The 56701-nt window shown below is 69.8% G+C and carries 57 protein-coding genes (2 of these 57 running past the window's edge); 46 read left to right on the top strand and 11 right to left on the bottom strand.

The window, feature by feature from the left end; translation table 11 throughout:
- From AB0K52_RS20435 to AB0K52_RS20310, 26 genes are all read left to right on the top strand, one after another.
- Positions 1-279: the 3' end of a hypothetical protein gene (locus tag AB0K52_RS20435; protein ID WP_363534594.1), read on the top strand. The gene continues 459 nt to the left of window position 1, outside the view; 279 of the gene's 738 nt are visible here — the last part of the coding sequence; its start codon lies beyond the left edge, outside the window; its stop codon occupies positions 277-279.
- The gene (locus AB0K52_RS20430; RefSeq protein WP_363534591.1) at positions 276-578 is read left to right on the top strand and encodes a hypothetical protein; all 303 of its coding nucleotides are present in this window, start codon (positions 276-278) and stop codon (positions 576-578) included. Before AB0K52_RS20435 ends, AB0K52_RS20430 begins: the two co-directional genes overlap by 4 nt.
- Positions 579-593: 15 nt before the next feature.
- On the top strand, positions 594-1547 hold the full coding sequence (locus tag AB0K52_RS20425) for a hypothetical protein (RefSeq protein ID WP_363534589.1): 954 nt from the start codon (positions 594-596) through the stop codon (positions 1545-1547).
- A complete protein-coding gene (locus AB0K52_RS20420) occupies positions 1520-2029 on the top strand; it encodes a hypothetical protein (RefSeq protein ID WP_363534586.1) in 510 nt (169 codons plus the stop codon). The genes AB0K52_RS20425 and AB0K52_RS20420 overlap by 28 nt, the downstream gene beginning before the upstream one ends.
- Before the next feature lie 104 nt (positions 2030-2133).
- The gene (locus tag AB0K52_RS20415; RefSeq protein ID WP_363534583.1) at positions 2134-3684 is read left to right on the top strand and encodes a WXG100 family type VII secretion target; all 1551 of its coding nucleotides are present in this window, start codon (positions 2134-2136) and stop codon (positions 3682-3684) included.
- 15 nt (positions 3685-3699) lie between these two features.
- The gene (locus AB0K52_RS20410; protein ID WP_363534580.1) at positions 3700-4038 is read left to right on the top strand and encodes a hypothetical protein; all 339 of its coding nucleotides are present in this window, start codon (positions 3700-3702) and stop codon (positions 4036-4038) included.
- A gap of 183 nt (positions 4039-4221) precedes the next feature.
- Complete coding sequence (locus AB0K52_RS20405) at positions 4222-4620, top strand: hypothetical protein (protein WP_363534577.1); 399 nt, start codon at positions 4222-4224, stop codon at positions 4618-4620.
- A 1-nt stretch (position 4621) separates the two neighbouring features.
- Positions 4622-4939 carry a type VII secretion target gene (locus tag AB0K52_RS20400; protein ID WP_363534574.1) on the top strand — a complete coding sequence of 106 codons (318 nt, stop codon included), beginning with the start codon at positions 4622-4624 and terminating at the stop codon, positions 4937-4939.
- Between the two features lie 14 nt (positions 4940-4953).
- The gene (locus AB0K52_RS20395) at positions 4954-5664 is read left to right on the top strand and encodes a hypothetical protein (protein ID WP_363534571.1); all 711 of its coding nucleotides are present in this window, start codon (positions 4954-4956) and stop codon (positions 5662-5664) included.
- 13 nt (positions 5665-5677) lie between these two features.
- Positions 5678-6685, top strand: coding sequence for a hypothetical protein (locus AB0K52_RS20390; RefSeq protein ID WP_363534568.1), 1008 nt, complete (start codon positions 5678-5680; stop codon positions 6683-6685).
- Positions 6686-6691: 6 nt separating this feature from the next.
- Positions 6692-7444 (top strand): hypothetical protein, encoded by a 753-nt coding sequence (locus tag AB0K52_RS20385; RefSeq protein WP_363534565.1) that lies wholly within the window; start codon positions 6692-6694, stop codon positions 7442-7444.
- 3 nt (positions 7445-7447) lie between these two features.
- The gene (locus AB0K52_RS20380) at positions 7448-7777 is read left to right on the top strand and encodes a hypothetical protein (protein ID WP_363534562.1); all 330 of its coding nucleotides are present in this window, start codon (positions 7448-7450) and stop codon (positions 7775-7777) included.
- A 3-nt stretch (positions 7778-7780) separates the two neighbouring features.
- Entirely contained in the window at positions 7781-8107 is a 327-nt protein-coding gene (locus tag AB0K52_RS20375) for a hypothetical protein (protein ID WP_363534559.1), read from the top strand.
- A 116-nt stretch (positions 8108-8223) separates the two neighbouring features.
- The gene (locus AB0K52_RS20370) at positions 8224-8796 is read left to right on the top strand and encodes a hypothetical protein (protein WP_363534556.1); all 573 of its coding nucleotides are present in this window, start codon (positions 8224-8226) and stop codon (positions 8794-8796) included.
- 167 nt (positions 8797-8963) lie between these two features.
- Positions 8964-9320: a hypothetical protein gene (locus AB0K52_RS20365; RefSeq protein ID WP_363534553.1), complete on the top strand. Its 357-nt coding sequence runs from the start codon at positions 8964-8966 to the stop codon at positions 9318-9320.
- 265 nt (positions 9321-9585) lie between these two features.
- The gene (locus AB0K52_RS20360) at positions 9586-9939 is read left to right on the top strand and encodes a hypothetical protein (RefSeq protein WP_363534550.1); all 354 of its coding nucleotides are present in this window, start codon (positions 9586-9588) and stop codon (positions 9937-9939) included.
- A 101-nt stretch (positions 9940-10040) separates the two neighbouring features.
- Complete coding sequence (locus tag AB0K52_RS20355; RefSeq protein WP_363534547.1) at positions 10041-10478, top strand: hypothetical protein; 438 nt, start codon at positions 10041-10043, stop codon at positions 10476-10478.
- A gap of 57 nt (positions 10479-10535) precedes the next feature.
- The gene (locus tag AB0K52_RS20350) at positions 10536-11282 is read left to right on the top strand and encodes a hypothetical protein (RefSeq protein ID WP_363534544.1); all 747 of its coding nucleotides are present in this window, start codon (positions 10536-10538) and stop codon (positions 11280-11282) included.
- On the top strand, positions 11275-13005 hold the full coding sequence (locus AB0K52_RS20345) for a hypothetical protein (protein WP_363534541.1): 1731 nt from the start codon (positions 11275-11277) through the stop codon (positions 13003-13005). Before AB0K52_RS20350 ends, AB0K52_RS20345 begins: the two co-directional genes overlap by 8 nt.
- A gap of 340 nt (positions 13006-13345) precedes the next feature.
- Positions 13346-13996: a hypothetical protein gene (locus tag AB0K52_RS20340; protein ID WP_363534538.1), complete on the top strand. Its 651-nt coding sequence runs from the start codon at positions 13346-13348 to the stop codon at positions 13994-13996.
- 28 nt (positions 13997-14024) lie between these two features.
- On the top strand, positions 14025-14867 hold the full coding sequence (locus AB0K52_RS20335; protein ID WP_363534536.1) for a hypothetical protein: 843 nt from the start codon (positions 14025-14027) through the stop codon (positions 14865-14867).
- A gap of 135 nt (positions 14868-15002) precedes the next feature.
- Positions 15003-15305, top strand: a complete 303-nt coding sequence (locus tag AB0K52_RS20330) for a YbaB/EbfC family nucleoid-associated protein (protein WP_363534533.1) — start codon at positions 15003-15005, stop codon at positions 15303-15305.
- On the top strand, positions 15302-15673 hold the full coding sequence (locus AB0K52_RS20325) for a YbaB/EbfC family nucleoid-associated protein (protein ID WP_363534530.1): 372 nt from the start codon (positions 15302-15304) through the stop codon (positions 15671-15673). Before AB0K52_RS20330 ends, AB0K52_RS20325 begins: the two co-directional genes overlap by 4 nt.
- Positions 15674-15711: 38 nt before the next feature.
- Positions 15712-16080: a hypothetical protein gene (locus AB0K52_RS20320; RefSeq protein WP_208499255.1), complete on the top strand. Its 369-nt coding sequence runs from the start codon at positions 15712-15714 to the stop codon at positions 16078-16080.
- 9 nt (positions 16081-16089) lie between these two features.
- Positions 16090-17040 carry a hypothetical protein gene (locus AB0K52_RS20315; protein WP_363534525.1) on the top strand — a complete coding sequence of 317 codons (951 nt, stop codon included), beginning with the start codon at positions 16090-16092 and terminating at the stop codon, positions 17038-17040.
- Between the two features lie 3 nt (positions 17041-17043).
- On the top strand, positions 17044-17877 hold the full coding sequence (locus AB0K52_RS20310; RefSeq protein WP_363534523.1) for a hypothetical protein: 834 nt from the start codon (positions 17044-17046) through the stop codon (positions 17875-17877).
- Here AB0K52_RS20310 and AB0K52_RS20305 read toward each other — a convergent pair.
- Positions 17874-19073, bottom strand: coding sequence for a hypothetical protein (locus AB0K52_RS20305; RefSeq protein WP_363534520.1), 1200 nt, complete (start codon positions 19071-19073; stop codon positions 17874-17876). The two genes, AB0K52_RS20310 and AB0K52_RS20305, sit on opposite strands and share 4 nt — an antisense overlap.
- 110 nt (positions 19074-19183) lie before the next feature.
- Here AB0K52_RS20305 and AB0K52_RS20300 point away from each other — a divergent pair, with 110 nt between their 5' ends.
- Positions 19184-20065 carry a hypothetical protein gene (locus tag AB0K52_RS20300; RefSeq protein WP_363534517.1) on the top strand — a complete coding sequence of 294 codons (882 nt, stop codon included), beginning with the start codon at positions 19184-19186 and terminating at the stop codon, positions 20063-20065.
- A 26-nt stretch (positions 20066-20091) separates the two neighbouring features.
- Here the strand turns inward: AB0K52_RS20300 and AB0K52_RS20295 are convergent, their stop codons facing one another.
- Positions 20092-21084: a Gfo/Idh/MocA family oxidoreductase gene (locus tag AB0K52_RS20295; RefSeq protein WP_363534514.1), complete on the bottom strand. Its 993-nt coding sequence runs from the start codon at positions 21082-21084 to the stop codon at positions 20092-20094.
- A 180-nt stretch (positions 21085-21264) separates the two neighbouring features.
- On the opposite strand from AB0K52_RS20295, the gene AB0K52_RS20290 reads away from it, so the two are divergent.
- Positions 21265-21918 carry a copper resistance CopC family protein gene (locus AB0K52_RS20290; RefSeq protein WP_363534511.1) on the top strand — a complete coding sequence of 218 codons (654 nt, stop codon included), beginning with the start codon at positions 21265-21267 and terminating at the stop codon, positions 21916-21918.
- Between the two features lie 11 nt (positions 21919-21929).
- Complete coding sequence (locus tag AB0K52_RS20285; RefSeq protein ID WP_363534508.1) at positions 21930-22634, top strand: dienelactone hydrolase family protein; 705 nt, start codon at positions 21930-21932, stop codon at positions 22632-22634.
- Positions 22635-22670: 36 nt separating this feature from the next.
- Here AB0K52_RS20285 and AB0K52_RS20280 read toward each other — a convergent pair whose 3' ends face one another.
- Genes AB0K52_RS20280 through AB0K52_RS20260 form a run of 5 tightly spaced genes read right to left on the bottom strand, consistent with a single transcriptional unit; the run spans position 22671 to position 25811 of the window.
- Positions 22671-23084 (bottom strand): molybdenum cofactor biosynthesis protein MoaE, encoded by a 414-nt coding sequence (locus AB0K52_RS20280; protein WP_363534505.1) that lies wholly within the window; start codon positions 23082-23084, stop codon positions 22671-22673.
- A gap of 4 nt (positions 23085-23088) precedes the next feature.
- Complete coding sequence (locus AB0K52_RS20275) at positions 23089-24249, bottom strand: molybdopterin molybdotransferase MoeA (protein WP_363534503.1); 1161 nt, start codon at positions 24247-24249, stop codon at positions 23089-23091.
- A complete protein-coding gene (locus AB0K52_RS20270; protein WP_363534500.1) occupies positions 24246-24947 on the bottom strand; it encodes a MogA/MoaB family molybdenum cofactor biosynthesis protein in 702 nt (233 codons plus the stop codon). Before AB0K52_RS20270 ends, AB0K52_RS20275 begins: the two co-directional genes overlap by 4 nt.
- The gene (moaC, locus tag AB0K52_RS20265; RefSeq protein ID WP_363534497.1) at positions 24935-25402 is read right to left on the bottom strand and encodes a cyclic pyranopterin monophosphate synthase MoaC; all 468 of its coding nucleotides are present in this window, start codon (positions 25400-25402) and stop codon (positions 24935-24937) included. The genes AB0K52_RS20270 and moaC overlap by 13 nt, the downstream gene beginning before the upstream one ends.
- Positions 25403-25412: 10 nt before the next feature.
- Complete coding sequence (locus tag AB0K52_RS20260; RefSeq protein WP_363534494.1) at positions 25413-25811, bottom strand: hypothetical protein; 399 nt, start codon at positions 25809-25811, stop codon at positions 25413-25415.
- Between the two features lie 400 nt (positions 25812-26211).
- Here AB0K52_RS20260 and AB0K52_RS20255 point away from each other — a divergent pair, with 400 nt between their 5' ends.
- The gene (locus AB0K52_RS20255; RefSeq protein ID WP_363534491.1) at positions 26212-26577 is read left to right on the top strand and encodes a hypothetical protein; all 366 of its coding nucleotides are present in this window, start codon (positions 26212-26214) and stop codon (positions 26575-26577) included.
- Complete coding sequence (locus AB0K52_RS20250) at positions 26570-26977, top strand: hypothetical protein (protein WP_363534488.1); 408 nt, start codon at positions 26570-26572, stop codon at positions 26975-26977. The genes AB0K52_RS20255 and AB0K52_RS20250 overlap by 8 nt, the downstream gene beginning before the upstream one ends.
- Here AB0K52_RS20250 and AB0K52_RS20245 read toward each other — a convergent pair.
- Positions 26974-27546, bottom strand: coding sequence for a TetR/AcrR family transcriptional regulator (locus AB0K52_RS20245; protein ID WP_363534485.1), 573 nt, complete (start codon positions 27544-27546; stop codon positions 26974-26976). The genes AB0K52_RS20250 and AB0K52_RS20245 overlap by 4 nt on opposite strands.
- Before the next feature lie 102 nt (positions 27547-27648).
- Here AB0K52_RS20245 and AB0K52_RS20240 point away from each other — a divergent pair, with 102 nt between their 5' ends.
- Positions 27649-28659: an NADP-dependent oxidoreductase gene (locus AB0K52_RS20240; RefSeq protein WP_363534482.1), complete on the top strand. Its 1011-nt coding sequence runs from the start codon at positions 27649-27651 to the stop codon at positions 28657-28659.
- A 246-nt stretch (positions 28660-28905) separates the two neighbouring features.
- Here AB0K52_RS20240 and AB0K52_RS20235 read toward each other — a convergent pair whose 3' ends face one another.
- Entirely contained in the window at positions 28906-29538 is a 633-nt protein-coding gene (locus AB0K52_RS20235; RefSeq protein WP_363534479.1) for a hypothetical protein, read from the bottom strand.
- A complete protein-coding gene (locus tag AB0K52_RS20230) occupies positions 29535-31964 on the bottom strand; it encodes an FtsK/SpoIIIE domain-containing protein (RefSeq protein WP_363534476.1) in 2430 nt (809 codons plus the stop codon). Before AB0K52_RS20230 ends, AB0K52_RS20235 begins: the two co-directional genes overlap by 4 nt.
- A 465-nt stretch (positions 31965-32429) precedes the next feature.
- Between AB0K52_RS20230 and AB0K52_RS20225 the strand changes: the two genes are divergently transcribed.
- The 13 genes from AB0K52_RS20225 to AB0K52_RS20165 all read left to right on the top strand — a co-directional run bounded on the left by AB0K52_RS20225 (position 32430) and on the right by AB0K52_RS20165 (position 54196).
- Entirely contained in the window at positions 32430-33086 is a 657-nt protein-coding gene (locus AB0K52_RS20225) for a hypothetical protein (protein WP_363534473.1), read from the top strand.
- A 282-nt stretch (positions 33087-33368) separates the two neighbouring features.
- Positions 33369-35465, top strand: a complete 2097-nt coding sequence (locus AB0K52_RS20220; protein WP_363534470.1) for an SPFH domain-containing protein — start codon at positions 33369-33371, stop codon at positions 35463-35465.
- 400 nt (positions 35466-35865) lie between these two features.
- On the top strand, positions 35866-40785 hold the full coding sequence (locus tag AB0K52_RS20215; protein ID WP_363534467.1) for a DNA repair ATPase: 4920 nt from the start codon (positions 35866-35868) through the stop codon (positions 40783-40785).
- Positions 40786-40900: 115 nt separating this feature from the next.
- Positions 40901-41617, top strand: coding sequence for a hypothetical protein (locus tag AB0K52_RS20210; RefSeq protein ID WP_363534464.1), 717 nt, complete (start codon positions 40901-40903; stop codon positions 41615-41617).
- Between the two features lie 292 nt (positions 41618-41909).
- On the top strand, positions 41910-44513 hold the full coding sequence (clpB, locus tag AB0K52_RS20205; RefSeq protein ID WP_363534461.1) for an ATP-dependent chaperone ClpB: 2604 nt from the start codon (positions 41910-41912) through the stop codon (positions 44511-44513).
- Positions 44514-44840: 327 nt separating this feature from the next.
- Positions 44841-46517 carry an FAD-dependent oxidoreductase gene (locus AB0K52_RS20200; RefSeq protein ID WP_363534708.1) on the top strand — a complete coding sequence of 559 codons (1677 nt, stop codon included), beginning with the start codon at positions 44841-44843 and terminating at the stop codon, positions 46515-46517.
- A gap of 48 nt (positions 46518-46565) precedes the next feature.
- Complete coding sequence (locus AB0K52_RS20195) at positions 46566-46844, top strand: metal-sensitive transcriptional regulator (RefSeq protein ID WP_363534458.1); 279 nt, start codon at positions 46566-46568, stop codon at positions 46842-46844.
- A 45-nt stretch (positions 46845-46889) separates the two neighbouring features.
- Complete coding sequence (locus AB0K52_RS20190) at positions 46890-47045, top strand: hypothetical protein (RefSeq protein WP_363534455.1); 156 nt, start codon at positions 46890-46892, stop codon at positions 47043-47045.
- 2134 nt (positions 47046-49179) lie between these two features.
- Entirely contained in the window at positions 49180-50451 is a 1272-nt protein-coding gene (locus AB0K52_RS20185) for an SLC13 family permease (RefSeq protein WP_363534452.1), read from the top strand.
- A gap of 81 nt (positions 50452-50532) precedes the next feature.
- Positions 50533-51480, top strand: coding sequence for a hypothetical protein (locus tag AB0K52_RS20180; protein ID WP_363534449.1), 948 nt, complete (start codon positions 50533-50535; stop codon positions 51478-51480).
- Positions 51481-51496: 16 nt separating this feature from the next.
- Positions 51497-52306: a hypothetical protein gene (locus AB0K52_RS20175; protein ID WP_363534446.1), complete on the top strand. Its 810-nt coding sequence runs from the start codon at positions 51497-51499 to the stop codon at positions 52304-52306.
- Between the two features lie 23 nt (positions 52307-52329).
- Positions 52330-53370 (top strand): hypothetical protein, encoded by a 1041-nt coding sequence (locus AB0K52_RS20170; protein WP_363534443.1) that lies wholly within the window; start codon positions 52330-52332, stop codon positions 53368-53370.
- A gap of 10 nt (positions 53371-53380) precedes the next feature.
- Complete coding sequence (locus AB0K52_RS20165; protein ID WP_363534440.1) at positions 53381-54196, top strand: MOSC domain-containing protein; 816 nt, start codon at positions 53381-53383, stop codon at positions 54194-54196.
- 51 nt (positions 54197-54247) lie between these two features.
- Here the strand turns inward: AB0K52_RS20165 and AB0K52_RS20160 are convergent, their stop codons facing one another.
- Positions 54248-55186, bottom strand: a complete 939-nt coding sequence (locus tag AB0K52_RS20160) for a DUF6528 family protein (protein ID WP_363534436.1) — start codon at positions 55184-55186, stop codon at positions 54248-54250.
- Between the two features lie 277 nt (positions 55187-55463).
- On the opposite strand from AB0K52_RS20160, the gene AB0K52_RS20155 reads away from it, so the two are divergent.
- On the top strand, positions 55464-56701 hold the start of the coding sequence (locus tag AB0K52_RS20155; protein ID WP_363534433.1) for a DEAD/DEAH box helicase. Its footprint extends 1471 nt past the window's final position; 1238 of the gene's 2709 nt are visible here — the first part of the coding sequence; its start codon is at positions 55464-55466; its stop codon lies off the right edge, out of view.

Here is a 56701-nt window from a genome sequence, read left to right as displayed (position 1 = left end):
ACCGAGCGCGCGGTCGCCAGCGTCTGGATCGGGCCCACCGCTCGGAGCCGCGGTGTCGAGGGACTCGGGCAACGCCTGACTAGTCTCGTGGCTGAAGCCCGAAAAGCCCTGGAGAAGCTCGCCGACGACCGGACCCGGGAACGACTGCCCGACGACATCGTCAACGCCGTGGAGGAAGCCCCGGAGCAGGCCCAGGCCGCGGAGCGGCGCGGCATGAGCGTCATCGACGAGGCGACTCGGATGGCCGAGACGATGAAACGAAAGGCAGGCAACGCATGACCCGGAACTTCGACTGCGACTTCGTGTCGCAGATGGCCGCGAACATCGACGAGAAGGTGCTCCCCGTCCTCGAGAGCACCAACGAAGACCTGCCCGAGCTCAACGCGATCGACCGCGCCCTCTACACCGCGGTCATGCTTCCCATGGCCGCCGCGTACACCGTGGCCACCGCGACCGTCACCGAATGCATGTCCGGCGCCGCCGAGTGCTTCCGCGAGATGCGCACCGCCCTCGACGGCTGCGTCCAGGACATGCAGGCAGCCGACGAGGACTGCGCGACCGAGTTCGGCGGAAACTAGAGGAAGGGGGCCGCCATGTCCATGGGGGAAGCCGTCTACGACACCGGCGCGGCCATGTCGCCGTACTACAACGGCGTCATCAAATCCTGCGCGATCGCGATCGCGCCCCCGGCCCTGGTCTTCGGGCTCTCCGTCCAGATGCTGGCGGTCAAGATCTACCTCAACCAGTGCAACCCCGGCGACATGTTCAAAGCCGCCGGAGCATGGATCCGCTTGGGCGAGAAGAACTTGGAGGCGTCCAACAACCTCTCCGCCGAGGTGGACACGATCACCGACGACAACTGGTCCGGTGCCGACGCCGACGCGTTCAAGTCCTCCGCCGAAGGGGTCAACGCTCAGCTCAAGGAGCTGGCGGTGACCGCGTTCCTCATCGGCGCCCAGCTCATCACCCTCGGCGTCGCCTTGACCGTCTACTGGGGTTTCCTGGGGTACTGCACCGTGATCATGGCCTGCTGCCTCGCCTCCTACCTCGCCACCTGCTGGACCGGCGTCGGCGAGGTCGCCGCCCGAGCCAGCGCGCTGGCGACGGCGACGGCGCTGCTCGCCACGGCTGAGGCCTTCGAAAACGCGTTGAAGCCCATCATGATCGCCTGCACCGCCCTCACCGGGACGCTCACCGTCTTCACCTGGGGCTTCCAAGCGGGAGCGGGAAACAAGGCGAACCCGCTCGAGATCGCCGGGGCCTCCATCACCAACATGCTGGAAGGCTTCGCCACCTACTGGATCAGGAAGGTCTCGATGCCCGCGGGCAAGTTCGCGTCCGGCATCAATCCGGAGAACACCATCCAGGCCGTGTCCGGCATCTTCCCCACCTACCAGGGCGACGGCGAATGGAAGGGCGGCTTCCAAGGCGGCGGCGCCGGCCTCGGCATCGCCGACAGCCTCTCCAACCTGTGGCAGGACCACGCGCCCGAGGAACTCACCAATCCCGACGAGATCCAGTGGAAGTTAGCCCCGGCGGCGCGATGAGCCGCGGCCGCAGCCTGGCCGGGACGGCGGCGATGCTGGGGCTCGCACTCGTGGCGCTGCTGGCCTTCGGCCTGGTCCTCGCGCGGTTCATGGAGTACCGGGCGGCCGTGGACGGATCGGGCGGGACGCGCGGCACCGCCGTCGTGGAGTTCGCGCTGCTCTCCGGCAGCGGTGACACGACCTGCAAGGGCGAGTTCCAGCCGGACGGCGGCGGGGCCGGCGTCGAGGTCGACATCGTTGTACGGGGGCGCTGCGAGGAAGGCGAGCGGCTGCCCGCGGTCCTGGTCGAACCCGCCGCGTTCCACCCCGACTGGTGGGGGCGCCCGACCGCCTGGACGGCCGGGACGGGCACGGCCCAGCACCTCACTCCGGTGATCATGGTGCTCCTGCTTCTCGTCCTTCCAGTCGGGATCGCGTACTGGGCCACCCGGAAGCCATTGTGGCGGATGCTCAAGCGCGCCTTCGGGCCTTCACCGCGGTAGCGGCGCTCCCGGGAGGTTCGCCGCTGCGGACGATTCCCATCGAAGGCGTCCGGTTGCTACCGTGAACGCAACCGGTCACCCCTGACGCCGCGAGGTGCGAATCGATGAGCGACAACTCGATCGAGTCCTACGACGGACTCGACCCTGCCGCCCCGGCCATGGGTGCACCCGCGTTCGGCGACGTCCCCGTCGGCGGCGCCGCCCCACCGCCTCCTCCCGGCGAGGCCGAAACGCTTCTCCCGCCCGGCCGCCCCGCCTGCTCGAACCCCAACTGCGGCAACCCGACCGAGCACCCGGCCGAACTCGACTGGCAGCAGCTCGTCTCGGCCGTGCCCGTCGAAGGCCAGCTGTACCGCCTGCGCCCCAAGGAAGCCGGGATGGCGTTCCCGACCGAGGCCGACTTCCGCGCGGCCGTCGCCGCCGTCCGGCCCGAGCGCGCCGACGCGCACTCCCTCGAGCGGCTGCGCAACGCCTGGACCGACCAGGTCTCCGGTCGGCTCGCCGACTGGTCCGAGCGGATCAAGTCGAACCTGAACGGCCTCGCCGAAGGCTGGTCCGGCGCTGACTTCGAGGCCTTCGAGTCCGCCTGCGCGCAGACGCGCGAGCTCGTGGAGGACCTCGTCGACGACGTGGACGCCACCGTCGCCAACCTCCAGTCCACTGAAGAGTCCTTGTACTCGATCCAGGGCGGCGACTCCGGCGAGATTCCCTACCCAGCGCCGCAGTTCTGGATCGACGGCGACTGGCACAGCTGGGTGTCCGTGCACGTCAGGCCCGCCTGGTGGCACGGCGACTGCATCGAGTACACCTGCCAGGACGCCGAGCACGTGCTCGCCCTCGGCGGGGCCGAACCCGAACTCGCCACCGAGATCATCGACTACATCGACGAGCGCATCCTCCACTACATCGACTACTACGCCAGCCCGGTCAACATCGAGCGCGACGGCCTCGACCCCGCCAAGGGCCTCACCGTCGAAGAGGCCAAGGAACTCGCCGTTGCCGACGCGATGGACCACTACGGCACCCTCGTCGACCAGTCCTGGGGCGCGTACGACGCCCGCCAAGCCGAGTCCAATGAGGACATTCAGCAGCGCAGTGCGGACACCGGCGCCGAGGACCGCTCCGTGCGGACCGTGCGCAGCGACAAGGAGTACCCGCCCTCCGCCGACCCCGCCTACATGAACCTCGAGCCCCCGCCCATGGAGCAGCCCGCCGGCACCGCGCAGCCCATGGCCAGCGAGGACCCGTCCCTCGACCCGCCCGCCGGCGGGACCCCTGAGCCGACGCCCAAGGAACCCGCCCCGGACGACGAAGAGGAACCCGATGGCGGCCTCGCCAGCGGCGGTTCAGGCGCCGGTGGTGCCTTCGGCGGCGGAGGCGGCGGCTTCGGCTCCGCACCCGCCACGGGCGCAACCGGTGCCGCTCCCTCCATGGGCAGCGGCATGGGCAGCGCCGCCGTCGGCGCCGCAGCCGCGGGCGCCGCCGCTGCGGCTCCCGCCTCCCGCGCCTCCACCACGATGATGGGCGGCGGAGGCGGCGCCGGCGCCGGGCGCGGCATGAACACGGACGACAAGGAACGCGAACCCGACGTCGACCTCGTCGAGGACGAGAACATGTGGGGCTTCGTCAACGAGGACGACGACCCCTACGCGTAGAGAAGGATCCCCGACATGCCCACGCGCGCATTCGACCCGGCCGCGCTCGAGCGCTACCGGCAGTTCCTCGCCGAACTCCTCGAAGAGCTCGAGAACGAGATCATCCCGTCCCTCAGCGACGGCGACCTCAAGAAGGCCCCCGCCTTCGGCACCGCCCCCGGCGCCGCCGAGACCGCCGCCGTCGAATACGCCGACTTCCACGCCACCACCTGGCGCAACCTCCAATACCTCCGCGGCACCCTCCACGGCCTCATCGCCGGCCTCCAGACCGCCATCGACACCGGCGGCACCGTCGACCAGCAGATCGCCACCGACATCGCCCGCCTCACCGAAGGCGACGACCTCTACGCCTGACGCGACAGCCAAGGGCCATAAGCGATCACAGAATGCCCTTGCGCGACTCGCACAAGGCCGTGTGGAAGACCCTGCGGCAGCTCATGGCACCAAAAGTGAGCATCCATCATCTATAGTCGATTGCTGAATCTCCTGACGGACCGACTTCGGATTCCCCAGGCCACCATGTGGAACGGAGCAGCGATGGACAACCCCCTCGCGAACATCAGCAGCCCCGAAGATGCGCGAGCTGCTCTGGCGAACTGGAAGGAGCGGGCCGATCGGCTTGCCTCCGAATCGATCGCCGCCTCTGAAGCCGTGCAGGCGGTCACGGCTACCGGTCAGGACGACAACGGCACCGTGGCGGTCACCCTCGATTCCGCTGGGGCGATCATCGCGGTCCACTTCGAGCCCGCGCTCGCGCGTATGCAACCGCGGCACGCTGAGCGCCAGTTCATGCAGGCGTACACGAACGCCGGTCAAGCCCTGCTCGTGGCCGCCAGGGCCGCGGTCGAGGAGCGGCTGCCGCCGACCTCGCCCACTGCGAAGGCTCTTGTGGACAGTATCAGGATGCGCTTCCCCGAGCGTGAAACGGAGGCGTGACATGGCAGCCGACATTGACGTCGTCTCCGCGGAACTGGTCAGTCACGCCTCGCACATCGACGCGATCCGGGAACGGTTCGGCAGCGTCCTCTCCGCCATTGATTCGGTCTCGCAGAACGACGAGGCCTACGGCATCATCTGCCAGTTCCTGCCCCCGGTATTGGCCAGTCGCGAGGCAGATCAGAAGGAGCTCACGACGATGGCCCAAGAGAACCTCGAACTGCTCGCCCAGGCGCTGCGCGACACCGCCGCGGCATACGACGCCGCGGACGAGGCGGCTGCGGAGGAGCAGAATCAGCTCCTGAACGAACTGCAGTAGGCGGGCGCGTGTCCATGAGTGATCTCGTCGCCACTGAAAGCGATGTCCCGGAGCAGCTCGGCGCGGCCTTCGCCGGTGCAGGCATCGTCGAGTCTTACGCCGGGCTGGCCATGGCCATCGACTCCGGTTCCTGGATCGACGCCTCGGTCGCCGGCCTCGGTGCCGCACTGGAGACTGTCGGCGCGGTCATTGACCCGATCGGCACCCTAGCCTCTGCGGGAGTCGGTTGGCTCATTGAGCACGTGCAGCCGCTCCAAGACGCCCTCGACATGCTTGCAGGAGACCCTGAAGCCGTCGAAGCGAACGCGATGACGTGGGACAACATCGCGAACGAGTGCTTTGCGATGTCCGAGGAGATGACGGCGTCCCTCGCGGAGGTCGGGTCCTGGGTCGGCGTGGCCGCCGACGCCTACCGCGACAAGGGCGACGCGAACGCCGACGTGCTCGGCTGCGTCGGAGGCACCGCGCTGTCCCTGGCCACGGCTACGCGCGGCGCAGGCGAGCTGGTGACCATGGTCCGGGAGTTCGTGCGCGACTTCGTAGCCGAATGCATCGGGTCCCTGATCGCCTGGGCCGCCGAAGTCGCTTTCACTGTCGGTATCGGCGCGGCTTGGGTGATCCCCAAGGCGGTCATCAAGATCACCGAATGGGTGGGAAAGATCTTCGGCTGGATCACCGGCCTCATCGACTCCATCTCCGCACTCCGCGACCTCCTCTTCGGATAACAAGGGCCACCCCATGGGCAAACGGAACGGCACAGACGTCGATGTCGACACCGACACATCCCACACTTCGAGTCACCACCGCAGCCCCCTCCCCGGCAACGGACATGCGACTGACAGTGCGGAGACCAGAGACCGCATCGACGCCGCCCGCGTCAATACCGCCAACACCACTCCCAACACCGATACGACCACCACACCTGACACCGATACGACCACCCCCCCGCCTGACCGAACGGACGACGACGGGGACGGCGACGAGCGCCAGCCTCTTCCCCGCGACGAAGACGGCCGCCCCATCATCGAGCGTGATGAGAACAACAAACATGATCCCGATGATCTCCGGGAGCTTTATGAAGACCGCGACCCCGAGACGGGAAGGATCCCTGAAGACAAGCTTCCGGAGAAATGGGGGTACGACAGCAACGGGACCCTGCACGATGAGAACGGGTGGAAGGTCGCCCACCCCGACGAGCGGAATCAAAGTCTCCGAACCAAGTATTACCCGGACGGATTCTCACCGGAAACGCATCAAAAGATGATTCAAACCTACACTGTTGAGGGCCGCAAATCCGAAGGGGAGACCGGCACGATTCCAGCCGCGCAGGTGCCTGACGGGAAGCAGCCCGCCGACGGGTGGAAGACCGCGCCTCCGATCGATTACGAGGTCCGCGATGGTGTGCCGGTTGACACCTCGACCGGCAAGCCGGTGCCGCGCGAGCGTTTGACCTGGTCGTCAGACGCGGAAGGAAACAACCCGGTCCCCTACTATCGCGAGAACTCGAACGGACAGGTCGTCACGAACCTCCAGTACGACCACAACACTCCAGCCGCGCAGCATTGGCATGAGCACGGACACGATATGCCCTACGATAAACGAGCGGAATGGTTCGACAACCCCGAAAACCTTACTCCTATGGGTGCCAAGGAGAACGCAGGAAAGGGAGCGGAGAGCTCCAGCGGCGAACGCTACACATATTCCAAGACGCCGGGCGACAACTATACCGCCAAACCTGGTAGGTGATGAACGATGAGCATCCTGGCGAGGTTCCACCAGCATGTCCCGATGGTGCCTGTCCCAGGTATCCAACACGCCTGGGCTGTCGACGCGCCGGTAGTCGAGGTGCGCCGTTACTACCTCGCCAGGCCCGACGGTCAGGCGTTCTTCCAGATCAATGCTCGGACTTCGACGGATGAGGGAGACTTGCGGCGGTTCCTGCGGTTCGCGCAGAAGCATGTCCTGGATTTGTCAGAGGCGGTCCCCATGGTCGCGGTGGGCGGCCTGCGGCTCGAACACTACGGGTGCGACTCCGCAATAGCGGTCCTTCCGGCCGCAGCGGACTTCACGCCCACAGTGGGGCGCGATCCGCAGATCGACTCGCGCATCTACGGACTGTTTCCCGGCTGGCAGTGCGAAGTGTCCGGAACCGAATCGGAACTCGCGGCCTGCTATCGCTTCCGGCGTCGTATCGACTACCCGAACTGGGAGCGGGACCCGCAACCGTATATACGCATGGCATATGGATACCGCGACGCCGATGGAAACTCGCTTGCAGACAGCGGACTGTCAACGGTGGACATGAGCGATTCGACCTCGATTATCAAGCGGGTGTCCGAGGCCGAATCCGGCTGGGTGAGATGTGAGAACTACACTGGCAAGACCGTGCGTATCTCATTCGATCGGCGGCTCGGATTCATCTGGGGCGCCGGGGACGCGGAGATTCCCGTCGAACCCGGGGAGATCCGCTCCCGACTCTGGTCGTTCACGACAACAGGAAGGTAAGCCGTGTTTCTCAGGTCCGACTTCGATTTCGTCTCCCACAACGCCACTCGCGACGAGGTGATCGACCTTATCGACTCCCTCGGCCAGGGCGAGAACTCGATCGCACTGCTCGGGAGCGCAGTCCAGGTGTACATCCAGACCAACTACATGGCAGACACAGACCGGTTCGGTCTCGACTATCGAGCCGGCGGCCCGGGCCAGCACTACGAGACGACCGTGACGTCGAAGGAACTGGTGATGAGCGCGTTCTTGAGCTACCTCGCCGGAGACAACCAATGGCGCACCATGGTCGAGTGGAAGCGCGACACGCACTACGAAGCGATTCAGGGGTGAGCGATGCGTTTCCTCGATGACACGACCGTGCAGGAGTTCCTCGCAGGCGGCAGTCCGCGCCTGCTCGTCTTCGGCTCGGCCGCCGATCTGAGCAGTCAGGTCTTCGGCAGGCAGCTGGCGGAGTTCGAGCAGGAGACCGAGGGAGCGGTGGTCGTCGGTCTCATCGATATCGCCAAGGCTCCCTTGGCGGCCGCTGAATGGGGTGTGCGCCCCGCCAACCTGCCCGTGCAGGTCTTCTTCCAGAACGGCGTCATGCAGCGCGTCCTCCTCGGCGTCCGTTCGGCTCAAGGCGTCGCCGCCGAACTCGCCGAGTACCTCACGACCTCCTGATGAAACCCGCGTAGTTCGACCACTTCCGCGGGACCGTCGACCAGCGGATCGCCATCGGATTGCCCGCCTCACCGAAGGCGACGACCTCTGCGCCTGAACCCCTGGGACACAGCCACATGAGCGACCTCGAAGACCTCCGCGCGTTCTTCAACGCGCCTCGCTACACAGGGCCGGCCTTCGACTGGGAAGCCGCCAGCAAGGCCATGGGCGCGACCATCCCTGCCGACTTTCGTTCCCTCGTCAACGCACTCGGGCCCGGCCTGATCGGCAACGACACCCTGCTGCTCGCGCCCGGAGCTTCCCACCCCAGCTACGACCAGATCGCCATGCACAGGGAGCGCCGAGCGGGCCTCGACGAAATCTGGGAGTTCGAAGCCGAGGATCCGCCGGAAGAGCGCAGCAAGCCAACTGTCCTCGATGAGCCGGGAGTCCAGCCGATTCTCTGGGCCTCTTCAGGTCTCGGCTACTACCTCCATTGGATCGCAATACCAGGCCAGGATCCCTCGACCTGGCCGATCGGCGTGGACATCGCCCGGGGCGGTGAATGGGAGATTCTCCCCGGAACGGCCACGGAGCTCCTCCTCGGACTCCTCAGCGGCAAGACCGACAGCTTCTTCCTCGGCTACCTGCGAAAGCCAGAGCAGCACCGATTCACCCCGGCACCCTCCAGAGCGCCGCAACAGCAGTAGCGCGAGACGTGGTTTGCACTCCAGGTATATGTTGAGTGATCCTCAGATGGCCCAAAGTGGCTGGAGGCCACATGTTCGGAGAGGACGCGATCGCTCAGTAGCTCGCCGATGCCCGCGCAACCCTGAGCACGGCTATCAAATCCCCTGAGGCCCAACAGGTCGGGCACATGGTGGTCGATGGCGGCGACGGCTTCCTCCGCTTCACCTTCAACGTCGAGGGCCGCGTTGACAAGTTCGAATTCGCCCCCCGCATCATGCGCGTCGGCTCCGAGATCCTCTTCGGCGAGATCAAGAGCATGGTCAACGCCGCCTTGGACGAACGCGCCGAGGCCACAGGCACCGACGAACCCGTACCCGACCTCGAAGCGATCACCGAGTCCGCGGCCGAGATCCAGGACTACTTCCTCCGCCAGTTCCAGGCTATGAGCGCCTCGATCAGCGAGGTCATGGCGAACTCGGAACCTGACCCCTGTCAACCGCAGCGTCGGGTCGCAGATCATGAACAGTCTGAAGCACCTGCCTGACGGGACGACGTGCCAGATCGCCGTGTGCAGATCGTAAGAACTGGAGGATGAGCGTTCCACGGGTGCAACAGAAGATCTCGCAGGTGCGGGCGGCCATTCCTGCCGAGAAGAGCGAGCTGTGGACCCTGCCCCCCCCGGCCGATCTGTTCCCGAGTCGCCCGGATTGCCCCCGCAGATTCAGGTGCTGTAAGAGGTCACCTTCGCTCCGCGCTGCGGCTCGCTCGTCTTCTCGACGCCCGACGAGATCGCGGCCTCCCGAACCGAGGTGGTCGACGACCTCGCCGAATGGGGATTTGCCGAGTCGGGTCCGGAACATTGGGCGCACATCGCCAGGCGCGGAAACGCCTCGGTGTACCTCAACGAAGTGACCGGAGTTGTAGCCGCTACCAGCGCAGACGAGATCATGGCCGGTGCGAAGCAACTGCGCGTGCTGGCATCCGACCTGCTCGAGTTCTTTGACAGATTCGCGCTCGGGCCGGAGTATCCCGTGATCGACCAGGATCCGAAACTTACCTCTGTTTACTCAGGGGATGCGGAGGGATGGCTGGGAATGCTCGAGTCCGCCGGATGCGTGGACCCGCGCGCGCTGCGGCGAAGCTATGCTTCATCAACGTCTTGAACAGGGGATTTGCGGCGTACTTACGGGGAAGCACGGGTTGCGAGGCTTTGCTAACCTGAAATTGACCTGATACCCGTTACCCCGGCCCCGGAGGACCCCCAATGGCAGAGCGCAAGTTCGATCCTGACGCGGTAGCCCGGTACAGAGACTTCCTTCTGTATTGGCTCGAGGACGTCCTCGAGGCCGAGGGCGGCCCGATCTCCTCTATGAGGGACGGGGCGCTGAAGAAGGCGCCGGCATTCGGAACGACCTCCGAGGGCAAGGAAGCCGCGACCGCATACGGGACCTCGCACCAGACGGTCTGGGGGAACCTTCAGGCTCTGCGGCAATCGCTGTTCGGGATCATCCAGGCCCTCAACGCGGCTCTCGAAGGCAACGAGACCTCCGAGGCCTACAACGTGGACGACTTCAAGACCCAGTACGACGAATTCGCTTCGAGCAGTGCGGGTTACGCAGCCGGCGGAACTGCGACGACCGGCGGCGGCGACAGCGGCGAGTCGGGTGCTTCCTCGGACGACTACGCGAATGCGCTGGGATAGGCGCGTCATGAGCATCGAAGTAACTCACCAGCATCGAATTACTGCAAGGAGCGCTGAATGAAGATCCGCCAAGCAACCGGTACCGCTGCGGTCTCGCTAACGGCCTTGCTGATGCTCGCGGCCTGCGGCGGCAACGGCGACGATGGCGCCACTCCTCCGGGCAGCGGAAGCACCAACGGATCTGAAACGGCCTCGGCAGACGGTGGAGGAGACTCTGCGGTCTACGATGAAATCGCCAGCTGGGAGGACCCCTGCGAGGTCCTGGGCGGTGTCTACAGCGACCTGACCGAATCCCTCCGGGCCGCTTCAGTCGGGGAAGAGTTCGTCAGCGGTCCGATCGGCGTCGGCAATCCGACCGACGCCGCCAAGTGCTCGAACCAAGTGGTCTGGTCCGAGGAGACTGCGGACAACCCCGGCTCGGCCCGAGGCTATGTCGACCTCTGGGTCCTGCCCAAGTCTTCTGAGGAAGAGGCCTCCACACGCTATGCCGAATTGGAAGCGGACGCGCGGGAGCAGTACGGCGAAGAATTCGCGGAGCAAGAGGTCACCGGCTGGGACGAAGGCATTCTCTTCCTGGGCGACTATGGAGTCCGTGACGCCTTCAAGGTGTTCGTCCGCGACGGTTCATATCTGATTGCCATCACCCTCGAGACCGGCAGCTACCTCGTCGCAGATTCTGCGGGCAACAAGGCCGACTACACGGTGGAAGAGGCCAGGGACTACCTACTCGACGAGGCTCTGCCGGGTGTGCAGAGCGTCGTAAACGAACGACTGGAAGCTGCGGGAGTGAGCACCGGTGAGTGATAGAGGACCGACATTCGACGACCAGTTCGAGGCTGACACCAAACCCGTCAAGCTTGAGAATCTCGGGCATTCGGGCGACGCGCAGACACTCCAGAACATCAATTCGCAGTCGTCGAGTTCCACCTGCGGTGAAGACGGATGCCCGCTCAAGAACAACGTCGAGGTCGAGACCGCCTGGCAGAACCTGATGTCTGCTGTTCCCCGGGCTGACGACGCGGATGGATCGAACATCCGGCCGGAGAACGATCTCTCCCACGCGATCCCCGTCGATCTCGACCGCATCATCAGGTCCGTGCGTCCGGAAGGTGCGGCCGACCATGCACTGGACAGCCTTTCCACCGCATGGGATGACTCTGTCGTAATCCCCCTGGCTGATCTTCCCGGGCTCCTGCAGACATACACGACTCAGCTCTCGGAGGAGTGGACCGGCGACGACTTCGACGCGCTCGAGAAGAACGTCGAAGAACTGATCAAGATCGCCCAAGAAGTCGTCGACAGCTCGACCGAGATCAAGGACATGCTCTACCGCGAGTCCGGAGAGATCTATGCCGCCCAGGGCGGTCCCGAAGGCTTCATTCCGTTCCCCGCTCCGCAGCTGTGGACCAAGGAGCAGAACTGGTTCGTCGGTATCTTCAAGGACGATTACGTCCACTGCCGCCCCCCGTGGTGGACGGGAGGGCAATGCAACCACATCACCCCCGACTACGCACTCCAGATGGTCGGGTTCCCCCAGGGGACCATGGAAGAGATCAACGGTCAGATCGACAGCGCGACAAGGGAGCAGCAGGCCTCGAACCAGGCCTACAACGAAGAGGTGATGCGGTACATCGAGCAGGGCGGCAGCCCGATGGCGTACCCGCTCAAGAGCACCGACTGGGACGAGCTCTACATCGAGAACCGTGACAAGTACCTGCTCGAGAACGAAGACACCATGAGCCAGGTCAACACGGACTACGTGCAGGCCTCCGAGGACATCAACAACGACATCATCGGTCGCGAGTACAACGCGAACACCACTTACTCCACCCACCAGGACCCGACCACACCGAAGCAGCCCACCAGCGCAGCCGAAAACAACAACAACCTCACGCCGGGCGGCGGAGGTGGCGGCGGAGGCGGAGGCGGCATGCCCCCCGGAGGGGGTATGCCCTCGACCGACTACCCCGGAATGGACGAGCCTACGACCCCCGAATTCGATCCTGGCGGTCTCGGCGAAGACGGGGGCTACGAACCCAACCCCAACAAGGACTACACCCTGCCCGGGACCGGCGACTCGGACCCGTGGAAGCCCTCGACCCCTGACCTCGACGATCCGTCCGGTGGTCTGGCCTCCGGTGGCGGCCTCGGCGGTGGAGGAGGCGGCCTCGGTGGCGGTCTCGGCGGTGGTGCCGGTGGCGGCATGGGCGGCGGCCTCGGCGGCGGTGCTGGTGGCGGTCTCGGCGCTGGCATGGGTGCTGGCGGCATGGGCGGCATGATGGGCGGCGCCGGTGGCGGCCGCGGTGCCGGTGCTGGAGCCGGTGGTGGTCGCGGCGCCGGCGGTCGCGGTGCCGGTGGCCCCAAGGGCATGGGCCGCGGTGGCATGGCCGGCGGCATGATGGGCGGCGCCGGCGGCGGCCGCGGCATGGGCGGTCCTGGCGAAGACGGCCAGGAGTCCGGTACCTGGCTGACCGAGGACGACGACGTCTGGGGCATCGGCAACGAAGAAGAAGACCCCTACGCGTAGCGAGACTTGAACGGGGTCGGCGGATTGCATCCCGCCGGCCCCGTTCTCGTCCAGGTTCCGAAGCCTTATGTGGTATTGATCGGTCGCCTGACCTCCACACCGCTTCGGAAGCCTATGCGGCCCAAGCGGCCTCGCGACCTCATGAGCGCCTCGCCTTCAAGCAGGAGTGGATGGTCCGAGGGCAGTGGCCGACCAAGTTCGAGGAGGAGCGCGTTCGAGCGCTCGGCGCCAGGGACGAGATCCCCTTCCTCGACTTGCTCCCGCACATCAAGCACCTCGTCGACCCGCCCGGGGCGCCGGCGACGATTCAGTTCGCCGGCTCGAAGAGAAAGATCCCCGAATGCCCCGCACTCCTCGCTTCGACCTCAAGCTCGACTCCAAAGGCATGCTTGAACGGCAGTGGCTGGAGCCTGAGGAACGGCTCATCGACTGGATTCCGCAATGGAAGCTGCCCGATTTTGAAGGTATTCCGAAGCCGCCTTGGACGTCGGAGCAGGTTGTGCGGCGGACTGCGAAGATCGCTTGGCTCACGCTGGTGTGGATCGTCGGGTCGGTGGTCTTGCTGATCGTGCTGTCCTTCATCGCCGAAGGCCTCAGTGGTGCGGATGGCGGGAGTGGTGGCGGCAAGAAGCTGAAGGGCCCCAACGTAGTCCTGCACGGAGAAGGCCGCGACTCGATGCTGGGCCGCATGGCGACTCCCGGGCTGCGAAGCCGGGGCCTCTGGGTGTTCACCAACCGGCGGCTCGCGTTCCTGGTCGTCGAGGGCCGCACGTACGGGAAGTTCCTGAGCGGGTCCGGGAAGCCGAGCGAGTTCGACCAGCCGGTGCCGGTTCGGACGGTGCTTGAAGTGCGCGACGCGCGCTATGAGTTCGAGGGCGACGTCGACCGGCTGCGCCGCACCCGGATCCTGCGCAGGTTCAAGCCGGCCGGGGTGTACCGCCGGATCACGTTCGCCGACGGGTCGGGTGTCGACTTGCGGCGATACCGTTAGGGATGGTGAATCAATGGGCGACCATGGGATGCGCGACTTCTACGACTCGGGGCGGGCCCAGCCGCTCAGGAACGCGCTGGCGGACCTGGTCGAAGCCGCCGTGGGCGACGGGTACGGCGGCACCAGCGGCAACGACGATTACCCTGGCCTGACTGTCCAAGGGGTCGCGCACAGCGGGATCAAGCGGTGGGGCAAGTTCGCGCGCAAACGGGGCCTGGCTTACCGGGCGGAGCTCCCTGCCGCCGAGATCCTGGCCGATCCGGAGCTCTCGGCGTTCTTCGAGGAGATGCGGCGCGTGCAGATCCAGGTGCACGGAGCCGCTGGCTTTCTCCAAGCGGAGTGGCAGGGTGTGCCCTTCACGAGTTTCGCCGCCTACACCGTCGACCAGTTCGAAGTGCTGCACAACTTCCGCTTCGTGTGCACGCCGCTGTCCCGCGCTTACCCGGACCTGGTCTTCGACCTCCGTCTGAACACCACCTTGCCGGAACAGCGAAGCTATTTCCATCCGAGGTTCGGCGAGTACAAGAAGGTCTACGGGCCGAAGCCCCCGTCGAAGCTGAAGCAGTCGAGCGTGCTCGGCAAGGTGCCGGGGATCCGGGAGGCGCGGAAGTTCGTCGATGACTTCCTGTCATATCCGCCGAACCTCCACACCGATTCGGAAGCCTATGCGGCCCAGGTGGCCTCGCGGTCCTACGAGCCGGTCGTGTTCAAGCGCGACTGGATGGTCCGGGACCGCTGGCTCGTGATGTACGAGGAGGAGCACATCCGGGCGTTCGGCGCGCCGGACGAGACCCCGGGGTTCCTCGACGCGCTCCCGCGCATCAAGCACCTGGTCGACCCGCCGGGGGCTCCCGGCCCGGCGGCGGTGTAGGGCGGGACCGCCTGCTGCGAGCCTGGTGCGCAACCGCAGGTGGGGCGCACTTTGGGGGGACTGGCTAGTGCGCTATAGCATCGCAGGAGGACCGCGTGCCCGACCCGAGCGCCGCGCGGAAGGAAAGGGGAGCCGATGTCCGACAGCGGCGAAGCAATGCAGGCCCGCACCAGGGAGATCGAGCGGATGGCTGCCGAGGCCCGCGGTGAGGCTGTCAGCGAGAACGGCGAGGTCCGCGTCGTGGCCAAGGCCGGCGGCCGGATCGAAGAGCTCGATCTGCGCATGAGCGCGTTCGAGCTGAGCGGCGTGGAGCTCGGCGAGCTCATCGTCTCCACCCTCCGCACCGCTGAAGACCAGCTCGACGCCCAGTTGACGTCGGCGATCCAGGCGGCCATGGGCTCGCTCGGCGCTTTCACCGAAGAGGAGGGGAGCCGATGAGCGACCGCCCCCAGCGTCCCGACCCGCACGAGATGATGGCGCGGCTCGAGGCGATGCAGCGCCAAGCCGAGGAGACCCTGCGCCAGTACGAGGGCATGCAGGAGCAGATCGGCGCCGCGGACATCGAGGTGTTCTCCGAGGACGGCCTCATCTCGGTCAAGCTCGACGGCAACGGCCGCATCGACCGGATCAAGATCGACGAGTACGCGATGCGCCGCCGCCAGTCGCTCGCCCCGACGATCATCGCCCTGGTCGACCAGGCGAGAGTCGCGCACGCCGAAAAGGCCGCCGAACTCGCCCGGCAGTTCCTCGGCAACACCGGCTTCGGCGACCTGCTGGACCGCATCGCCCCCGAACGTCCGCGCTGACCCACCCGAACCGCCGCTACCCCCTGGAAGGGGCACCAATGCCCGCGAAAGAAATCGAGCCCGAGCAGCTGCGCGCCGCCGCGACCAAGCTGCGCGAGGCGATGTCATACGCCGACAAGGCCTCCGAGTACTCCACCGAGGCCGACCCCGACCCGTGGATGTGGGGCCTGGCCGGCATCCCGATGTCGATGCTCTACTTCCCGCTCGCCGACGGCTGGCGCGACCTGCTCAGCAAGGCGAGCCAGGGCATCGACGGGGTCGCCACCCGACTCGAGGACTCCGGGGCGTCCTGGGAGGACGTCGACACGATGATGAGCGAGGAGTTCGCGAAGATCGCCACCGGCATCGCCGGCGCCGTCAACGAGTACTCCAAGGACACCCAAAACGACCCCATGGTCCAGAAGTAAGGAAGCCCCATGAGCGACCACGGCATGAACGACTTCTCCAATTCCCCCGGCCACCAGGACACCTGGAGCGCCGACGTCGGGCAGGGCGCGCTGAGCACCCTCGACCAGCAGGGCTGGGGGCAGCAGGGCTTCAAACTCAACGGGCCCATCAAGGCCGGCTACCAGGCGTACAAGAACAAGGACACCCTCAAAGCGGGTGGCACCATGCTCAAGAACGACCTCCAGTCGATCAACTGGAACGGCGTGAGCGGCTCGCTCTCCCAGTTCAAGGGCAAGCTCGCAGCGAACAAGGACGGCTACACGCAGCTGACCGCCGCCGCCGGCAAGGTCGTGGGCATCGACCCGGTCGCGTGGCTCGCGGGCACCATCGTGAGCTTCCTGATCGAGACGTTCCAGCCGCTCGAGGACCTCCTCGGCCTGGTGACCGGCAACGAGACCCGCATGCAGGAGTCCGGCCAGATGTGGCAGGAGGTCGGCAACTCGATGCCGCCGATCGCCGACTACATGAACACCACGGTCGAGGGCGAGCTCGCGAGCTGGATGGGCGACGACGGCGACGTCGCGCGCACCCGCGTCATGGAGCTCGGCCTGATGATGGACGCGATGGGCTTCCTGGCGCTGGGCATGCAGCAGGTGCTCAACATGATGGCCGGTGTCGCCCGGGCCCTGCGCGAGCAGGTCGAGAAGCTGATCGCGAAGGGCGTCGCCTGGATCATCAAGACGATCGTGCCGCAGGTCGCCGCCGCGACCGCGACGTTCGGCGCGATGATCCCGCTGTGCATCGCGATGACGATCGCCCAGATCATGGGCCTCGTGCTCGACGCGATCCAGGCGATCAACGCCGCCGTCCAGTTCGTGCAGAACCTCGGTCAGACCCTCGACCTCGTGTGGGACATCTTCAACGTGTTCCTGCCCTTCCTCGAGAAGATGATCAACGTCCCGAAGATCCAGATCGGGTAGCGCGTGTCGGGCACCGGCGAGTGGGGCGGCGGAGGGGACGAGCGCCGCTGGCACAAGCTCGAGAACTTCGTCTACGTGACGGACATGGTCTTCGGGGACGCCACCCTCGACCGGCCCTCGACGAAGATCGACGAGGTCGACGGCGCGGCGCGGCTGTGGAAGTCGCATTCGCGGCTCAACGGCCTCGAGTACGCGGACGTGAAGAGCGACGCCGAGGCGTTCGCGCTGCCGCAGTGGGGGCCGCTTCTGGAGCGGCTGCGCGCGCTCGGGCTGCCGATGCAGCGGGTGCGGAGTCTCGTGCGCGGCGAGAGCGGCGGCGTCCGGTTCGAGAACCTGTGCGTGTGCGACGCCGACGAGGACGGCAAGGTCATCCCGTACCGCGTCTGGGTCATGCCCGCCGCGGTGCAGGCGCCGGATCTGGTGTGCGACTACCGTTCCAGCCGCGGCGAAGTGCCCGACGAGGTGGCCTGGTGCGACCCGCGCGGCTTCGCGAAGGCCGCGGCGTACGCGGCGGACAAGCCCGCGATCAAGGAGGGCGGCCGCTTCACCAAGAGCTTCATCGGGCGCGCCATCGCAGGGAAAGTCAACGAGTTCCTCGACACGTCGGTGCACGTCACCGTGTGGGCCGAGGACATCGCGACCGCCCAGGCCGCGGCCGAGGCCGCAAAGGCCGAGCCGAACATGCGCCGGGTCGTGTGGATGTGGCGCGGCGGCATGTTCGTGTACGCCACGCCGATGCTCGTGGAAGGCGCGGACTCCAAGCGCCAGAAGGAACACCTGTACACCCACAAGCTCGCCGACCTGCAGCGCCGGTTCGCGGCGGCGCTGAACGGCTAGGCGGCCTCCAGCCAGAGGCGCGGTTCGAAGGACTCGATCTCGCCGGCGGCCGGGCGCCAGACGGCGTACACGTGCGCTTCGGCGTTGAGCGCGATCGTCTGGCCCGCTTGGGCTTCGATGGTGAGGTCGCGCTGCTTGCCGGGGCGGCCGGTGTGGCGGTCGGGGATGTCGAGGTTCGCGGGGCGGCCGTCGGCGACGACCGTGATCTGGTGCGCGCCAGGGGGAACGTGGTAGCGCCAGTGGCCCCAGGAGGCGGGCTGCTCGGCACCGTCGATGCGGACGCGGGGCGGCGGCGTCCAGGCGCGGGCGAGGAAGGAGCCGTGCGCGGCTTTGCGGCCGCCCGCCCACAGGTGCCTGCCGCAGGCGAGGTGCAGGTCGATGGCGGCCGCGCCGACCGGGAGCGGCGGGGGAGCGGTCGGCTTGGCGCCCAGGAAGACCGCGTCCGGGCCGTGGGGGACGGGTTCGCGGGCGAGGCTCTGGCGCTGCGCGGTGAGGTCGCGCTGGTATTTGGCTTTGGCTTTGCGCCACAAGGGGATGCCGGTGGCGATGAGGACGACCGCGAGCGCGCCGAGGGCCAGTCCCGAGATCCAGTGCCAGTCCTCGGAGGGGAAGAGGGTCATGACGGCGCTCATCGGCAGGCAGCAGATCGTGGCGGTCATCGCCAGCCAGGACCAGCAGCCGGCGTTGGTGGGGATGAATTCGTGCGTCTCGGGCAGGTCGCCGAGGACGCGGTGGCCGGCGGGCCAGTGCTCGAAGTACTGCAGGCGGTGGCGTCCGCCGTCGGCGACGTCGACCACGACGGGGTCGAGGGTGAACGTGCTCTGCGCTTCGACCGTGTGGGGCCCGGCCAGGAGGACCAGGTCGAGCTGGCCGTTGCCGACCGTGACCGGGAGGCCGTCGACGGCGATCACGGGCGCGAGGTCGGTGCTTCCGACGAGGACCGAGAGGACGCCTTCGCCGGGGCCGGGCGCGAGCTCCGGGTCCTGGAAGGCCCGCACCGGCTTGCGGTTCGGCAGCCCGGGTTCGTTGCGGGAGGCGGCGGGTCGGACCTGCGCCGAGACGCGGTCGTTGATCACGCGCATCCCGTTGTCGCGCGTGCGGAGCGGCCGGGGTTCGGCCAGGGAGGTCTCCCTGGAGCCGTATGAGCCGGGGCCGGGGCGGCGGGAGCGCGGCAGGTCGTCGCGGGCGGGGGGCATCGCGGTCCTCTCGGGTGGGGGATCGGCCCTCACGGTATCGGACCTGGGCCGGGGCCGGTGGCCCTGCGCTGGGTGACCGGCTCATTGCCCGAGACCTGTATCTTGCTCGCATGGGTATGAAGGACCGCCTCGAGCAGATGAAGCAGCGCGCGCAGGAAGCGGGCAAGATGGTCGTCGACGTCGGCGTGGACGCCGCGAAGGAGAAGCGCGACGCCGCCGTCGGCCTCGCGAAGAGCAAAGTGGACGCCACCACCGGTTTCGTCGCCGAGAAGCGCGACGGGGCCGTCAATTTCGCGAGCGACGCGAAGACCGCGTTCAAAGAGGGCGACCTCGAAGAACTGCTCAAGCGCCTGCCGCTGCCGACCTCCCCGGTGCAGGAGGAATGGCAGTGGAGCCTCGGCAAGCTCATCACCTCGGGCAACAAGCCGCCACTCGGCACCGGCATGCTCCTGGGCCTGCTCGACAACTTCGGCACCATCGACATCGGCCCCGAAGAGGTCGGCTTCGACGGCTCGACCGCCAAGTGGCACAAGGTGAAGGCCATCCGCACCCGCTCCCTGGACGGCATCATCCAGAAGCTCTCCACCGACTCGTTCACCGAGAGCATCGAGAACCTGCTGCCGCCCGTGCCCGGCCGCGGCTGGGTCTCCGAGAAGGCCACCTCCGCGATCTTCACCATCTGGGCGATGGTCGCCGACCTCGCCATCCGCGACCCCGAAGCGGGCCGCCGCCAAGTGGTCTGCGAGATCGAGTACAAGGGCTGGATCCGCACCAAGGAGGCCGAGACCGGGTTCTTCACCGGGCCCGTGATGGCCTTGCTGCCGGGCCTCGACCAGGTCTTCCGCGACGAGGCCGCCCGCCGCGGCGTGCTCGTCGAGCAGGCAGAGCAGACCACCATCGAGAACGCCGAGGCGCGCGTGGCCTGGCTGCGCGAGAAGCACGCCGCGATCGCCGCCAAGCGCGAAGCGGCCCGCAAGCAGATCGAGTACTGATCCGCCTGCGGGCCTTCGAAAGCCGGTTACTTGGGGTGGGTCTCGCCGGGGTAGCGCAGCCCGATCTGGGCGCGCGCCTCGTCCATGATCTCCATGACCTCGATGGTGCTCTGCGGCGGCACGAGCGTCGACTCGAGCCGGCCCTGGCGCAGCGCCCGGTGCACTTCGAGCGCTTCGTGGACGTAGCCGTGGCCGACGTAAGGCGCCTCGAATTCACGGGGCGCCTCGTCGTACCGCACCAGCGTGTACCCGCTGGGCCGGTAGGCGTACTCGCGCAGTTCGATGCGGCCCTCGGTCCCCGAGATCGTGACCTCGTTCGCGGGACCGCCCCGGTAGGAGCAGGAGAGCTGCGCGATCGCGTTCGGGTACCGGAGGGTGAGCGCGGTCTGCGCGTCCACCCCGGTCGAGTCCATGACGCTGTGCGCCTGGATCGAATCGGGCTTGCCGAGCACCAAGTGCGCCAGCGTGATCGGGTAGACGCCGAGGTCGAGGAGGGCGCCCCCGGCCAGTTCGAGGTTGCGGAGCCGGTGGCTCGGCGGCATCTCGGCGGCGAACGAGAAGTTGCCGTGCACCGACACGACCTCGCCGATCATGCCCTCTTTGATGGCCCGGCGCATCTCGCGGATGGCCGGGTTGCAGCGGGTCCACATGGCCTCCATGAGGAACCGCTGGTGCTCGCGGGCGACGTCGAACATCGTGCGGGCCTGGGAGGCGTTGTACGCGAAGGCCTTCTCGCACAGGACGTGCTTGCCGGCCTCGAGGAGCTGCAGGGTGGGCAGGTAGTGATGGGAGTGCGGGGTGGCGACGTAGACGATGTCGACGTCGTCGTCCGCCGCGAGGGCCTGGACGGACTCCCAGGCCTGAGGGATGTCGTGCTTCTTGGCGAACGCGGCGGCGCGCTCCGCCGATCGAGAGGCCACAGCGGTGACGCGGCAATCGTCGAGGAGGGCAAGATCTTCCACAAAGGTCGATGCGATTCCACCGGTCGCCAGGATTCCCCATCGGATCGGTTCAACCATGGACGTAAGCACACCACAACTTCTCGCGATCGTCAACACGAGGGTCAGCGGTACTATCTCCGCCAACCGGGCCATATTCTCGAACGAGGATCACTGTCGGTCACGCCCCTCCTGTGACCTGGTGATTGATGTGACCTTTCCCGCAGCGGGGAACCGGGGCCGCCGTGGCACTATGGCGAAATGTCTCTCCGTGCTTCTCAACGACAGCCCCTGCGGCGCGCCGCCGCGCTCGCACTGGCCGCCGCCGCAGGCGGCGTCCTGACGCTCGGCCCCGCCTCGCCGGCCTCGGCGCACGCGGCGCTCACCGGCACCGACCCCGAGGACGGCGCCACCGTCGCCGAAGCCCCCGCCGAGGTCACGGCCACCTTCTCCGAGCTGCTGGACGGGCCCTCGACCGAGATCGCCGTGACCGACCCGACCGGCGCGGTCGTCGACGTCGCCGACCCGACCTTCGACGGCGACACCTTCACCCAGCCGATGCGCTACACCGCCCCCGGCGCGTACACGGTGGCGTTCCGCGTGATCTCCGAGGACGGCCACCGCGTCGACGACGCGATCACCTTCACCGTCGAGTCGATCCCCGAGGGCCTCTACGCGCCGGGCGCGGAGCCGACCGCCGCCGCGACGACCGACGGCGCGGCCACCGAGCCCGCGACGCAGGAGGAGACCAGCCGGGCCACCGGCGGCCTCAGCAGCGAAGACGAGGAGGACTCGAACACGGGCGCGGCGCTGGCCGCGATCCTGCTCGGCCTCCTCGTGGTCGTGGTCGGCGGCGTGGTGCTCGTGAAGACCTTGGGCCGCAAGGAGCAGACCGAGGACGGGGAGGAGCCCTAAGCCCCGGTTCCATGTCGTCCCACGGGCGAGTCGACGGGCGCGATGCCAGGCGAGGGGTCGGAGCAGTTCAGGCGCAGCGGACTTCGCGGGACGGCTGCATGACACCGCAGCCGTCCGGCGCTCCCGCTCATGAGACCGCTGTTGTCGTAGTCCATGAGATCTACGGCGTGAACGCCCACATCGAACGGGTCGCGGACGCGCTCCGCGCGTATCGATGCGATGTCTTCACGCCCAGTTTTCTGCCCGCGGGCGCCGTCTTCTCCACCGATGACGAGGCCCGGGCCTACCGCGACTTCCTCCGTGAACCCGGTCTGGAGCGTATGGCGGAAGCACTCGTCGGATTCGTCGGCGACTTGCGCCCCGACTACCGAAGGGTGCTCTGCGTCGGTTTCAGTGTCGGAGCGACCTGCGCGTGGCTCGCCTCGGCGAGCGCCGACCTCGACGGCGCGGTGTGCTTCTACGGCTCCCGGATCCGAGACCATGCTCAGCTGCAACCGGCCGCTCCATGTCTGCTGCTCTTCGCAGAGAGGGAACCTGGTTTCTCCGTACCGGAGGTCGCAGCGGTACTGCGTCACCGCCGAGGTGTCACCGTCGAGACCTACGCCTGTGGCCACGGCTTCTGCAATCCCGGCAGCCTGAGCTATGACCCTGTGCACGCCCGCAGGGCATGGGAGAGCGCGGTCCGGTTCCTTCGGCTGCCCGAACGCAGCGGCTGACCGTCGCCGAACCCGCATCGAGAACTCGGCCCGGTGCTAGGGGCAGTTGACCCATTCGTCCGTGCCGTCGTCGAAGAACTGGTGCTTCCAGATCGGGAGGCGGGCCTTCACCTCGTCGACGAGGTCGGCGCAGGCGTCGAAGGCCTCCTTGCGGTGCTCGGCGGCGACGGCCGCGACGAGGGCCGGGTCGCCGATCGCGAGGTCGCCGACCCGGTGCGAGACGACGACGCCGCGCACGCCGGGCCGGGCCGCGATCTCCTCGGCGACGGTGCGCAGCAGCTCGCCCGCGGACGGGTGGCCCTCGTAGGAGAGGCGGAGCACGCCGCGGCCGTGGTCGTGGTTGCGGACGACGCCCGAGAAGGACACGACGGCCCCGGCCTCGGCCGCGGCGACCGCGGCCTCGTGCTCGGCGACGTCGAGCGGGGCGTCCAGTACGCGTGCGCGGATCATGGGGTCACACTCCAGGGACGGTGGCGAGTTCGACGGTGGCGCCTTCGGTCCCCACCGCATCGGGTCCGATCACGGCGAAGCCGGCGGCGCCCGCCAGGCCCCGCAGCATCGCGGAGCCGTGGTGGCCGAGCCGGCGCCCGGCCCGGTCGACGAGTGCCAGGTGGGTGAAGGAGCCGCGGCCGGGCACGTCCTCGGCGAGGCCGATCGTGCCGAGCGGCGGCAGCGGCAGCCCGCGCAGGCCCGCCAGGAGCGGCGCGACGAGCGAGACGACGGCGATCACCGCGGACTGCGGGTTGCCGGGCAGGCCGGCGATGAACTTCCCGTCCTCGGTGCGCGCCAGCAGCATCGGGAATCCGGGCCGCACCGCGACGGTGTTGATGACGTACTCGGCGCCGATCTCGGCGAGCGCGGCGTGCAGGTGGTCGACGGGGCCGACCATGGTCCCGCCGGTGGTGCACACCAGGTCCGCGTCGGCGAGCGCCTCGCGAAGCGCCGCCACATGCGCCTCGAGGGTGTCCTCGACCGGCCCGATGCTCGGCCCGGCCGCCGCGCCGGCGGCCTGCAGCATGTGGGGGACCATGGGGCCCAACGAGTCCCGCACCCGGCCCTCGCGGGAGACCCCGGAGGTCAGCAGCTCGTCGCCGAAGACGACGACGCGCGCGGCGGGCCGGGCGTGCGCGGGCAGCGTCGAATGCCCGGCGGCGGCCGCGAGGCCGACCACGGGCGGGCTGACCGGGGTCCCGGCGGGCAGCAGCTCCTCGCCGTGCGCGGCCTCCTCGCCCGCCTCGCGCCATTCGCGCGCGGCCGGGCCGTCGACCAGTTCGTCCTCGACCGTGCTGTGCTCCAGGCGGATGATGCCCTCGGTTCCTTCGGGGACCTGCGCGCCGGTCGCGATCTTGACGGCCTGGCCGGGCTTGAGCGCCTCCGGCACCTGGCCTGCGAGCACGGCCCCGTCGATGCGCCACGGGCCCTGCCCGGCGACGGCCCAGCCGTCGACCGCGGAGGTCGGGAACGCGGGCAGGTCCGAGACGGCCACGAGCGGCGCGGCCAGCGCCGACCCGACCGCCTCGCCGAACGGCAGCTCGGACGCGGCGGGTTTGGCCGCATAGCCTGCGGCCCAAGCGGTCTCTCGGGCTTCGGCCCAGGGGAGCGGGGTGCCGGTCATGCGGTGGTCCTTCCGTCGTCGGTCTCGGGATGGGACGGCCCGGCGATATTCGTGTCACTCGCGTGCGCGACGCCGCGGCCGTGCGCCGCGCCGCCCGCGTCCGCCGACCCGGCGTGTCCGGGACCGCTGTGCAGCGTGTCGCCCGCGGCCGGCTCGCCATGTGAAGCGATCGGCTCGCCGCCGCCCTCACTGCCCTCGCCGCGGTCGCCTTCGCCGCGGTCGTGGTCGCCGTCGTGCAGTTGCGAGACCGCGTGCTCGACGAGTTCGGCGGTGAGCACCGCGAGCCCGTCCTTCGCCGCGCCCTTCGACCCGGCGAGGTTCACGATCAGCGTCCGCTCGGCGACCCCCGCGATGCCGCGCGAGAGCGCCGCGTGCGGGGTCTTCGCGAGCCCGGCGGCGCGGATCGCCTCCGCGATCCCGGGGACTTCGTAGTCGACGACGCGGCTCGTCATCTCCGGGGTGAGGTCCTTCGAAGTGAGGCCGGTGCCGCCGGAGGTGACCACCAGATCGGCCGCGTCGCCGACGGCGACGCGCAGTGCGGCCTCGACCTCATCGCCGTCGTGGACGACGACCGGCCCGACCACGTCGAACCCGCGCGCGCGCAGTCCCTCAGCGAGGATCGGCCCGGACTCGTCCGCGTAAACCCCGTCTGCGGCCCGATTCGAGGCGACCACGACGACGGCCTTCACCGCTGCCATGTCCCGGTCTTCCCCCCGAGCTTCTCCTCCACCCGGATGTCGGTGACGACCGCGGCGGGGTCAACGGCTTTCACCATGTCCACCAACGTCAACGCTGCGACGGACACCGCCGTCAGGGCCTCCATCTCGACCCCGGTCCGGTCGGCGGTCTTCACGCGCGCCGCGATCTCGACGCCCTCGTCGGTCACCGTGAGGTCGACCTTCACGCCGCTGATCGCGATCGGGTGGCACAGCGGCACCAGGTCCGGCGTGCGCTTCGCGGCCATGATCCCCGCGATGCGCGCGGTCGCCAGGGCGTCGCCCTTCGCCAGCGAGTTCTCGCGCAGCGCCGCGACCACCTCGGGGGTGGTGACGAGCCGCCCGGTCGCGAGCGCCGAACGGTGCGACACGTCCTTCTCGGAGACGTCGACCATGCGGGCGGCCCCGGACGAGTCGACATGCGTGAGGTCAGCCATGCCGCGAAGTCTAGTCGCGGACCCGGACGCCGCCGAATAACCGGACACCGCGCGACCAGAACCGCTCCTCCCCGAGCGCGGCGAGCCCTTTCGCGGCCCACCACGCGACCACGAGCCCGATGCCGATCCCCGCGAACGCCGCCTCGAAGCGCGATGAGATCGCATGGTCGACGAGCGGGCCGACCAGCACTCGAGCCGTGCCGCCCTGCACGCTGAGGGCGAGTACCGAGACCTCGGTCTTCCGGCCCGGCATTTCCTCGTACGCGACCTCGACGTACTCGGCCGGGCTTCCCTCGCCGCACTCCGACCACATGCAGACGGCCCTGTCATAGGGTTCGCCGACCGCGGTCGCCTCCCGAGGAGGGAGCTTCCCGGCCGTTCTGCCAGCGCTGCGGAGCAGGCGGGCCATGCCAGGCAGGCCACGCGAACAGGTCGATCTTGATCGCGCGCATCGGAAGCGGCCTCCAAGGCGGGCGGTTTCACGCCGGTGCCTGGAAGACCACCAAGGTGAACTCGAACTTCACGTTCACCAACTGGGACCAGGCCTGCTTCGGCGCGTTCTCGGTCTCGTGGGCCGGCGTCTCGGTGCTCAATGCGGGCCTTCCAGGTCGTGTGGCTGGTCCGCGCTCAGGGGCGCAGTTCGTAGGACGGGTTGTAGATGTTCGCGTTCATCTCTCCGGGGCCGTGCTCACCGAGGGCGTCATGGGCATCCCGGGCATGGGAGCGAGGAAAAGGGGTCGAGGACTGCGGCGGCCACTTCGCGGTGCGGCCTCGGATTCGCCCCGGCGGGCCTGTATTAGCGTCGAGGCGTGATCGAATGGCTCTACCTCGCCGTCCAGGGCGCCGCGCTGGCGATGAGCGCCTGGTTCTTCGTGGACACGGCCCGCTCCCAGCTGGTCGGCAACCGCCACCTCGTGGGTGTCGCGGTGCTCGAACTGCTGCTCCTCGCGCAGCTCGCGGTGTCGATCGCGATCGTGCCGGGCGAGCCGGGCGGCGGGAAGGCGCTGTTCTTCTCCTACCTTGTGACGGCGGTCCTGGTGCCGGTCGCGGCCTGCTTCTGGGGCTCGATCGACCGGAGCCGGTGGGGGATCGGGACGGTGGCGGCCTCGGGTCTCATCGTCGCGGGGCTCATGCTGCGCGTCCACCAGATCTGGGAGCTGCAGGTCCATGTCTGACACGAGCGCGGAGGCCGCGCCGCGGGCGCTCGCGGCCGGGTTCGGCCGCCTCATCGTGCTGGTCTACGTGGTGTTCGCGGTCTCGGCCGGGGTGCGGGCGGTGTTCCAGGTGGTCACGAAGTTCGGCGATGCGCCGGTGAGCTTCACGCTGAGCGCGATCGCGGCGCTCATCTACCTCGTGGCGGCGATCGCGATCATCCGCGGCGCGGGCGCGCTGGCGCTGCTGGCGGTGGGCGTGGAGATGGCCGGGGTGCTCGCGGTGGGGGCGTTGAGCTTCGCGGTGCCGGGATGGTTCCCGGAGCCTTCGGTGTGGTCGCATTTCGGGTCGGGGTACGGGTACGTGCCGCTGGTGCTCCCGGCGGTCGGGCTCGTCTACCTGTTCAAGCGCCGCAAGGCTTAAGCGCGCTCGATGAGGTCCATCGCCGCGTCGATGCTGTGGACGGCGCCGGGGGTGTCGACCCTGGCGAGGGCGTAGGCGGCGACGACGAGGGCGGTCACGGTGTCGGTGAGCCGCTGCGCGTCCTCGATGTCGGGGCAGTGGGCGCGGATGCCGTTGCCGATGGCCTCGCCGAGTTCGGCGCGGTAGGCGGCGATGGTCTCGCGCACGGCCGCGTCGTCGGCGATCGAGGCCCCGGCGGCGTTGATGAGCAGGCAGCCGTTGGCGGCGATGACCGACCCGGCCCGTTCCAGGGCTTCGCGCAGCCCGTACAGGTAGTCGAGGATGGCGTCGGGCGCGGGCACGCCGGTGAGCGGGGCGAGGCGGGGGCGCACGATCTCGTCGAGGTACGACTCGACGGCGGCGTCGAAGAGGCCGCGTTTGCTGCCGAACGCGTGGTAGATGCTGGAGCGGCGCAGGCCGGTGGCGGCTTCGAGCGCGGGCACGGAGGCGGCCTCGTAGCCGTGGCGCCAGAAGACGGCGCGGGCGGACCGCACGACCTCGGCGGTGTCGAACGTCTGCGTGCGACCCATGACGAACCTCTCTCTGCGATGCGCTCCGAACGGCTTTGCGGAACGGTCGTTCCAGTATATGTTTGTGGAACGGTTATTACAAAACTGGCAGGAGACATCACCATGACCGAGGCCGTCAGCACCCAGATCCAGCTCGTCCGCCGCCCCCAGGGCTGGCCCGTCGACGAGGACTTCCGCACCGGGAAGGTCACCTACGGCGAACTCGCGCCGGGGCAGATCCGGGTCGCGAACGCGTTCCTGTCGGTCGACCCGTACATGCGCGGGCGCATGAACGACGCCGAGAGCTACATCCCGCCGTTCGAACTCGGCGAGACGATGACCGGCGGCGCGATCGGCCGCGTCGTCGCATCGGCCGCCGACGGCATCCCGGTCGGGGCCGTCGTGCTCCACCAGTACGGCTGGCGCGACCTCGTCCAGGAGGACGCCGCCGGCTTCACCGTCGTGCCCGAGATCCCCGGCGTGCCCCTCTCACTGCACCTCGGCATCCTCGGGATGACCGGCATGACCGCTTATGTCGGCCTCACCGCCATCGCCGGCCTCAAGCCCGGCGACACCGTCTTCGTCTCCGGCGCGGCAGGCGCCGTCGGCACCGCGGTAGGGCAGATCGCGAAGCTCCTCGGCGCGGGCCGCGTCATCGGCTCGGCCGGGAGCCCGGAGAAGGTGCGCCTGCTCACCGAGAAGTACGGCTACGACGCCGCGTTCAACTACAAGGACGCGCCCGTGCGCGAGCAGCTGGCGGCCCTCGCGCCCGAAGGCGTGGACGTCTTCTTCGACAACGTCGGCGGCGACCACCTCGAGGCCGCGCTCGACGTGATGAACCGCGAGGGGCGCATCGCCGTGTGCGGCGCCATCTCGGTCTACAACAGCACCGAGAAGACCCCCGGCCCGGACAACCTCACCAAGATCGTCCAGCAGAGCCTCACCATCAAGGGCTTCACCCTCGGCGGCTACCTGCACCTGCGCGAGGAGTTCGGCGCGCGCATGACCGAATGGTTCGGCCAGGGCGCCATCGCCTACGACGAGACCATCGTGGACGGTGTGGAGCACGCGGTCGACGCGTTCCTCGACATGATGCGCGGCAAGAACACCGGCAAGATGGTCGTGCGCATCTGAGCGAGGCCTGCACGCGGTCGGCAGGCGGGCCTGTGGCCGGCGGGAGCTTCGGTCCCTCGGCAACGGGCTTGCGGCCGCCGGGCTCTCGGCACGCGGCCGCCCGAGCCGCCGGGAGGGCGGAAACCAGGGCGTGCCCCTTCCCGCCCGCATCCACCTCCGACCAACCGAAGCAATGCGATGACCCCACACGGGTCCGACATCCGCCGATTTCCGGCACGGAACCGCAGTTCAGAGCCAGTCTCGGGTCTAGCTGAAGAAGCCCAGACACGCCACGATCAGCGTCGAGCCGCAGATGAGCAGGCCCAGGCGGTAGTTGCGTTCGAGGCGCTTCTCCTCGTCGCCGATCTTCGGGCGGGCGGCCACGCCGATCGCGGCCCAGCCCAACAGGAACGCGGCCAGCGGGCACGCGATGAGGACCGCCGCCAGGAGCGCCACGTTCAGCGGGCCGCCCTCGGCGCGCACCTCCCGCAGCACGAACAGCTGCACCACCACGCACACCAGCGCGAACAGCCCGTAGATCAGCCCGTTCCGCTCGTCCGCGCGCCACCGCGGCAGCAGGGGCGCCCGGTGCGCGAGGTACCGCGCCTCCTCCAGCTCCGTCGCCGCCACCTGGAGGTCCGCCTCGGCCGTGTCGAGGTCGGCGGCCGGGTTCCCGCTCAGCGGCGGCGGCGCGGGCACCCGCTGCGGCGGCGCGACGCGGGCCGCGCGGGCGAGTGCGTCAACGGCCGCGCGCTGCGCCGCGGCCTGCTCGGCGAGGCGGTTCGTGCGCTGGCCGAGCGATTCGGCCGCCGTGGCGGTGCGGGCGGCGGCTTCGTCCGCGCTGCGGCGGGCGTCGTCGAGGCGGCGCAGTTGCGCGAGGTAGTCGTCGAAGGCGCTCACGGGCGGGTCCTCTCGATCGGGGCGCTGCCGCCGCTGCGCTGCGGCCCGGGCGCCGCGTCGTGGTCCTCGTCGCGCGAGAACGGCACCACGAGCCGCCCGGCGCCGGTGTCGGCGTGCCGGTCGACGAGCAGCGCCCGCCCGGCGCGCGGGTTCCAGTGCTGGAACTGGGTGCCGAAGTGGCCCATGATCTCTCCGCCGGGGAGGTTGAGGACGAGCGCGCACGCCACGTCCTCGCGCCCGGCCGTGCCACCGATGTCGTCGGTGAACCGCCGGAAGTTCCGCCACCAGCCGAGCAGGTGCACGTCCCGCGCGGGACCGGTGCGCAGCAGTGCCCGCAGCGCCTGCTGCCCCTTCATGTCGAGGCCCGCCGCGTCGAGCCCCCAAGCGGCGAGCACGGTCCCGTCGGGGATCTCCGCGAGGGACGCGGCGAACGCGTCGGGCGCGATCCGGTCGGCCGCGGCCCGCAGGTCGGCGCCGCCGGTGAAGTCGACGGCGAGCACGCGGGTACCGTTGCCCGCCAATGACTTCACGGCGGCTTCGAGGGCTTCGCCGCCGACCGGGTCGGAGCCGAGCACCGCCAGGTGCCGGCCGGGGCGCCGGTCGAGGTCGACCCCGGCGGCGTCGAGACGCAGCGACACTTCGCGCCCGAGCAGGGCGCGGCCCGGTTTCCGTTCCCCCGGAAGGGTTTCGCTGAGGTGGACGGGCCGGTAGCCGTAGAACACGCGCGGCGCGCCGACGCCCGCGTGCGCTTCGCCCAGCTGCTCGCGGAGGCGCTGCATGACGTGCGCGTCGGTGTCGGGGAAGCGCGCGACCCGGTCGGCCCCGGCCGCGCCGCCCTCGGTGTTGACCACGACCTGCCCGAGCGAGATCCGCGCGGCCGCATCGTTGTTCGCCTCGAGGACCGTGCGCGCGCCGGGCAGGGCGATCCGCATCGGGAACTGCCCGAAGATCGAGTCCTTCTTCGCCCACAGCGCCTCTATCCCTGAGATCGTCTGGGACGCGAGCACGAGGTGCACGCCGTACGAGCGGCCCTTGCGGGCCAGGTTCTCCAGCAGTGCAACGGCTTCGGAGGCGACCCGGTCGTTGCCGGCGAGGAGCACCTGGAACTCGTCGGCGACGCAGACGATGCGCGGGTACGCCTCGTGGGCGCGCAGGCCCGCGAAGGACGCCACCCCGTACCGTTTCATGACGGTCGAGCGGCGCGTCATCTCCTCGTTCAATGTGGACAGTACGGCGAGGCCGTACTCGCGGTCGGACTCGACGCCGACGGCGCGGGCGTGCGGGATGAAGGTCCGGTCCCGCTCGGTCGGGATGAACTCGGTGAACGAGACGCCTTCCTTGAAGTCGAGCAGGAACAGCGCCAGGTCCGAAGGGGCGTAACGGGAGGCGAGGCCGTACAGGACGTCGAGGAGGAACACGGTCTTGCCGCCGCCGGTGCGCCCGCCCACGAGCCAGTGGGGGGTCGCGTCGTCGAACAGCAGCCGCACCTCCCCGGCCGCGTCGCGTCCGATGAGGACCTCCAGGCCCTTGGCCGGGTCGCCCGATTCCGGCCGGGCCGGGATGAGGTCGGCGAAGGTGAGGGTCGCGGCGGCCTTGGCGCGCTCGGCGAGCCGCCGGGCCTCACCGGCCACGAACGATGGGTCGGGGGTCTCCGGCCAGTCGACCGGCGCGGCCAGGCCTTCGCCGCGCCCGAACGGCGCCGCGGGCGGGTTCGTGATCGTCACCCGCCCGTCGGCGGCGCGCATGACCGCGGCCTGCGGCAGGTCGGGCAGGCCGCAGCCGAGGACGGTGACGCCGTGCGCGAGCCCTGACCGGGCGAGGGCGTCGATGCGCTCCACCAGGGTCCGCGGCGCTTCGCTCAGCGAGGCGACGACGAGCAGCATCCGGTCGGCGCGGCGGCCCGCGATGTGCTCGGCCACTTGGGATTCGGCCATGGCGACGGCGTCGGCGGCGGCGCGCGTGTCGGTGGCGACCGCTTCGATCACGCCCGCGTCGGCGAGCGGGCGCAGCGGCGCGAACGACGCCCCGAGCGTCGCGGTGTCGATCCCGACCACCCGCAGCCCGCCCGGTTCGCGGGTCGAGACGGCGTGGAGGATCGCGGTCCGCACCAGGCTCGCGACGCCTTCGACGCGGGCGTCGACCGAGGTCGCGAGGTGGCCGCGTTCGCCGAACGGCACGATGAGCGGGACGCTTCGTCCCTCGTGGAGCATCACGCGCCCGGCGTGGAGCAGGCCGGGGTCGGCGCGCAGCTGCTGCGCGGAGGCGGCGGCCGCGTCGGCGATCTGGCGCTCGGCCGCGAGCAGTTCGGGGTCCACAGGGGTCTGGAAGGCGGCGTCGCCGAGACGCTGCGCCACCTGGGCGAGGCGGGCGGCGGCGGCGTCGCAGCCCGCGGCCGCGTTCGCCAGCGCGGTCGGGAAACCGGGCACCGGACCTCCTTGCGCGAGATATTCGACAGGTCACACCATATCGCGATGCGGTGCCGCAGGCCTGCCCCGTGCCGGAGCCACGGTGCCCGGCGCTTCCTGAAGCCGCCTTCAGGCGTCTTCAGCGTGGCTTCAGGTTCGCCCCGCCATCATTGCCCCAAGCGCGGATCCCCGAATCGGAGGCAGCGAGAGGAAGGAGGGAGGCCATGGCACGACGACGATGACCGTTGTCCGACACGAACGACAGGGGTGGAGGGGCGGGGGAGGGGGAGGGGGCCCGGGGGGCCGTCCTGGCGGTCGGATCGTCCGCTTTGCGCAACCTTCCCCGGAGGGGGCGCGTGCATTACCCTAGAAGGAGGCCCGATCTCGCTGACCCGGAGAGCGCGGCCGAACGCCTACAGCACCGCAGACGCCCGCATCCGCTGCCCGCGGGCGGTCTTCGGTCACGCCGAGAAGGACCCGTGCCCCATGAGTGAGTTCCTGGATATCGCCCTATCCTTCCCACCGGTCGTCTTCTCCTTCGGCCTCGTAATCGTGGTCCTGTACTGGCTCACCGTGATCGTCGGTGCGCTCGACGTCGACATCGTGGACGTCGGCGGCGACGCCGAGCTCGACGCCGGGGGCGGTTTCTGGTCGGCGTTCGGATTCGGCGCGGTGCCGTTCACGGTGGTGCTCTCGCTGTGGATCACGTTGGGCTGGATCGTGACCGTGCTCGGCACCTCCTGGGTGAACAGCGCGAACATGTTCATCCCGCCGGCGCTCACGGGCACGGCCGTGCTCGTGGCCGGGATCGGCGTGGGGATGCTCGGCGCGAAGCTGCTCACCCGCCCGCTCGGGCGGCTGTTCGAGGACGCGCCCGCGACCGCGCACGCCGACCTCGTCGGCAAGGTGTGCGTGGTGCGCACCGGCACGGTCACCCTCGACGCGGGCCAGGCCGAGATCACCGACGACGAAGGCAGCGTCCTGCTCATCAACGTGCGCCGCTCCCCGCACGAGCCCGAGGGCATCGACGAGGAGCTGTTCGCGCGCCACTCGAAGGTCGTGGTGTTCGACTACGACGAGGCCGAGAAGGTGTTCCTGGTCGTGCCGGTGGCGCTCCCGCCGGACGTCGTCCTCGAGGCCTGAACGCGACCGACCCGCCGTACCGCCCCGGTCCGCGCTCTCGGCCCATCCGCGTTCCCGCTGGCCGCGTCCCCGGCCCCGATCGCACCCGCGTCACAGTGGACCGCACTGAATCGCCACGTTGCGCCCGGTTTGCGATCTCCCGGTTTCGTGCCTCCCGGACCCTCGCGTACCCACGGCCTGGCGAGTCTTGGTTAGGGTGTGGTCACGCCCGCCCGCGGCGGCGCCGAAGAGCGCCCCGCCCGCAAGTCCCCGTTCCCCCGAAGTCTCGTTAGGAACCACTGCATGGACGCCACCAATTCGGCGACGCTGATCACGATCTTGGTCGCCGCGGTTATCTTCATCGGCCTGATATTCATGATCATCCGGCTGTACCGGAAGGTCGCGCCCGGCCAGGCCCTGGTCGTGACGAAGCTGCGGACCCGGAAGGTCTCCTTCACCTCGGCGCTCGTCCTGCCGATCATCCACCGCGCCGAGTACATGGACATCTCGGTCAAGACCATCGAGATCAACCGCGCGGGCAAGGACGGCCTGATCTGCCAGGACAACATCCGCGCCGACATCTCGATCACGTTCTTCGTGCGCGTCAACGCCACCGTCGAGGACGTGCTCAACGTCGCCGGCGCGATCGGCACCAAGCGCGCCTCCGATCAGGAGACGCTGCAGGAGCTGTTCAACGCCAAGTTCGCCGAGGCGCTCAAGACCGTCGGCAAGCAGCTCGACTTCACCGACCTGTACACGAACCGCGACGAGTTCCGCGACCGCATCCTCAACGTCATCGGCACCGACCTCAACGGGTACTCCCTCGAGGACGCCGCGATCGACTACCTCGAGCAGACCCCGATGGACCAGCTCGACCCCAAGAACATCCTCGACGCGCAGGGCATCCGCAAGATCACCCAGCTCACCGCGATCGAAGCGGTGACCACCAACGAGCACCGCCGCTCCGAGGAGAAGGAGATCAAGCGCCAGGACGTCGAGGCCCGCGAGGCCGTGCTCGAGCTCGAGCGCCGCCAGACCGAGGCCGAGATCCGCCAGCAGCGCGAGATCGAGACCCTGCGCGCCCGCGAGTCCGCCGAGGTCCAGAAGGTCCAGGCCGAGGAGCGGCTCAAGAGCGAGACCGCGCGCATCAAGACCGAAGAGGCCACGGGCATCCAGCACGAGAACCGCCTGCGCGAGATCGCCGTCGCCGAGAAGAACCGCGAGCGCGTGATCGCCGTCGAGACCGAGCGGATCGAGAAGGACCGCATCCTCGAGGTCGTGGCCCGCGAGCGCGAGGAAGAGCTCGCCCGCATCGCCGCGAACAAGGAGCTCGAGGCGCAGAAGCGCGACATCGCCGACGTCATCCGCGAGCGCATCGCCGTCGAGAAGACCGTCGCCGAGCAGGAAGAGGGCATCAAGCGCCTGCGCGCGACCGAAGAGGCCGAGCGCGAGCGCCAGAAGGTCATCATCCTCGCCGAGGCCGAGGCCCAGGAGAACCTGGTCAAGGACATCAAGGCCGCCGAGGCCGCCGAGGTCGCCGCGAAGCACCTCGCCCGCCAGCGCCTCACCGAGGCCGAGGCGGCGCAGCAGGCCGCCGAGCTCGAGGCGCGCGCGAAGATCCGCCAGGCCGAAGGGGACCAGGCCATCGCGGCCGCCCCGGGCCTGGCCGCCGTCCAGGTCCGCGAGGCCGAGGCGGACGCGATCGAGAAGGGCGGTCTCGCCGAGGCGAAGGCCGCCGAGGCCAAGGGCAAGGCCGAGGCCGAGGCCCAGGCCGCGATCGGCAAGGCCGAGGCCACCGCGACGGCCGCGAAGGGCCAGGCGGAAGCCGAGGCCCAGGCCGCGAAGGGCGCCGCCGAGGCGGGCGCGCTGCGCGAGAAGCTGCTCGCGGAGTCCGCGGGCCTGACCGAGAAGGCCGTCGCGATGGACGCGCTCTCGGATGCCAGCCGCGGGCACGAGGAGTACCGCCTGCGCCTGGAGATGGAGAAGGAGCTGCGCGGCATGGAGATCGAGGCGCGCCGTTCGATCGCCGAGCAGCAGGCCGGGGTCATCTCGGCCGGGCTCAGCAACGCCGACATCTCGCTGGTCGGCGGCGACACCCAGTTCTTCGACCGGGTCGTCGGCGCGATCGGCTACGGCAAGGCCGTCGACGGCTTCGTGGCGCACTCCGATGTGGCGCAGAGCGTCGCGGCGTCGTGGTCGAACGGTTCGACGTCGTTCGCCGAGGACCTCAAGGGCGTCCTGTCCGGGTTCGGCAGCGAGGACGTCAAGAATCTGACGGTCTCGGCCGCCCTCGTCAAGCTCATGCAGGGCGGCGGCGACCACGACCTCCTCTCGGGCCTCCTCGGCAAGGCCAAGGAACTCGGCGTCGCCGAGAAGCCCGCCCTAGAAATCGCGAAGTAACCTTTTGGCCCCGGGAAGCACGCCAGGAACAAATCTGGACTGCGGCTCGCTCGTTCGCAAGTACTGCTCCGCTGCGCTCCGCTTTACGTACTAGCTCCTCACGAGCCTTGCCAGATTCGCCCCTGACGCACTTCCCGGGGCCAAACAGGCGCGGGCCGAAAGGCCCGCGCCCACGACCAGCCGAAACAATCGAGTGTCGGACCCATGTGGGACCGTGGTCGCATTGCTTCGGTTGGTCGGAGGCGGATGCGGGTGGGAAGGGGCACGCCCTACGGCCCGCCCGGGGCCGCGATGCCCGCGGCCGCTCCGCGGCTCCGCGGCCCGCAAGCGGGCCGCAGTCCCGCCCGCACCCCGCCTCTCCTTTGCCCAGGCCCGCAACCGAACATCACCAGAGGAACCCATGGCCGAAGAGACCGCTACCGGAACCGCTGCTGAAGGCGCCCAAGGCCCCGCTCTCGATGCCGGCACCTACGAGGTCCTCTCCACCCGCCTCGCCGACTTCGCCGACGAGCTCGCGGGCCGCGCCGAGGCGCTCAACACCGCCCGCACCGACGCCTTCGGCGCCACCGGCCTCACCCTCCTGGGCACCACCCGCATCCGCACCGCGAACAACTGCGTGCCCCGCGACATCGCCCGCGTCGGCGACCGGCTCCTCTTCGGCTACAACGTCCACATGGGACTCAAGTCCCAGACCGGCGTCGGCGACGTCTTCGCCCTCCATAACTTCGAACGTGACGGCGCCGAATTCGCGTTCACCGAGGTCACCGCCGCCGGGCACCTCCTCGACCAGCCCAAGTTCACCGCCGACTTCACCGAGATGTACCGGTACTACCGGTCCACCGAGCTCCTCCAGGTCCGCGAGGTCGACGGCCGCCTCCTCGCCGTCTTCAAGATCGGCGAGCAGCTCACCGACCAGCGCGTCATGCGCTGGCAGCTCGCCGCCGGCAAGGAACCGGCCTACATGGACGCCCGCGGCGAAGCGGACGCAGTCTGGCCCGAGCCCTACGACTTCGAGTGGACCCCGACCGGACGCGAGCACCACGTCACCGGCCGCCACCCCCACGTCTCCATCGAAGACGAGATCTTCGTCGAGTGCATCAACGGCGACCTCACCGTCAAGATCGAGGACAACACCGACTCCGGCGAAGGCGTCTACACCGAGCCCGTCGCCGAGCCCCTCCAGTCCCTCGCCGACGCCGACATCGCCTACGCCCGCATCGGCCCCCTCATCCTGCTGAAGATCCTCCCCTACAAGGAGACCGTCACCCGGTACCTGATCTTCAACTCCCGCACCGGCACCATCGTCCGCGCCGACGCGATCGGCCAGGCCTGCCGCCGCCTCCCCGAGGACCACGGCCTCATCTTCCCCGGCGGCTACTACCTCAACGAGGGCAAGCTCAAGACCTTCGACCACGACGTCGCCGACCTCCGCTTCAAGCGCGTGATCCGCTCGCCCAACGGCGAAGACGTCCTCTACGTCTTCTACCACGAGGCCGAGGGCCGCTCGCTCCTGCTGCCCTACAACGTCATCCGCAAGGAAGTGGCCGCCCCGATGAGCGTCCACGGCTACGCGGTCTTCGACGACGGCACCCTCGCGGCCTTCCGCTTCACCGGCGAGGAGGCCACCCGCGTCCACCCGATGCAGATCTGGTCGACCCCGTTCTGCAGCGAAGCCTACGCCGCCGCGACGGAGACCGGCGACACCCCGGTGCACCGCATCGGCAACGCCGAGGCCGTGCGCGCCGTCTCCGACGCGCTCTCGGTCGCCCGCATGGTCCGCGAGATGGAACCGGCGCAAGCCGTCTTCGAAGCGCTCATCGCCGCCGCCACCCGCTGCCTCGACGACTACCCGTGGCTCGGCGACGACGGCCTCCACGGCCTCGATGAGAGCCTCGCCAAGGTCCGCGACACCGCCGAGGCCGTCCTCGACGAGTACGCCACCGTCGCCGAGCTCACCGCCGAGGCCCAGAAGGCCTTGGAGGAGGCGCAGACCGGCACCGTCAAGCTCCTGCGCCGCGCCCGCGGCGAGGCCCCCAAGTCCGCCGAGGACTGGGTCGCGCTCCTCGCCGAGCTCCGCGGCGCCGGCGGCCACCTCGTCACCCTCCGCGAGACCCGCTATATCGACCTCGCGGGGCTCGACGCGCTCGCCGCAGAGGTCACCGAGACGCTCGACTCCACTGGTAGACGCGCCGTCTCGTTCCTAGAGCGAGACGACGCGTTCACCGCATACTTCGAGCAGGTCGCCGACCTCGAGCGCAAAGCCGAGGCCATCGCCTCCGTCGCCGAGTCCGAGCCGCTCCTGGCCGACCTCGACGACCGGCAGCGCGGCCTCGAGACCCTCACCGAAGTCGTCGCGACCCTCGAGATCGGCGACGCGGTCGTGCGCACCGCGATCCTCGGCCGCGTCTCCGAGGTGCTCGCCGCCGTCAACCGCGCCCGCGCCACCCTCGCCGCGCGCCGCCGCGAACTCGCCGTGGGCGAGGGCCGAGCCGAGTTCGCGGCCGAGTTCGCGCTCCTCGGCCAGTCCGTCACCGCCGCCATCGCCGCCGCCGACACGCCCGCCGCCTGCGACGAGCAGCTGGGCCGCCTCCTGCTCACCGTCGAGAACCTCGAGACCCGCTTCGCGGACTTCGACGAGTTCCTGACCCAGCTGGGGGACAAGCGGACCGACGTCTACGAGGCGTTCTCCTCCCGCAAGCAGCACCTCCTCGACGAGGCCGCCCGCCGCGCCGAGCAGCTGGCGCAGTCGGCCGACCGCATCCTCGAGGCCGTCGCCCGCCGCACCGCCACACTGTCCTCTCTGGACGAAGTGAACACGTACTTCGCCACGGACCCGATGGTCGAGCGCCTCCGCAAGGTCATCGCCGAGCTGCGCGGTCTCGACGACACCGTGCGCGCCGAGGAGATCGAGGGCCGCATCGCCGCCGCCCGCGCCGAGGCCGGCCGCGCGCTCAGCGACCGGCTCGACCTCTTCGACGGCGACGCCGTCAAGTTCGGCGAGCACCGCATCCCCGTCAACACCCAGCCGCTCGACCTCACCCTCGTGCCCTCCGGGGACGCGCTCGCGTTCTCGCTCACCGGCACCGACTACCGCCACGTCGTCGACGACCCCGGCTTCGCCGACACGAAGCCGTACTGGCACCAGTTCCTGCCCTCCGAGAACAACGAGGTCTACCGCGCCGAGCACCTGGCCGCGGCCCTCCTCGCCGAGCACGGCCCCGCGAAGCTCCTCGCCGAGGACCTCCCGGCGTTCACCGCCGCCGCCGCGGCCGAACGCTACGACGAGGGCTACGAGCGCGGCGTCCACGACGCCGACGCCGCCGCGATCCTCGCCGAAGTGCTGCGCCTCTACGCCGCCTCCGGCCTGCTCCGCTACCGCTCCGCCGAGCGCGCCGCCGCCCAGCTGTACTGGGGGCACGGCATCCCGAAGGAGGAGCGGATCGCGATCCGCACCCAGGCCCGCTCGCTCGCGCGCGCCCGCGCCGTGTTCGGCCGCGCCGACGCCCTCGCCGACCTCGCCGCCGACCTCGGCGAGGCCGTCAACCACTACCTCGACAGCACGCTGCTGCCGCTCGAGGTCGACCCCGACCTCGCCGGCGAGTACCTCGCGGAGGAGCTGGCCGACCCCAGCGGCGGCTTCGCCGTCTCGCAGCGGGCGCGCTCGCTGCTCGCCGCGTTCGAACGCCAGGTCGGCCCGGGCGCCAAGGCGGACTTCGAATCCGACCTGCGCGCCCTCGAGGGCGACATGACCTCCAAATGGGAGCTCGCGGCCGTTTGGCTCGAGTCCTTCCTGCGCCAAGCCGAGCCGGAAGGGTTCGACGAGGCGGACCTGCCCGAAGCGCTCGCGGTCATCCTCGCCGAAGTGGACGGCTACGACGTCACCGCCGAGCTCTCCAGCCAGGTCACCGGCCTGCTCGGCACCCACCCGCGCGTCGAGTCCCGCGTGCTCCCGCTGCGCCTCGACGAGTTCCTGGCCCGCACCGGCCGCTTCCGCCGCACCGTGCTCCCCGGCTACCGCGCCTACCAGCGCCGCCGCGGCGAGCTCATCGAAGGGCACCGCCGCGCGCTGCGCGTCGAGGAGTTCAAGCCCAAGACCATGGCCGGGTTCGTGCGCAACCAGCTCATCGACGACGTGTACCTGCCGCTCATCGGCTCGAACCTCGCCAAGCAGATCGGCGCCGGCTCGGGCGAGGGCCGCCGCACCGACCAGTCGGGCATGCTCATGCTCATCTCCCCGCCCGGCTACGGCAAGACCACCCTCATGGAGTACGTCGCCGACCGGCTCGGCATGCTCCTGGTCAAGGTCAACGGCCCCGCGCTCGGACACGAGACGGTCTCGGTCGACCCGGAGGACGCGCCGAACGCGACCGCCCGCGCCGAGGTCGAGAAGATCAACTTCGCGCTCGAATGCGGCAACAACGTGCTGCTCTACCTCGACGACATCCAGCACACCAACCCCGAGCTGCTGCAGAAGTTCATCTCGCTGTGCGACGCGCAGCGCAAGATGGAGGGCGTCTGGAACGGCCGCACCCGCACCTACGACCTGCGCGGCAAGCGGTTCGCGGTGTGCATGGCCGGCAACCCGTACACCGAGGCCGGCCAGAAGTTCCGCATCCCCGACATGCTCGCCAACCGCGCCGACGTGTGGAACCTCGGCGACGTCCTCTCCGGCCGCGACCAGGTCTTCGCCCAGTCGTACATCGAGAACGCGCTCACCTCCAACAAGGTCACCGCGCCCCTCGCCGGGCGCGAGCGCGCCGACACCGCCGTCCTCATCCGCCTCGCCTCCGGCGACCCGACCGCCGCGCCGGAGGCGCTGCGCCACCCGTACAGCGCGGGCGAGCTCGACCAGGTCCTGTCGGTGCTGCGCAAGCTCGTGCGCATCCAGAAGACCGTGCTCGCCAACAACCTCGCGTACATCGCCTCCGCCGCGATGGACGACAGCGCGCGCACCGAGCCGCCGTTCCTGCTCCAGGGCTCGTACCGCAACATGAACCGGCTCGCCGAGCGCGTCGTCCCGGTCATGAACGACGACGAGCTCGAGGCGGTCATCGACGACCACTACGCGGGCGAGGCCCAGACCCTCGCGTCCGGCGCGGAGGCGAACCTCCTCAAACTCGCCGACCTCCGCGGCCGCCTCACCCCCGAGCGGGCCGCCCGCTGGGAGGCGGTGAAGGAGGCGTACCGGCGCGAGCAGACCCTCGGCGGCGCGAGCGACGATCCTATGTCGAGAGCGGTCGGCGCCATCACCTTGCTCTCCGACCGCGTGAAGGGCATCGAAACCGTCCTGCAACAAAGGAGCGGGATCGAACGGGAATAAGTCCTCTCCGCTGGCCCAGACCTCCCTTGCGACCCGGTACGCTCTTGAGCAAAAGCTTGGCGCGTAGCCCGCGTGTGCCCCTGCAGCCGCTAACGATCGAATAAGGGAGGTCCCCGTGCCGACGAAGACGGGAGACAAGATCAGGATCATCGTCTTGGGTACCGGCCCCGACGCCGAAACTGCCCGACTCATCGCCGAGTCCGACGCCGACGTCGCCCTCGCCAAACAGTTCACCAAGACCGTGACCCACCTGGTCGTCGACGACACCGTCAAGCCCACCGAAGCCCGCGTGAAGAAGGCCGAAGAGGCCGGCGTCCCGGTCCTCTCGGTCGACGAGTTCAAGGCCCTGCTGGTCGCGGGCGCCGAGGACGAGGTCGACGAGGTCGTCGAGGCCGAGCTCGAAGCCGCGCCCGCCGAGACCCCCGTCGCCGTGGTCGACACCGAGCCCGAACCGGAGCCGGAGCCCGAGCCCGCCGACGAGCCGGCGCACCCCGAGCCCGAGCGCGTGGACGAGCCGGCCGACGAGCCGAGCCACCCCGAGCCGGAGACCGCGTCCGAGCCGGTCGAAGAGCCCGACCCGATCGCCGACCCCGAGCCCGAGGCCGCCGCGGAGCCCGAGGCCGCCGAGCCCAAGGCTGACGAGAAGCCCGAGCCGGTCGCCGAGGCGATCGACGAGCCCGAGGACGTCCCGGCCGATCCCGAGAAGACCGTCCCGTCCCAGGCGGAGGCGCCCGCCATCGAGACCGACGCGAAGGGCGGCGAGAAGTCCGCCAAGCCGTCCCTCCTCGACAAGATCAAGTCGATCTTCGGCCTCAGCGCCGCCAAGAAGTAACGCCCGCAAGCACGGCGAAGGCCCCGAACCGAACGGCTCGGGGCCTTCGCCGTGGCTGCGGCGCGCTGCACGGCGAGCGATTCGGGGCGCCACGTCCGCTATACGCCCCGGGCCCGGAGGCCCGGGGCTTTACGCTACGGGCGAAACGGATCGAGCCGTCCGCGGAAGTTGAGTCGGATACACTCAACTTCGGGTCGCTTCGGCAGCCGCGCCCGGGTGCGCCGACCGTCGAGCGCTTGAGGCCCGCACCTTGGACAGCATTCGTTCGACAGCGTAGAGGAGCACGGGAACCGTGGACGTCAACCGTCTGACCACCAAGAGCCGAGAAGTGATCTCCCAGGCCGCGCGCACGGCGGCCGCCGGGGGGAACCCCGCCGTCGAGCCCTGGCACCTGCTCGACGCGCTCCTGACGGTCGACGGCTCCACCGCGCCGGGGCTGCTCCAGCTCGTCGGCGTCACCCCCGGCACCGTCTCCGCCGAGACCGAGCGGCGCATCGACGAGCTCCCGTCGGCCTCCGGGCCGTCCGTCTCCGAGCCCTCGATGGCCCGGGAGTCCCTGCGCGCCATCAACGCCGCGGACAAGATCGCCACCGACTACGGCGACGAGTACGTCTCCACCGAGCACCTCATCACCGGCCTCGCCCAGACGGGCGGCGACGTCGGCGCGTTCCTCACCGCGCAGGGCGCCACCGACAAGAAGCTCATCAGCGCCTTCCCGACCCTGCGCGGCGGCGACCGAAAGATCTCCTCCGCCGACCCCGAGCAGGGTTACAAGGCTCTCGAGAAGTACGCCGTCGACCTCACCGAGACCGCCCGGTCGGGCAAAGTGGACCCCGTGATCGGCCGCGACACCGAGATCCGCCGCGTCATCCAGGTCCTGTCCCGCCGCACCAAGAACAACCCGGTCCTCATCGGCGAGCCCGGCGTCGGCAAGACCGCCATCGTCGAAGGCCTCGCCCAGCGCATCGTCGCCGGTGACGTGCCCGAGTCGCTGCGCAACCGCCGCGTCATGCTCCTCGACCTCGCCAGCATGATCGCCGGCGCCCAGTATCGCGGCCAGTTCGAGGAGCGTTTCAAGTCCGTTCTGGAGGAGATCAAGTCCTCTGACGGCGAGATCATCCCGTTCATCGACGAGCTCCACACCATGGTCGGCGCCGGCAAGTCCGAGGGCTCCCTCGACGCGGGGAACATGCTCAAGCCCGCCCTCGCGCGCGGCGAGCTCCACATGATCGGCGCGACCACCCTCAACGAGTACCGCGAGCACATCGAGAAGGACGCCGCCCTGGAGCGCCGCTTCCAGCAGGTGTTCGTCGGCGAGCCGTCCGTCGAGGACACCGTCGCGATCCTCCGCGGCCTCAAGGAGCGCTACGAGGTCCACCACGGCGTGCGCATCACCGACTCCGCCCTGGTGGCCGCCGCGCAGCTCTCCGACCGGTACCTCCAGGACCGCCGCCTCCCCGACAAGGCCATCGACCTCGTCGACGAGGCCGCCAGCCGCCTGCGCATCGAGATCGACTCGCGCCCTGAGGAGATCGACACGATCGAGCGGTCCGTGCGCCGCCTCGAGATCGAGGAGACCGCCCTCCAGAACGAGAAGGACGACCCGGCCTCCGCCGAGCGCCTCGCGTCCCTCCAGCGCGAACTCGCCGACGAACGCGAGAAGCTCGCCGCCCTCTCCCGCCAGTGGGAGTCGGAGAAGGGCCGCATCGGCAAGGTCTCCGAGCTCAAGGAAGAACTCGACGACCTCAAGACCCAGGCCGAGCGCGCCGAACGCGAATACGACCTCGAGAAGGCCGCGCAGCTGCGCTACGGCCGCATCCCCGAACTCGAGCAGCAGCTGCGCGACGCCGAAGCCGAGCTCGCCAGCGCCGACACTGACCCCGCCCACCAGCCGATGCTCAAAGAGGAGATCGACGCCGACGAGATCGCCGACGTCGTCTCCGCTTGGACGGGCATCCCCGCCGGGCGTCTCCAGGAGTCCGAGACGCACAAGCTCCTCCACGCCGAGGAGGTCTTGGGCGAAAGGGTCGTAGGCCAACTCGAAGCGGTCACCGTCGTCTCCGACGCCCTCCGCCGAGCACGAGCAGGCCTGTCCGACCCGAACCGCCCGACCGGGTCGTTCATCTTCGCCGGGCCCACGGGCGTCGGCAAGACCGAGCTGGCGAAGGCCTTGGCCGAGTTCATGTTCGACGACGACCGCGCCATGATCCGCATCGACATGGGCGAGTACACCGAGCAGCACTCGGTGGCCCGGCTCATCGGGGCCCCGCCCGGTTACGTCGGGTACGAGGAGGGCGGCCAGCTCACTGAGCCGGTGCGCCGCCGACCGTACTCGGTGGTCCTGCTGGACGAGGTCGAGAAGGCCCACCCGCGCGTGTTCGACACGCTCCTGCAGGTCTTGGACGACGGCCGCCTCACCGACGGCCAGGGCCGCACGGTCGACTTCCGCAACGTCATCCTCATCATGACCTCGAACCTCGGCTCCTCGGCCCTGGTCGACCCGCTCCTCGAGGAGACCGCGAAGCGCGACCAGGTCCTCGCCGCGATCCGCACCCACTTCAAGCCGGAGTTCCTCAACCGCCTGGACGACATCGTCATCTTCCACGCGCTCGAGCACGACCACCTGAAAGCCATCGTCGAGGTCCAGCTTCGCTTCCTCGAGCACCGCATGGAGACCCGCCGCCTCAAGCTCGCCGTCACCGACGCCGCCAAGTCCTGGCTCGCCGACCGCGGCTTCGACCCGGTCTACGGCGCCCGCCCGCTGCGGCGCCTCATCCAGTCCTCCATCGGCGACCCGCTCTCCCGGGAGCTCCTGGAGGGCAAGATCATCGACGGCGACACGGTCGAAGTCGGCGTGAGCGAACAGGGCGACAAGCTCACCGTCGCCAAGGCCTGAGCGCCGACTTCCTCCGACCGGCGGCGAAGCGCGGCTGCCCCGTGGTGGCCGGTGCCGGGTCTCCCGTGCCCTGAGCTCCTACCTCTTCCTCGCGGGCGCCCGTCACGGTGAGGAAGTGGCGGCGGCTGCCCGGTGGCCCCCGCCTCGGCTCGGCCCTCCCCGAGGACACCCCTTCGCCGGCGGTGTCCTCGGGGAGGGCCGAGCCGTTCAGGAACCCATGACCGAGGTCTCTGTGCGGAACCTTCCCGATTGCAATACCCCCGGGGGTATATTGGCCATATGGAGATCAGCACGGACACCACCACCGCCGCACCGTCGAGCGAGCCGATGCGGATCGTCGTCGTCGGCGGCGTCGCCGGCGGCATGAGCGCAGCCGCCAGGGCGCGGCGCCTCGACGAGCACGCCGAAATCGTGGTCCTTGAACGCGGCGAACATGTCTCGTTCGCGAACTGCGGGCTTCCCTACCACGTCGGCGGCGAGATCGAGGACGCGTCCGCACTGCTGGTGCAGACCCCGGAATCACTGCGAGCGGCCCTGAACCTCGATGTGCGCACCCGCCACGAGGTGACCGGGCTCGACACGGCCGCCAAAACGCTGACCGTGCGCACCCCCGCGGGAACCTTGCCGCTCCGCTACGACGCCCTCGTGCTCGCACCGGGCGCGCGGGCCGTGGTGCCGCCGGTGCCCGGCCTGGACTCCGACCGCGTCCGCACGCTGCGCACCGTCGAGGACGCGGTCGCGCTGCGGCGCTCCGCCGACCTCGGCGCCGCGAAGGCCGTGGTCATCGGAGCCGGATTCATCGGCGTCGAGACCGCCGAGGCGCTGGCGCAGCGCGGCCTCGAGGTCAGCCTGATCGAACTCGCCCCGCATCCGCTGCCCCCATTGGAGGCCGAGATCGCCCAGCCGGTCGCGGCCGAGCTCCGCCGCCTGGGCGTCGACCTGCGCACCGGGACGGCCGCCGCCGAGGCGCGCCCGGGACCCGACCACGACCTCGTCGTCCTCACCGACGGCACCGCGATCGAGGCCGACCTGATCGTCCTGTCGGTCGGCGTGCGCCCCGACACCGAGATCTTCGAGCGGGCCGGGATCGCCTGCGAACGCGGCGCCATCGTCACCGACGAGCACGGCCGAACCTCGGCCCCCGGCGTGTGGGCGGTGGGCGACGCGGTCCTCAGCGTCGACCCGGTCACCGGCGCCCAACGCCCGGTGGCGCTGGCGGGCCCGGCGAACCGGGCCGGGCGCCTCGTCGCCGACGACATGCTCAATCCGGAATCGGCCCGCCCGATACCGCAGCCGGTCGGCACCGCGATCGTCCGGGCCGGAAACCTGACCGCGGCACTCACCGGCGCGAACCGCGCGAGCCTGCGGGCCGCGGGAATCCCGTTCCACACCGTGCACCTGCACCCGAAGCACCACGCCGCCTATTTCCCCGGCGCCGAGACCCTCCATCTGCTCGTGCACTTCCGCGACGGCGACGGACTGCTCCTGGGTGCGCAGGCCGTCGGCGGCGAAGGCGTCGACAAGCGGATCGACGTGCTCGCCACGGCGCTCCGCGCCCGCATGGGCGCAGCCGACCTCATCGACCTGGATCTCGCCTACGCCCCGCCCTACGGGCAGGCGAAGGACCCGGTCAACCTGGCGGGCCTGATCGCCTCCAATGTGCTCGACGGGACCCTCCGGCTGTGGCACGCCGACGACCTCGACCGCGTCTGCGACGAAGCGCTCGTGCTGGACGTGCGCACCCGTGCCGAGTACGGCGCGGGCCACTTGCCAGGGGCACTGCTCGTGCCGCACCTTGAACTGCGCGAACGCCTCGACGAGGTCCGGGCGGCCGCGGCCGGTCGGCCGGTGCGCGTGCTCTGCGAGTCGGGGGTGCGGTCGAATATCGCGCACCGGGTCCTCGCGCAGGAGGGTTTCGACAGCGCATCGCTGTCCGGGGGCATGCTCACGCTGCGCGCCGCACTGGGCGACGACCTCCTCGCGCGCGAGCGCGTCCTGACCTGAGCCGACGATTTGCATGCACCACAAGACCTCTCGCAAAGGAGACGAACCATGGCGATTCCCGATCCGGCCACCCAGCGCCGCGTCCTCAACCGGTTGAAGCGGGCTCGCGGCCAGCTCGACGCGGTGATCAGCGCGGTCGAGGACGGCGGGCGCTGCCGCGATGTCGTCACGCAGCTCGCCGCGGTCTCGACCGCGCTCGACCGCGCCGGCTTCGCGATCGTGTCCACCGCAATGAAGGACTGCATCGCGGACCCCGAGCAGACCGCCGAGAACGAAGGCGGACTGACCACCGAAGAGCTTGAGAAGCTCTTCCTCATGCTGGCCTGAGCGACCCGCCCGGCCTGGACGACGACGAAAGAGGACGATTCCACCATGTGTTATCCCACCAACTGCCGCCAGTGCGGCAAGACCACCTGGGCCGGCTGCGGCCAGCACGCCGACGACGTCATGCGCGCAGTCCCCAAGGCTCAGCGCTGCGAAGGCCACGAGAAGCAGCCCGGTCTGCTCGCGAAACTCCTGCGCCGCTGAGATCGCGAACCCGTCCCTGTCCGAACCTGATCGGCTTTGAACTGAACGCCTGATGGCATGGTCGTGGCAAGGTCGGTCCTCGAGCGGGCTGCACCCAATCAACGACGGTCGAGCGGACCTTGCCCGCGACGCACTGCCGTACTCGGCCCGGTTCTCTCCTGGGACACAAGCCATCAGCGACGGAGTGGCGTGGGCGGGTAGCGGGGTGGGTCGCCGGGGCCGGGTCCGCTTCGCGCTGGCTACAACCGATCAGCGACGGAGTGGCGTGGGTGGATGGTGGGGCGGGTCGCCGGGGCCGGGTCCGTTTCCCACTGGCCACAACCCATCAGCGACGCAGCGGCGTGGGTGGATGGTGGGGCGGGTCGCCGGGGCCGGGTCCGTTTCCCACTGGCTACAACCGATCAGCGACGGAGTGGCGTGGGCGGATAGCCCGAGCGCGCTGCCGGATTCGGGCGGTTGCTCGGGGGCGCGCCGGACCCGAGACGGTCGCACCTGGGCCGCTCCGACCCGGGCCAGTCGGGTCGGGGCCGGTGGGTCTGGAGCGGTGCCGCCGCTGTCTGGCGGTGCCCCGGTGCGGTCGGGGCGGTGGCCGGGGTAGTGAGGATCGAGCCGGAGACCGCAGGCACCGCCTTTGGGGCGACGAAGCTCGCCGCCTCGGACGTCATCGACTCGCGACGAGCGCGCGCGCATCCCGTTCCGTTGGCACGCTTGCAGCATCACTGAGCTCTGCTTCCTCATCGCCTGGCACCTCCCATCCTTCCGTCCTCATATCGCGTTCCATCGCTCGCCGAGGGCACTGCCGCCCTCGGGTGTGCGCTACCGATCGTCGCTGTCGATCGTTCACTCGCTCGCCTTTGGGGCTCCGGCGTCCTCTCGGACGTCCGATTGTCTTGGCGGGCATCGCTCTTCCGCCTGCCTGTTCTCGGGCTCCTTTCCGTGTCTCGGGCACCCCGATTACCGGGTGGGTGTCGTGCATTGGAGTTGGCGTCGTGGTGTGCTGGCGGTAGCCGCCCCCGTTTGGACGGTCCTGGTCGCTGCTCTCACCGGCGACTGCCGTGGTATGCCCGGGACTCCCGCTATGGTCGGCGTTGCATCCATCTGGACATGGTGTGCCTCGTTCAGGACACTCGCGGTCCGGTCAGGGTGATCCCGACCGGTCCGTCTCCCACCCAATGACCCCCGAGGGGGTCGGTTCGCTGCGGGAACTGATAGCACCAAGGGGCGAGACCACCGGCCCCGTGAACGGGGCGATGTGCTCGGAACCGTCTGGTCAGCCGGTCGGCCATAGGCTTGTCGTAGTCTGCTTGCACCTACTGGACTCCTGTACGGATTACCAACCCTTGTGCGTACCTCAATTGTCCGCCCTGCCGCCAAGACCGACAACACCCACACGGGGAGAGCATCCTCATGTTCCGCGTCAAACCAGCAGGGCCGCAAAGTGATCGGATACGCCCACCCCCGGGGTCGGGAGTGTCGCCCGGCGGCTCGGCAGCAGCCCTGCTGCCTGGTGGGCCGGTCGCCCGGTGTGCCGGTGGCCGGATGGTCGCGCCCGCCGAGGCCGCCAAGTGACACCGCCCCACCATCCACCTCTTCGTCGCTGCCCGCCTGAACCGACTCACTCGCGACCGAAAAGCCACCGCACAACACCGCCGCTGACTCCACCTCTCTGTCGTTGATCGCTTGAAGCACAAGGCATCCGAACTCAAGACCTGGCAGGCGACTGCTACGACCCGGTCGGTCCCGGCGAGGTCTGCCGGTTCACGGGAGACCCGTCCGACACTCCGGCATGGCGCGGCTCCTGGCGCGGCGACGAGTGGTGCCCCTGGATCCCGGAGCGCGCCCGCGCGCTCATCGCCGACATCGGCACACACCGGCGCCTGAACCTCCCGCGACGCGCGCCCCAGGCCGCGCGGCGGGAATCCCGGGCCGGTCGCCTTGGTGGGGGCGGCCGGCCCGACCCGTATCGAGTGCAGGGCCTCGCACAGGCGGCCCTCCGGCGCGGACGACGCTCGGTGCCCGGCCCCCGCGCCCGGCCGCGGCGAGGCCGTGACCTGCGACGCGGTGCCGATGCTCACTCCTGTGATCCCGACGCGCTTCGTAGCCCCCGACCCGACCCGCCCCTAGCATTGACCTGGTGACCGAGACCCCGGCGAGCCAGGAAGACCCCGAAACCGCGACCACCGCGCCGCGCCGCGCCCTGCTCCGCCGCGCCCTGCTCCGCCTCGACATCCTCGACCTCGTCAGCCTCGGCATCCTCGTGGCCGGGCTGCTCTGCTGGGCCACCAGTGTGCTCCCGAACTCGGACGCGCTCGCGAACCTCGGCAGGGTCGCTCCGCTCGTGCTCTTCCTCGGCACCGTCATGGTCATGGTCGCGATCGTCCAGGCGTCACAACTCTTCGACCTCGCTGCCGCAGCGCTCGCCCGCGCCGGGCGCGGCAGTCACCTCGCGCTCTTCGCATGCTGCTTCGCGCTCGCGACCGCCACCACCGTCTTTCTCAACCTCGACACCACGATCGTGCTGCTCACCCCGGTCATGCTCGCCCTCGCAGCGGTCACCCGCGCCCCAGCGCTCGCGCTCGCGATGACCACCGTGTGGCTCGCGAACACCGCGAGCCTGCTCTTGCCCGTGTCGAACCTGACGAACCTCCTCGCCGCCGACCGCATCGGCCTCGGCCCGCTCGCGTTCGCCTCCCGCATGTGGGCCCCGCAGCTCGCCGTCCTCGCCGTCACCGCGCTCTGCCTCTGGTTCGGGTTCTGGCGCCGCCGCCACCGCGAACTCGACCGCTACGCCGTCCCCGAACGCCTGCCCGCCGTCGCCGACAGGCGGCTGCTGTGGACGGCGGCGGTCGTCACCGGCGGGTTCGTCGCCGCCGTCCTCGCGGACGTGCCGATCCAGATCGTCTCGAGCGCCGCCGCCGGACTCCTCCTCGTCCACTGCCTGCGCCGCCGCCGCGACCTCCTCACCTGGGAACTCATCCCATGGCGACTGCTCGTGCTCACAGCGGGGCTCTTCCTCGTCATCCCGGCGGTCATGCGCCACGGCGGCGCGGACGCCGTCGCCGCGCTCATCGGCTCCGGCACCGGCGACGGCGCGGTACTCCGGGCCGGGCTCACCGGCGCAGGGCTCTCGAACCTCGTCAACAACCTCCCCGCCTACACCGCGGTCGAGGCGGTCGTCCCGCCCGGCGACTCGACGACCCTCCTCGGCCTGCTCATCGGCACGAACGTCGGCCCGCTGATCCTCCCGTGGGCATCAATGGCGACCCTGCTCTGGTTCGACCTCGTCCGCGCCGGCGCCCCCGGGGCGCAGCGGCTCCGCGTCCCCATGGGCCGCTTCACCGCCGCGGGCGCGCTCCTCGCGACCGCTGGCACCCTGGTCGGCCTCGCCGCGCTCCTCTGGCTCTGAACCCATGGAGCGCAAGCGCTCCATGGGGTGAAAATCAGCCATTTCCCGATATAGCCCGTCACAGTTGGCCATAGTGCACACATGGCCGTTCCCGAATCACTGGGCCTGAAACGCCGCACCGTCCTCACTGGTGCGGCCGCCCTCCTCGCCGCCGGAACCGCGGGCCTCACCGTGCCGCGACCGGCCCGCGCGGCTGGACTGCCGCAGATCCGCGCCGCCGCCGCGGGCTGGACCGGCCGCGACGGCGAAGTCCTCGTCCTCACCGCCGATCCCGCGACCGAGGCCGACTACGCCCTCCGGCTGCTCCACGGCACCGATCCCGCCGAACTCGGCCCGCCGCTGCCGCTGTCCCTCCCGTCCGGGTTCCACCCGCACTCGATGGCCGCGCTCGGCGACACCCTCTGGATCACCGGCGCCGCCGAACTCGCGCCCGACCGGGCCCGGCCCGCGCTCGTCCGCGTCCGCGACAGCGCCGCGGCCTACGCCCGACTGCCCATCCCGAAAGCGATCCGCTCAGGGATAGCCACCGCCATCGCCCCGGTCGGCCCCCGCGGCCTCGCCGTCGTCATCGAAGGCGGCCCCGACCCGCACCTGGCCGTCATCACCCGCGCCCACCTCGCCCGCACCGCCGACGGCGGCCGCACTTGGACCGACCGGCCGCTCGCCGACGGCCTCGGCGAGGGTTACGGCACCGTCCTCACCGCCCACGGCACCGGCCTGTTCATCGCTACCGCCGACGGCCAAGGGACGCAGACGATCCGCACCGCCGCAGGCCGCGGTGCGCCCACCCGCGCCGCCGAGACCGCCGAAGCCGGGCGCCCGATGGCCGCCGTAGCGGCCGCCGACCACGTCAGCGTCTTCTCCGACCACCACGGCACCGTCACCGAAACCCGCTACACGCCGACCGGATCGCTCCTCGAGGCCGCACCCTCGTGCGCGTGCCGGGGCGAAGTCCTGGCCGTCCCGGGCCGGCCCGGCGCCTGGCTCGAAACCGACGGCCGGACCATCCGCATCCGAAGCGCGAACTGACCCAGCAGGAGGACCGATGCCCTTTCCCAGCAGCAGCAAAGCGTTCGCGCGCTCGAACTGCGACCTGCCCGACATCACCCGCGACTGGATCCACCAGCGCGAACTCAAGACCCGCTACCGCACCGACTACGACGCCGACGGCTTCGGCGTCCACCCGAACGTCACCTCGTTCACCATGCACGAGGAGGCGCACACCAAAGCGGGCCTGGTCATCCGGGACCTCCACAACCTCGGCGTCGACTACGCCCGCACCGAGATCCCCTGGTCCTACCAGTGGACCGGCCTCGCCGGCGCGAAGGTCTGCAAGCCCGGCTACCACCGCTACGGCGCCGCCATCGACTTCACCCGATTCGACTGGGGCTCAGGGCATTTCGTCGACACCGCCGTCCACGGCAAGTCGAAGCGACTCACCTTCCGCCGCCGCTACCTGGCCGTGATCGCCACCTGCCGCAAGCACTTCGGAACCGTCCTCCACTGCAACCACGACCCGGACGGCTCCCACTGGAACCACATCCACGCCGACCGCGGCCGCCTGGCCGTCGCCGCCAACTGGGAATACCAATCCGACACCAGCATCATCCAATGGGCCGCAAGGGATCTCGCAGGCGTCAAGGACCTCGCGGTCGACGGCGACTTCGGTCCCAAGACCAGGCGCGCCTACCAAGTCCTCCGCGAGCGGCTCGGCACCGGCGACATCGACCCCTGCGCCTCAGGCGACAACTTCCGCGTCTGGCTCAACCTCATCGGCCGCCACGGCATCGCCGACCTCGACGCGGGCGCGTTCCGGGCCGACGCGGCCATGGCCCGGGCCGCCGCAAGCGACTGACCTCCCACGAGAAGGAGCCCGCCTTGGATCCGCACCGCAGCAGGAAGCACCTGGCCGTCGTCACCGTGCTCGCGCTGGCGGGCACGGCCGCCGCCTGCGACATCGACACCGTCTCCAGCGACGGCGGTGCTGAGGGCGTGTTCTACGCCCTCGGTGACGACCACCGGCTCTACCGCTGGGAGCCGGCCGCCGAGGCCGACCCTGAGGCCGTGCTCGACCTCAGCGGGGTCTGGGACGGCGAGGGCGACGTGGGCACTGTGCTGCGCTCGTCCCTCAGCGTCGATCCGACCGGCAGCCGTGCCGCCTGGGTCGACGGGGCGAGCCCTGACGCGTCGCTTCGGTTCGGCGACTTGGCGACCGGCGAGATCACCACCGCCGTCGAGTACCCCGTCGACCACGCCTGCCTCGACCCGGCCTGGCTCCCCGACGGCTCCGCGGTCCTCGCCCACCGGGCATCCGTGTGGGGCGAGAGCAGCGACCAGGACACCGACGACATCCCGTTCCCGGTCGAATCCTGGGGCGAGACCGAGTGGTACTCGCCGGAAGCCGGCAAGCTGCCAACCACTGTGGACCTCAAGACGCCGGGATGCCGGATGCGCTGGTACACCGCCGAAGACGGCTCCGCGCAGGCGCTCTACCACGACCTCGAACTCGACGAGCTCTACCGCGTCGACGCGAACGGGCAAGTGCTGGAGACGATCCCGGTCGCGGACCTCGAAGGCGCCGAACCGGCCACCATCGGCCTCGTCAACGTCGACCCGGCCGGCCGCTACGCCTGCGTCGTCGACGGGTACGAGGTCGAAGGAGCCGCCAAGGGCGGCTTCACGATCCGCGCCGAGTCCGGCACGAGTGTCGTCGACCTCGCCACGGGCGAAGCCGTCGGACCCGCCGAAGACGGCTGCACGACCCTCCACGACGACGGCTACGTCTCCCGCGAGGGCCCCGCGCTCGAGTTCATCGACTACGGGGGCGAGAGCACCTGGACCGCCGAGCTCCCCGCGACGATCGCCGAATCGCCGGTCCTCTACTTCATCCCCGATGGGGGTGTGAACGGGACGGCATAGGATCGCAGGCGTGAACCGCGTCCTGGGCATCCGCCGCCACCCGCTCAAATCGGCCGCCGCCGAACACGTCGACGAGGCCTTCATCGGCAAGCACGGCCTCGACGGCGACCGCACCTGGACCTGCCTAGACGCCGACGGCACGATCGGCAGCGCCAAGCAGCCGCGCCTGTGGGAAAGGCTCCTCGCCGTGGGCGCCGCCTATGAAGCAGGCGACGTCACCATCACGACTCCAGGCAGTACCCCCGCCAAGGCCGGCACCGCGGAAGCCGACGATGCGGTCTCGACCTGGCTGGGCCGCCGGGTAAGCCTCACCCGCCGACCACCGAGTCAGCTCAAACGGCACCACTGGTGGCCGGACGAGCCCGGCATGATCCCCGACTGGGCCGCCGACAAGGAGCCCGGCGGGGACGACGTCGTCGACGCCCGCCACGACGCCGAGGGCGGCCGATTCTTCGACTACGGCGCCGTCCACCTCGTCACCACCGGCGCCCTCGAACGCCTCAGCGCCGAGCACGGCAGCGAGGTCGACCCCGCCCGCTTCCGCCCCAACCTCATCCTCGACCTCCCCGCCGACCCCGAACCAGGCCAACGCCTCTCGATCGGCCCCGACGTCATCCTCGAAGTCGCCATCCCGACCCCGCGCTGCGTCATCCCGTCCCTCGCCCACGGCGACGCCCCCGCCGACCGCGCCCTCCTCAAGACCCTCGCCACCCACCACCGCATCGACGTCCCCGCCTTCGGCCGAGCTACCTGCTTCGGCTTCTACGCCGAAATCCGAGCCGTAGGCACAGTCGCCAAAGACGACGAAGTGACAGTCACCGAATAGCGAACGACCCGTCCACCAGACTGCGGCAGACGAGCCGTTCACTATGAAGCACTAGTTGTAAGCAGTCGTGTAATACCGCGCCTTGTAGAACTCCGCGCCACTCCGAGTCCGGTCGGCCGACTGCGAGAACACGACAGTCGGCGAACCCCAGTCGCGCGAGCCGGCGTTGTCGCCGCGCACGTAGAAGTGCTCGCCGGTGCTCATCTTGACGTACGCCTTGATGCGCGTCGTCGTGTGCAGGGTGGTCTTCGCGAGCGTCCCCTTGTCGATCGAGTAGACGCCGTACGAGTCCGACACCAGCAGCTTCGACTTGTTCGAGAAGTCCGGCTGCAGATCGTGCCCGAGCCCCGACAGCGCGACCTTCTTGCTCGACGCCTTCAGGCGCACGTTCCGGTACGTGCCCGACACCGTGTACGCCTGCACGACCTTGTTGCCGCACGCCCACAGCAGGCTGTTGTTCGGGTCCCACACGACCCCGTGCGCGCCCGGAAGCGAAACGGTCTGCACCTTGGCGAGCGTAGAAGGATCCGACACGGCCGTCGGCCCATAGACCGTCAAGAACCCGTCCGAGGACGCCGCGACGAACGCCCCGACATTCGGAATCCGCTCCAACGCATGCGGATTGCCACCAGGCGTGGCACTCCACAGCACGTCGTTCAGCTCCTGGTCCTTCTCATCGGTGATGTTCCAGATCCCGACCTTCCCGCCCGACGCCGCCGCCAGCCCGATCGCCCCGAACTGCGCGGTGTCCCGGATCCGGCAGTCCGACAGGTTCGACCACCCGCCCGTACCGGGGCTCCAGCTCTTGTACCGGTTGGCGTCGCTGAACGCCGCGTTCTTGTCGAACACCATGACCTTGTTCTGGACCTGCTCGGTCACCATCACCTTGAAGTTCGCCGTATCCGCCGCCGCAACGCCGACCCCGACCGTCCCGGCCACCGCCAAGGGCGCCCCGATCGCCACCGCTCGCAATAGGTTCCGTCGTCTCATCTGCTGCTCCTCGTGGGGGTAGGAAGCCATCCGAACCCGATCCGGGCCGCGGACCACCCAACAGTGTGCGACATAGGAACCAATCGCGGCTAGCAACGCATCGGGTACTGATCCGTTCAGTCTGCTCGAACCCGGCCACGATGCCGACTCCACAGCCCTTGACGACGACCGCGAGAGGATCCGTGAACACCCGGCCGATCACGAATCGGCGAGCAGGCTCGGAGCCGGGATGTCCCCCGGCCTATTCTGCGGAAGCAGCCGACCGAAGGTGACCGAGGTGAGAGACGTCGAAGACCGGACGCAGATCCAAGCGGCGTTCGCGCCGTCGGACCCGCCCCGCCACGGACTCCTCGCGCTCTACCGGCTCGACGGCGGCCCGCTGCCCGACGCCCCCGGCGACACCGGGGCCATTCCCATCGTCACCGACGCGACCGGAGCCGTCCGTGAGACGCCGGCCGTGCTCTGCCGACCCGACCGCGCCTGCGAATACCTGCTGACCGCACCCGCCCGCACCGATGCGACCCGCGCTTGGTCCCTCGCCGCCCGCAAGGCCCTCGAACTCATCGCATCCGGCTGCATCGCACCAGGCCTGGACGCCGACGGCACCGGCGCCTGGCGAATCGCCGGCATCGACGGCGAGGACGCCGAATGGCTCCATCGCCTCGCCGACGCCATGCCCCCGGCCGCATACGCCGCCGCCGTGAACGGCCGCCTGCCCGACCCGCACCGGCTCCTGCGCGCCTTCCTCGACGCCGTAGCCGACTCGTGGGCGCGCAGCCCCGCCGCCACCGCACTCCTCGGCGAACACGCCTTCACCGCCGAGCACCCGGTCCCCGCCCCCGAGTTCGCCCGCGCCGCCGCCCGCCTCGCGAACGGCCGCGACCGCGGACACGGGCCCGCCCTCGCCATCGAACCGCGCGAACACGACGTCCGCATGCGCGCCCTCCTGTTCGACCGCGCCGACCCCGCCGGCCTCCTCACCCCCGCCGAGGCCGGTACCGGCGAAGTCGAACTGCGCCTGACCTTCTCACGCCTCGCACAGGACTCCGGCTGGCGCCGGCTCCAGCGCCTGGACCGCGGCGAAGACGGTCTCACCACCCGCCTCGACCACCACGACCTCGCCTACCTGTTCCTGGACGAAGGCATCGAGGACCTGCGCGAACTCGGCATCGAGGTCCGCGTCGACGCCAGGGTCGAACCGGGCCCCAGCCTGTCGCTCGCCATCGACGGCCCCGCCACCGAAGGCAGCCTGTTCTCCCTCGACCGGCTCCTGGTCTTCCGGTGGCAGGCGGCCCTCGCCGGCCGCGAGCTCACCGCCGCCGAACTCGACCGCATCGCCGACTCGCACAGCCCGCTCGTCCGAGTCGGCGACCGGTGGGTCCTCGTCGACGAGGCCATGCGCGCCAAGCTCGCCCGCCGCCTCGACGCCCCCGCGCCGCTCGAAGCGCTCCGAGCCGCCCTCACCGGCACCGTCGACATCGGCGGCGAACAGGTCCCCGTGGCCTCGGCCGGTCC

Source organism: Glycomyces sp. NPDC049804 (assembly GCF_040674615.1).
Taxonomy (GTDB): Bacteria; Actinomycetota; Actinomycetes; order Mycobacteriales; family Micromonosporaceae; genus Glycomyces; species Glycomyces niveus.
The sequence above is the reverse complement of the archived record's forward strand: the minus strand, read 5'-3'. Positions and strand labels throughout refer to the sequence as shown.

Excerpts from the sequence above, each read along its gene's own strand:
- AB0K52_RS20430 (WP_363534591.1), top strand. The coding sequence starts at position 276 with ATGACCCGGAACTTCGACTGCGACTTCGTGTCGCAGATGGCCGCGAAC.
- AB0K52_RS20425 (WP_363534589.1), top strand. The coding sequence starts at position 594 with ATGTCCATGGGGGAAGCCGTCTACGACACCGGCGCGGCCATGTCGCCG.
- AB0K52_RS20415 (WP_363534583.1), top strand. The coding sequence starts at position 2,134 with ATGAGCGACAACTCGATCGAGTCCTACGACGGACTCGACCCTGCCGCC.
- AB0K52_RS20410 (WP_363534580.1), top strand. The coding sequence starts at position 3,700 with ATGCCCACGCGCGCATTCGACCCGGCCGCGCTCGAGCGCTACCGGCAG.
- AB0K52_RS20405 (WP_363534577.1), top strand. The coding sequence starts at position 4,222 with ATGGACAACCCCCTCGCGAACATCAGCAGCCCCGAAGATGCGCGAGCT.
- AB0K52_RS20400 (WP_363534574.1), top strand. The coding sequence starts at position 4,622 with ATGGCAGCCGACATTGACGTCGTCTCCGCGGAACTGGTCAGTCACGCC.
- AB0K52_RS20395 (WP_363534571.1), top strand. The coding sequence starts at position 4,954 with ATGAGTGATCTCGTCGCCACTGAAAGCGATGTCCCGGAGCAGCTCGGC.
- AB0K52_RS20390 (WP_363534568.1), top strand. The coding sequence starts at position 5,678 with ATGGGCAAACGGAACGGCACAGACGTCGATGTCGACACCGACACATCC.
- AB0K52_RS20385 (WP_363534565.1), top strand. The coding sequence starts at position 6,692 with ATGAGCATCCTGGCGAGGTTCCACCAGCATGTCCCGATGGTGCCTGTC.
- AB0K52_RS20375 (WP_363534559.1), top strand. The coding sequence starts at position 7,781 with ATGCGTTTCCTCGATGACACGACCGTGCAGGAGTTCCTCGCAGGCGGC.
- AB0K52_RS20370 (WP_363534556.1), top strand. The coding sequence starts at position 8,224 with ATGAGCGACCTCGAAGACCTCCGCGCGTTCTTCAACGCGCCTCGCTAC.
- AB0K52_RS20365 (WP_363534553.1), top strand. The coding sequence starts at position 8,964 with ATGGTGGTCGATGGCGGCGACGGCTTCCTCCGCTTCACCTTCAACGTC.
- AB0K52_RS20355 (WP_363534547.1), top strand. The coding sequence starts at position 10,041 with ATGGCAGAGCGCAAGTTCGATCCTGACGCGGTAGCCCGGTACAGAGAC.
- AB0K52_RS20350 (WP_363534544.1), top strand. The coding sequence starts at position 10,536 with ATGAAGATCCGCCAAGCAACCGGTACCGCTGCGGTCTCGCTAACGGCC.
- AB0K52_RS20340 (WP_363534538.1), top strand. The coding sequence starts at position 13,346 with ATGCCCCGCACTCCTCGCTTCGACCTCAAGCTCGACTCCAAAGGCATG.
- AB0K52_RS20335 (WP_363534536.1), top strand. The coding sequence starts at position 14,025 with ATGCGCGACTTCTACGACTCGGGGCGGGCCCAGCCGCTCAGGAACGCG.
- AB0K52_RS20330 (WP_363534533.1), top strand. The coding sequence starts at position 15,003 with ATGTCCGACAGCGGCGAAGCAATGCAGGCCCGCACCAGGGAGATCGAG.
- AB0K52_RS20325 (WP_363534530.1), top strand. The coding sequence starts at position 15,302 with ATGAGCGACCGCCCCCAGCGTCCCGACCCGCACGAGATGATGGCGCGG.
- AB0K52_RS20320 (WP_208499255.1), top strand. The coding sequence starts at position 15,712 with ATGCCCGCGAAAGAAATCGAGCCCGAGCAGCTGCGCGCCGCCGCGACC.
- AB0K52_RS20315 (WP_363534525.1), top strand. The coding sequence starts at position 16,090 with ATGAGCGACCACGGCATGAACGACTTCTCCAATTCCCCCGGCCACCAG.
- AB0K52_RS20305 (WP_363534520.1), bottom strand. The coding sequence starts at position 19,073 with ATGCCCCCCGCCCGCGACGACCTGCCGCGCTCCCGCCGCCCCGGCCCC.
- AB0K52_RS20300 (WP_363534517.1), top strand. The coding sequence starts at position 19,184 with ATGGGTATGAAGGACCGCCTCGAGCAGATGAAGCAGCGCGCGCAGGAA.
- AB0K52_RS20295 (WP_363534514.1), bottom strand. The coding sequence starts at position 21,084 with ATGGTTGAACCGATCCGATGGGGAATCCTGGCGACCGGTGGAATCGCA.
- AB0K52_RS20290 (WP_363534511.1), top strand. The coding sequence starts at position 21,265 with ATGTCTCTCCGTGCTTCTCAACGACAGCCCCTGCGGCGCGCCGCCGCG.
- AB0K52_RS20285 (WP_363534508.1), top strand. The coding sequence starts at position 21,930 with ATGTCGTCCCACGGGCGAGTCGACGGGCGCGATGCCAGGCGAGGGGTC.
- AB0K52_RS20280 (WP_363534505.1), bottom strand. The coding sequence starts at position 23,084 with ATGATCCGCGCACGCGTACTGGACGCCCCGCTCGACGTCGCCGAGCAC.
- AB0K52_RS20275 (WP_363534503.1), bottom strand. The coding sequence starts at position 24,249 with ATGACCGGCACCCCGCTCCCCTGGGCCGAAGCCCGAGAGACCGCTTGG.
- AB0K52_RS20270 (WP_363534500.1), bottom strand. The coding sequence starts at position 24,947 with ATGGCAGCGGTGAAGGCCGTCGTCGTGGTCGCCTCGAATCGGGCCGCA.
- moaC (WP_363534497.1), bottom strand. The coding sequence starts at position 25,402 with ATGGCTGACCTCACGCATGTCGACTCGTCCGGGGCCGCCCGCATGGTC.
- AB0K52_RS20260 (WP_363534494.1), bottom strand. The coding sequence starts at position 25,811 with ATGGCCCGCCTGCTCCGCAGCGCTGGCAGAACGGCCGGGAAGCTCCCT.
- AB0K52_RS20250 (WP_363534488.1), top strand. The coding sequence starts at position 26,570 with ATGTCTGACACGAGCGCGGAGGCCGCGCCGCGGGCGCTCGCGGCCGGG.
- AB0K52_RS20245 (WP_363534485.1), bottom strand. The coding sequence starts at position 27,546 with ATGGGTCGCACGCAGACGTTCGACACCGCCGAGGTCGTGCGGTCCGCC.
- AB0K52_RS20240 (WP_363534482.1), top strand. The coding sequence starts at position 27,649 with ATGACCGAGGCCGTCAGCACCCAGATCCAGCTCGTCCGCCGCCCCCAG.
- AB0K52_RS20225 (WP_363534473.1), top strand. The coding sequence starts at position 32,430 with ATGAGTGAGTTCCTGGATATCGCCCTATCCTTCCCACCGGTCGTCTTC.
- AB0K52_RS20220 (WP_363534470.1), top strand. The coding sequence starts at position 33,369 with ATGGACGCCACCAATTCGGCGACGCTGATCACGATCTTGGTCGCCGCG.
- AB0K52_RS20215 (WP_363534467.1), top strand. The coding sequence starts at position 35,866 with ATGGCCGAAGAGACCGCTACCGGAACCGCTGCTGAAGGCGCCCAAGGC.
- AB0K52_RS20200 (WP_363534708.1), top strand. The coding sequence starts at position 44,841 with ATGCGGATCGTCGTCGTCGGCGGCGTCGCCGGCGGCATGAGCGCAGCC.
- AB0K52_RS20195 (WP_363534458.1), top strand. The coding sequence starts at position 46,566 with ATGGCGATTCCCGATCCGGCCACCCAGCGCCGCGTCCTCAACCGGTTG.
- AB0K52_RS20190 (WP_363534455.1), top strand. The coding sequence starts at position 46,890 with ATGTGTTATCCCACCAACTGCCGCCAGTGCGGCAAGACCACCTGGGCC.
- AB0K52_RS20180 (WP_363534449.1), top strand. The coding sequence starts at position 50,533 with ATGGCCGTTCCCGAATCACTGGGCCTGAAACGCCGCACCGTCCTCACT.
- AB0K52_RS20175 (WP_363534446.1), top strand. The coding sequence starts at position 51,497 with ATGCCCTTTCCCAGCAGCAGCAAAGCGTTCGCGCGCTCGAACTGCGAC.
- AB0K52_RS20160 (WP_363534436.1), bottom strand. The coding sequence starts at position 55,186 with ATGAGACGACGGAACCTATTGCGAGCGGTGGCGATCGGGGCGCCCTTG.